The 45,485-nt window shown below is 63.3% G+C and carries 61 protein-coding genes and 1 pseudogene; 35 read left to right on the top strand and 27 right to left on the bottom strand.

Annotated features, from left to right (window positions below; genetic code table 11):
* Positions 1-243: pseudogene (locus FV227_RS14215) on the top strand (PQQ-dependent dehydrogenase, methanol/ethanol family); the annotation flags it as partial.
* 168 nt (positions 244-411) lie between these two features.
* A complete protein-coding gene (locus tag FV227_RS14210) occupies positions 412-864 on the top strand; it encodes an SRPBCC family protein (protein ID WP_147859253.1) in 453 nt (150 codons plus the stop codon).
* Positions 865-1,104: 240 nt separating this feature from the next.
* On the opposite strand, the gene FV227_RS29855 is transcribed toward FV227_RS14210, so the two are convergent.
* From FV227_RS29855 to FV227_RS14190, 4 genes are all read right to left on the bottom strand, one after another.
* On the bottom strand, positions 1,105-1,317 hold the full coding sequence (locus FV227_RS29855) for a hypothetical protein (protein WP_246686687.1): 213 nt from the start codon (positions 1,315-1,317) through the stop codon (positions 1,105-1,107).
* A gap of 557 nt (positions 1,318-1,874) precedes the next feature.
* Entirely contained in the window at positions 1,875-2,333 is a 459-nt protein-coding gene (locus FV227_RS14200) for a hypothetical protein (protein ID WP_187274806.1), read from the bottom strand.
* Positions 2,334-2,435: 102 nt separating this feature from the next.
* Positions 2,436-3,860: a carbohydrate porin gene (locus FV227_RS14195; RefSeq protein WP_147859250.1), complete on the bottom strand. Its 1,425-nt coding sequence runs from the start codon at positions 3,858-3,860 to the stop codon at positions 2,436-2,438.
* 119 nt (positions 3,861-3,979) lie between these two features.
* Positions 3,980-4,153, bottom strand: coding sequence for a hypothetical protein (locus FV227_RS14190; protein WP_187274807.1), 174 nt, complete (start codon positions 4,151-4,153; stop codon positions 3,980-3,982).
* Positions 4,154-4,260: 107 nt separating this feature from the next.
* On the opposite strand from FV227_RS14190, the gene FV227_RS14185 reads away from it, so the two are divergent.
* The 12 genes from FV227_RS14185 (at position 4,261) to FV227_RS14130 (ending at position 16,155) form a co-directional block, all read left to right on the top strand.
* The gene (locus FV227_RS14185) at positions 4,261-4,614 is read left to right on the top strand and encodes a hypothetical protein (protein ID WP_147859248.1); all 354 of its coding nucleotides are present in this window, start codon (positions 4,261-4,263) and stop codon (positions 4,612-4,614) included.
* A gap of 479 nt (positions 4,615-5,093) precedes the next feature.
* Entirely contained in the window at positions 5,094-5,255 is a 162-nt protein-coding gene (locus FV227_RS29025) for a hypothetical protein (RefSeq protein ID WP_187274805.1), read from the top strand.
* A 109-nt stretch (positions 5,256-5,364) separates the two neighbouring features.
* Positions 5,365-5,508 (top strand): hypothetical protein, encoded by a 144-nt coding sequence (locus FV227_RS29020; protein ID WP_187274804.1) that lies wholly within the window; start codon positions 5,365-5,367, stop codon positions 5,506-5,508.
* A 1,024-nt stretch (positions 5,509-6,532) separates the two neighbouring features.
* Entirely contained in the window at positions 6,533-6,796 is a 264-nt protein-coding gene (locus FV227_RS14170; protein ID WP_147859246.1) for a hypothetical protein, read from the top strand.
* 855 nt (positions 6,797-7,651) lie between these two features.
* Positions 7,652-11,590, top strand: coding sequence for a hypothetical protein (locus tag FV227_RS14165; protein ID WP_187274803.1), 3,939 nt, complete (start codon positions 7,652-7,654; stop codon positions 11,588-11,590).
* Between the two features lie 35 nt (positions 11,591-11,625).
* Positions 11,626-12,216, top strand: a complete 591-nt coding sequence (locus FV227_RS14160) for a hypothetical protein (protein ID WP_246686643.1) — start codon at positions 11,626-11,628, stop codon at positions 12,214-12,216.
* 372 nt (positions 12,217-12,588) lie between these two features.
* Positions 12,589-13,251: a ParA family partition ATPase gene (parA, locus tag FV227_RS14155; RefSeq protein ID WP_147859244.1), complete on the top strand. Its 663-nt coding sequence runs from the start codon at positions 12,589-12,591 to the stop codon at positions 13,249-13,251.
* On the top strand, positions 13,248-13,544 hold the full coding sequence (locus tag FV227_RS14150; RefSeq protein ID WP_147859243.1) for a ribbon-helix-helix domain-containing protein: 297 nt from the start codon (positions 13,248-13,250) through the stop codon (positions 13,542-13,544). Before parA ends, FV227_RS14150 begins: the two co-directional genes overlap by 4 nt.
* Position 13,545: 1 nt before the next feature.
* Positions 13,546-14,046, top strand: coding sequence for a hypothetical protein (locus FV227_RS14145; RefSeq protein WP_147859242.1), 501 nt, complete (start codon positions 13,546-13,548; stop codon positions 14,044-14,046).
* A gap of 140 nt (positions 14,047-14,186) precedes the next feature.
* Positions 14,187-14,501, top strand: a complete 315-nt coding sequence (locus FV227_RS14140; protein ID WP_147859241.1) for a hypothetical protein — start codon at positions 14,187-14,189, stop codon at positions 14,499-14,501.
* Between the two features lie 7 nt (positions 14,502-14,508).
* Positions 14,509-15,465, top strand: a complete 957-nt coding sequence (locus FV227_RS14135) for a site-specific integrase (protein ID WP_147859240.1) — start codon at positions 14,509-14,511, stop codon at positions 15,463-15,465.
* Between the two features lie 321 nt (positions 15,466-15,786).
* Positions 15,787-16,155 (top strand): DUF2513 domain-containing protein, encoded by a 369-nt coding sequence (locus FV227_RS14130; protein ID WP_187274801.1) that lies wholly within the window; start codon positions 15,787-15,789, stop codon positions 16,153-16,155.
* A 476-nt stretch (positions 16,156-16,631) separates the two neighbouring features.
* Here the strand turns inward: FV227_RS14130 and FV227_RS14120 are convergent, their stop codons facing one another.
* The gene (locus tag FV227_RS14120) at positions 16,632-16,883 is read right to left on the bottom strand and encodes a hypothetical protein (RefSeq protein ID WP_147859238.1); all 252 of its coding nucleotides are present in this window, start codon (positions 16,881-16,883) and stop codon (positions 16,632-16,634) included.
* Positions 16,884-17,248: 365 nt separating this feature from the next.
* Here FV227_RS14120 and FV227_RS14115 point away from each other — a divergent pair, with 365 nt between their 5' ends.
* Positions 17,249-17,524, top strand: a complete 276-nt coding sequence (locus FV227_RS14115; protein WP_147859237.1) for a hypothetical protein — start codon at positions 17,249-17,251, stop codon at positions 17,522-17,524.
* Positions 17,525-17,686: 162 nt separating this feature from the next.
* Here the strand turns inward: FV227_RS14115 and FV227_RS14110 are convergent, their stop codons facing one another.
* The 9 genes from FV227_RS14110 to FV227_RS14070 all read right to left on the bottom strand — a co-directional run bounded on the left by FV227_RS14110 (position 17,687) and on the right by FV227_RS14070 (position 21,451).
* On the bottom strand, positions 17,687-17,950 hold the full coding sequence (locus FV227_RS14110; protein ID WP_147859236.1) for a hypothetical protein: 264 nt from the start codon (positions 17,948-17,950) through the stop codon (positions 17,687-17,689).
* 2 nt (positions 17,951-17,952) lie between these two features.
* Positions 17,953-18,717, bottom strand: coding sequence for a Crp/Fnr family transcriptional regulator (locus tag FV227_RS14105; protein WP_147859235.1), 765 nt, complete (start codon positions 18,715-18,717; stop codon positions 17,953-17,955).
* A 281-nt stretch (positions 18,718-18,998) separates the two neighbouring features.
* Positions 18,999-19,232, bottom strand: a complete 234-nt coding sequence (locus tag FV227_RS14100) for a hypothetical protein (protein ID WP_147859234.1) — start codon at positions 19,230-19,232, stop codon at positions 18,999-19,001.
* The gene (locus tag FV227_RS14095) at positions 19,232-19,663 is read right to left on the bottom strand and encodes a hypothetical protein (protein ID WP_147859233.1); all 432 of its coding nucleotides are present in this window, start codon (positions 19,661-19,663) and stop codon (positions 19,232-19,234) included. The genes FV227_RS14100 and FV227_RS14095 overlap by 1 nt, the downstream gene beginning before the upstream one ends.
* The gene (locus FV227_RS14090; protein ID WP_147859232.1) at positions 19,660-20,145 is read right to left on the bottom strand and encodes a hypothetical protein; all 486 of its coding nucleotides are present in this window, start codon (positions 20,143-20,145) and stop codon (positions 19,660-19,662) included. Before FV227_RS14090 ends, FV227_RS14095 begins: the two co-directional genes overlap by 4 nt.
* Entirely contained in the window at positions 20,142-20,468 is a 327-nt protein-coding gene (locus tag FV227_RS14085; protein WP_147859231.1) for a hypothetical protein, read from the bottom strand. The genes FV227_RS14090 and FV227_RS14085 overlap by 4 nt, the downstream gene beginning before the upstream one ends.
* Before the next feature lie 11 nt (positions 20,469-20,479).
* A complete protein-coding gene (locus FV227_RS14080) occupies positions 20,480-20,908 on the bottom strand; it encodes a DUF5681 domain-containing protein (RefSeq protein WP_147859230.1) in 429 nt (142 codons plus the stop codon).
* Positions 20,909-20,987: 79 nt separating this feature from the next.
* A complete protein-coding gene (locus FV227_RS14075) occupies positions 20,988-21,245 on the bottom strand; it encodes a hypothetical protein (protein WP_147859229.1) in 258 nt (85 codons plus the stop codon).
* Positions 21,245-21,451, bottom strand: coding sequence for a hypothetical protein (locus FV227_RS14070; protein ID WP_147859228.1), 207 nt, complete (start codon positions 21,449-21,451; stop codon positions 21,245-21,247). The genes FV227_RS14075 and FV227_RS14070 overlap by 1 nt, the downstream gene beginning before the upstream one ends.
* A 143-nt stretch (positions 21,452-21,594) precedes the next feature.
* On the opposite strand from FV227_RS14070, the gene FV227_RS14065 reads away from it, so the two are divergent.
* The gene (locus FV227_RS14065; RefSeq protein WP_147859227.1) at positions 21,595-21,861 is read left to right on the top strand and encodes a hypothetical protein; all 267 of its coding nucleotides are present in this window, start codon (positions 21,595-21,597) and stop codon (positions 21,859-21,861) included.
* 191 nt (positions 21,862-22,052) lie between these two features.
* On the opposite strand, the gene FV227_RS14060 is transcribed toward FV227_RS14065, so the two are convergent.
* From FV227_RS14060 to FV227_RS14040, 5 genes are all read right to left on the bottom strand, one after another.
* The gene (locus FV227_RS14060) at positions 22,053-22,496 is read right to left on the bottom strand and encodes a helix-turn-helix domain-containing protein (protein ID WP_147859226.1); all 444 of its coding nucleotides are present in this window, start codon (positions 22,494-22,496) and stop codon (positions 22,053-22,055) included.
* Positions 22,497-22,760: 264 nt separating this feature from the next.
* Entirely contained in the window at positions 22,761-26,174 is a 3,414-nt protein-coding gene (locus tag FV227_RS14055) for a bifunctional DNA primase/polymerase (protein ID WP_147859225.1), read from the bottom strand.
* Positions 26,171-26,593: a hypothetical protein gene (locus FV227_RS14050; RefSeq protein WP_147859224.1), complete on the bottom strand. Its 423-nt coding sequence runs from the start codon at positions 26,591-26,593 to the stop codon at positions 26,171-26,173. The genes FV227_RS14055 and FV227_RS14050 overlap by 4 nt, the downstream gene beginning before the upstream one ends.
* Positions 26,590-26,838 carry a hypothetical protein gene (locus tag FV227_RS14045; protein ID WP_147859223.1) on the bottom strand — a complete coding sequence of 83 codons (249 nt, stop codon included), beginning with the start codon at positions 26,836-26,838 and terminating at the stop codon, positions 26,590-26,592. The genes FV227_RS14050 and FV227_RS14045 overlap by 4 nt, the downstream gene beginning before the upstream one ends.
* A gap of 295 nt (positions 26,839-27,133) precedes the next feature.
* Entirely contained in the window at positions 27,134-27,337 is a 204-nt protein-coding gene (locus FV227_RS14040) for an excisionase family DNA-binding protein (RefSeq protein WP_147859222.1), read from the bottom strand.
* A 124-nt stretch (positions 27,338-27,461) separates the two neighbouring features.
* On the opposite strand from FV227_RS14040, the gene FV227_RS14035 reads away from it, so the two are divergent.
* From FV227_RS14035 to FV227_RS14010, 6 genes are all read left to right on the top strand, one after another.
* Positions 27,462-27,926, top strand: coding sequence for an Arc family DNA-binding protein (locus FV227_RS14035; RefSeq protein ID WP_187274800.1), 465 nt, complete (start codon positions 27,462-27,464; stop codon positions 27,924-27,926).
* A gap of 373 nt (positions 27,927-28,299) precedes the next feature.
* Complete coding sequence (locus FV227_RS14030) at positions 28,300-29,085, top strand: Gp138 family membrane-puncturing spike protein (protein WP_147895757.1); 786 nt, start codon at positions 28,300-28,302, stop codon at positions 29,083-29,085.
* A 7-nt stretch (positions 29,086-29,092) separates the two neighbouring features.
* On the top strand, positions 29,093-30,070 hold the full coding sequence (locus FV227_RS14025; protein ID WP_147859219.1) for a hypothetical protein: 978 nt from the start codon (positions 29,093-29,095) through the stop codon (positions 30,068-30,070).
* 1 nt (position 30,071) lies between these two features.
* The gene (locus FV227_RS14020) at positions 30,072-30,422 is read left to right on the top strand and encodes a hypothetical protein (protein WP_147859218.1); all 351 of its coding nucleotides are present in this window, start codon (positions 30,072-30,074) and stop codon (positions 30,420-30,422) included.
* On the top strand, positions 30,422-30,946 hold the full coding sequence (locus FV227_RS14015; protein ID WP_147859217.1) for a hypothetical protein: 525 nt from the start codon (positions 30,422-30,424) through the stop codon (positions 30,944-30,946). Before FV227_RS14020 ends, FV227_RS14015 begins: the two co-directional genes overlap by 1 nt.
* Positions 30,947-30,948: 2 nt before the next feature.
* Positions 30,949-32,922: a phage tail tip lysozyme gene (locus FV227_RS14010; RefSeq protein ID WP_147859216.1), complete on the top strand. Its 1,974-nt coding sequence runs from the start codon at positions 30,949-30,951 to the stop codon at positions 32,920-32,922.
* Between the two features lie 327 nt (positions 32,923-33,249).
* Here the strand turns inward: FV227_RS14010 and FV227_RS14000 are convergent, their stop codons facing one another.
* Positions 33,250-33,591: a DUF6883 domain-containing protein gene (locus FV227_RS14000; RefSeq protein WP_147843384.1), complete on the bottom strand. Its 342-nt coding sequence runs from the start codon at positions 33,589-33,591 to the stop codon at positions 33,250-33,252.
* Positions 33,588-33,839: a DUF4926 domain-containing protein gene (locus FV227_RS13995; RefSeq protein ID WP_147859214.1), complete on the bottom strand. Its 252-nt coding sequence runs from the start codon at positions 33,837-33,839 to the stop codon at positions 33,588-33,590. The genes FV227_RS14000 and FV227_RS13995 overlap by 4 nt, the downstream gene beginning before the upstream one ends.
* A 663-nt stretch (positions 33,840-34,502) precedes the next feature.
* On the opposite strand from FV227_RS13995, the gene FV227_RS13990 reads away from it, so the two are divergent.
* The gene (locus FV227_RS13990) at positions 34,503-34,892 is read left to right on the top strand and encodes a hypothetical protein (RefSeq protein WP_147859213.1); all 390 of its coding nucleotides are present in this window, start codon (positions 34,503-34,505) and stop codon (positions 34,890-34,892) included.
* A 306-nt stretch (positions 34,893-35,198) separates the two neighbouring features.
* Here FV227_RS13990 and FV227_RS13985 read toward each other — a convergent pair whose 3' ends face one another.
* Both FV227_RS13985 and FV227_RS13980 read right to left on the bottom strand, forming a co-directional pair.
* The gene (locus FV227_RS13985; protein WP_147859212.1) at positions 35,199-35,657 is read right to left on the bottom strand and encodes a helix-turn-helix domain-containing protein; all 459 of its coding nucleotides are present in this window, start codon (positions 35,655-35,657) and stop codon (positions 35,199-35,201) included.
* Between the two features lie 372 nt (positions 35,658-36,029).
* Entirely contained in the window at positions 36,030-36,506 is a 477-nt protein-coding gene (locus tag FV227_RS13980) for a MarR family winged helix-turn-helix transcriptional regulator (RefSeq protein ID WP_147859211.1), read from the bottom strand.
* A gap of 115 nt (positions 36,507-36,621) precedes the next feature.
* Here FV227_RS13980 and FV227_RS13975 point away from each other — a divergent pair, with 115 nt between their 5' ends.
* A complete protein-coding gene (locus FV227_RS13975) occupies positions 36,622-36,993 on the top strand; it encodes an antibiotic biosynthesis monooxygenase family protein (RefSeq protein ID WP_147859210.1) in 372 nt (123 codons plus the stop codon).
* A gap of 268 nt (positions 36,994-37,261) precedes the next feature.
* Here the strand turns inward: FV227_RS13975 and FV227_RS13970 are convergent, their stop codons facing one another.
* Positions 37,262-37,474 (bottom strand): hypothetical protein, encoded by a 213-nt coding sequence (locus FV227_RS13970; protein WP_147859209.1) that lies wholly within the window; start codon positions 37,472-37,474, stop codon positions 37,262-37,264.
* Positions 37,475-37,842: 368 nt separating this feature from the next.
* Positions 37,843-38,604 carry a helix-turn-helix domain-containing protein gene (locus tag FV227_RS13965; RefSeq protein WP_147859208.1) on the bottom strand — a complete coding sequence of 254 codons (762 nt, stop codon included), beginning with the start codon at positions 38,602-38,604 and terminating at the stop codon, positions 37,843-37,845.
* Between the two features lie 392 nt (positions 38,605-38,996).
* Here FV227_RS13965 and FV227_RS13960 point away from each other — a divergent pair, with 392 nt between their 5' ends.
* The 5 genes from FV227_RS13960 to FV227_RS13940 all read left to right on the top strand — a co-directional run bounded on the left by FV227_RS13960 (position 38,997) and on the right by FV227_RS13940 (position 40,805).
* Positions 38,997-39,371: a type II toxin-antitoxin system RelE/ParE family toxin gene (locus tag FV227_RS13960; protein ID WP_147859207.1), complete on the top strand. Its 375-nt coding sequence runs from the start codon at positions 38,997-38,999 to the stop codon at positions 39,369-39,371.
* Entirely contained in the window at positions 39,368-39,967 is a 600-nt protein-coding gene (locus FV227_RS13955) for a helix-turn-helix domain-containing protein (protein ID WP_147859206.1), read from the top strand. The genes FV227_RS13960 and FV227_RS13955 overlap by 4 nt, the downstream gene beginning before the upstream one ends.
* 153 nt (positions 39,968-40,120) lie before the next feature.
* Positions 40,121-40,330: a hypothetical protein gene (locus FV227_RS13950; RefSeq protein ID WP_147859205.1), complete on the top strand. Its 210-nt coding sequence runs from the start codon at positions 40,121-40,123 to the stop codon at positions 40,328-40,330.
* Positions 40,327-40,506, top strand: coding sequence for a hypothetical protein (locus FV227_RS13945; RefSeq protein WP_147859204.1), 180 nt, complete (start codon positions 40,327-40,329; stop codon positions 40,504-40,506). Before FV227_RS13950 ends, FV227_RS13945 begins: the two co-directional genes overlap by 4 nt.
* Positions 40,503-40,805, top strand: coding sequence for a hypothetical protein (locus tag FV227_RS13940; RefSeq protein ID WP_147859203.1), 303 nt, complete (start codon positions 40,503-40,505; stop codon positions 40,803-40,805). The genes FV227_RS13945 and FV227_RS13940 overlap by 4 nt, the downstream gene beginning before the upstream one ends.
* Positions 40,806-41,294: 489 nt before the next feature.
* Here the strand turns inward: FV227_RS13940 and FV227_RS13930 are convergent, their stop codons facing one another.
* Both FV227_RS13930 and FV227_RS13925 read right to left on the bottom strand, forming a co-directional pair.
* Positions 41,295-42,074 carry a TIGR02391 family protein gene (locus FV227_RS13930; RefSeq protein ID WP_147859202.1) on the bottom strand — a complete coding sequence of 260 codons (780 nt, stop codon included), beginning with the start codon at positions 42,072-42,074 and terminating at the stop codon, positions 41,295-41,297.
* Positions 42,075-42,082: 8 nt separating this feature from the next.
* The gene (locus FV227_RS13925) at positions 42,083-42,403 is read right to left on the bottom strand and encodes a helix-turn-helix transcriptional regulator (protein ID WP_147859201.1); all 321 of its coding nucleotides are present in this window, start codon (positions 42,401-42,403) and stop codon (positions 42,083-42,085) included.
* Positions 42,404-42,475: 72 nt separating this feature from the next.
* On the opposite strand from FV227_RS13925, the gene FV227_RS13920 reads away from it, so the two are divergent.
* From FV227_RS13920 to FV227_RS13895, 6 genes are all read left to right on the top strand, one after another.
* Positions 42,476-42,799, top strand: a complete 324-nt coding sequence (locus FV227_RS13920; RefSeq protein WP_147859200.1) for a hypothetical protein — start codon at positions 42,476-42,478, stop codon at positions 42,797-42,799.
* An 11-nt stretch (positions 42,800-42,810) separates the two neighbouring features.
* Entirely contained in the window at positions 42,811-43,011 is a 201-nt protein-coding gene (locus FV227_RS13915) for a hypothetical protein (protein ID WP_147859199.1), read from the top strand.
* Complete coding sequence (locus FV227_RS13910; RefSeq protein ID WP_147859198.1) at positions 43,011-43,421, top strand: penicillin-binding protein; 411 nt, start codon at positions 43,011-43,013, stop codon at positions 43,419-43,421. The genes FV227_RS13915 and FV227_RS13910 overlap by 1 nt, the downstream gene beginning before the upstream one ends.
* A gap of 65 nt (positions 43,422-43,486) precedes the next feature.
* On the top strand, positions 43,487-43,945 hold the full coding sequence (locus FV227_RS13905) for a hypothetical protein (RefSeq protein ID WP_147859197.1): 459 nt from the start codon (positions 43,487-43,489) through the stop codon (positions 43,943-43,945).
* Positions 43,942-44,664, top strand: coding sequence for a hypothetical protein (locus FV227_RS13900; RefSeq protein ID WP_147859196.1), 723 nt, complete (start codon positions 43,942-43,944; stop codon positions 44,662-44,664). The genes FV227_RS13905 and FV227_RS13900 overlap by 4 nt, the downstream gene beginning before the upstream one ends.
* A gap of 468 nt (positions 44,665-45,132) precedes the next feature.
* On the top strand, positions 45,133-45,485 hold a 353-nt coding region (locus tag FV227_RS13895; RefSeq protein ID WP_147859195.1), incomplete at its 3' end, for a PAS domain-containing protein.

Below are 45,485 nucleotides of genomic sequence, written 5' to 3'. Positions count from 1 at the left end.
GGTAAGGAGCTGTACAAGTTCAAGACCCCGTCGGGCATCATCGGCAACGTGATGACCTACCAGCACAAGGGCAAGCAGTACGTCGGCATCCTGTCGGGTGTCGGTGGCTGGGCCGGCATCGGCCTCGCGGCCGGCCTGACCGACCCGAACGCCGGTCTCGGCGCGGTGGGTGGTTACGCCGCCCTCTCGAGCTACACCAACCTCGGTGGTCAGCTCACCGTCTTCGCGCTGCCGAACAACTGAGAAGCGCGAGCGGTCCCCGCGCTCGCGTGCGGGGGGACCGCTCGCCCGCAGGCCACCTCGGGATTGAGGGCTGCCTGAAGCTTTCGATCTGCGGCTGGATCACGTTCGCCACCATCCTGATCGCGAGCAGTTCGCGCGACGCTGCTCCCCATATGAAGGGCTCATCACATGTCCGAGTACACAGCTCACATCGACGTCGCCGCGCCCTCTGACGCTGTGTTTCGCTTCGTCTCAGACATCAAGAACCTGCCAAGATACCTTCCCACCGTGAGCGGAGCTCACTCGCATACCCATGAGCGGGTCGATGTCGACGGGACTGCCAACGGTCACGCCTACAACTCGGAGGGCTGGTTCAAGGTCGATCCGGATACACGCACGATGACGTGGGGCTCGGATGGTAGCAACGAATACTCGGGGAAGATGGCGGTCCGAGTCGATGGCGACGCATCGAAGGTCGAATGCACGCTACAGTTCACACCGACAGCAGATATCAAGAAATCCATGGACGAGTATCAGGGTGGCCCAAGCGCGGCGATGACGGATGGGCTTCGCGCCTCGCTCGCCAGCATCAAGGAGATCTGCGAGGGCACCGGCGGCAAGCACTCCAGCACGGCTGAATGATCCATCTTTGCATTCGTACGGCAGATGGTCCTGCACGATGACGCTCGACACATATGGAAACGTCTTCGAGAGGGAAAGATTGGGTGTGAGGTGGAACGTCTGCTTTGGAACCAGAGGTCAAGTTTCGGTTGCCATCCCGAGCCGAAATTACCGGACGGCCGACGAATGAGCGCTTGTTGGAAGCGCCTATGGCGAACCAAGCGACCAGGTTGGGTCGAAACCAGCGGGTGCATGTGGAGATCAGCGGTATAGCCCCTCGGCCCGGAGGCGGCCGAGCAGCGTGCGAGCCTGCTCCTGGGCCGATGCGCTATCCTCCCGCTTCTCAAAACCATACTCACACATCGGCGTCAGCTTTCGCATTGCCCGATCCATTGCCGAGTCCGCCCACAGGATCAGAACCTCACGGTCGGTGAGATCCTTGAGGAAGCACCAGAGCATCAGCATGAGGCTCAAGGCTGGGCGCTCGTGCCAATTGGTAGCCGCAATCCGTTTGAGGCGCTCAAGGCGACGTATGAGCGCTTGCCTCTTGTGAGGTGGCAAATCAGCAAACGGCTCTAGCGAGGCGATCCGTAGGTTCCCGCGTAGCTCCGTGATATCCGCTTCAGCTCTGGCGGCCAGATCGGAGTCAACGGGGACGAACACGTTCGACGCCCCCGTTAGTGCGTAGAGAAGGTAGGCTGGGACTGCGAGTTCGATCCTTTGGCGGTCGGTTAGGAGAGGCATGGGGGCATTTATAACCCTTACCAAAGTCGAAAAGGCCAAGCTAATTCGGCGACGCTGCCCCATCCCTCCCATATGTCCGTAAATCGGTCGTTTTTTTGACAGCTATCATATCTAGCGTCAAGCTTTTGCGACCTCATCCAAGAGCGACTTCATCGGGTATCGGAGGATAAATCATTCGTCGATTTGAAGGCACGCTTTGATGGGTGTCACGTTCCATTTAACGTCTGATGCGTAGTGTACATTGATATTTTGGATATTTACCAACAATACCAAACCGTTCAAAGCAGCTAATCTGATTTTGCATGCTTAAGCTGTCGGCTAAAATTCTCTGTATTTTCGTCTTGCGCTCTGACAAACGCCTGAATAAACGGCTTGACTGCCGTCGCACACCATTCGTGCATTCTCGCCTCCTCCTCTGCGTCGTTTGAAGCGGTTGCCGCGCGGAGCGCGCGCATAGCTGCCGCTCGTGCAACGTCGGCTGCTTGGTGCAGGACGATCTGTACTTGCTCTGGCGTTAAGCTGTCACTCACTGCGTCCTTCACGCGCTGCGCGTATTCCGGGACGGTGCCGTGTGGACCGCCGAACTCGTGCGAGAAAGAGGGATCGGTGGCCGTGCAGGCGTTACTCACCATCAAAGCCAGATCTGCTGGGACAAGTAGGCGCGTCAGCGCATCAAGATCGCGCGCGACGGCGGCACTTGCCGGGGCTGATCCTGCAATCCCTAGAAGCAGCGAAGCAAAACGCACTTTGGTCCACAGAGGCAGTCGCACCTCTCGGGATACGTGCAATCGTTTAGAATCGATAAACATAAAGGGAGGCCGCGATTAGAATTTCTCGACTACGACGTTTCAATACTGAACCGCAGCTCGAATGCCTAAGACAGCTGCATTCTTGATCCGCCGGCCGGTTCCGTCCTGAGGATTGGCAATTCCTGCACCCGGGTGAACGATATATTGGAAGTCGGGCTGAACCGTGAAGCCCGGGACGACTACGGCTTGGTAGGTGACCTCGTAGACCGTCTCAGCGCTGCGAACCGGCACAGCCATGCCGCTATAGAAAATTTGATCCCTGTCGGCTTGTCGCGCGTCCCTTGCGATCCGGGCGTGGCCAACGCTGAAGCCGAGGGTGTCGTCCTCACGGCTGTCGAATAAGCCCTTATAGGCAAACCCTGCATCGACATAGAGGTCGACGAGACTGCTGCGTGTTGGCGAGTATCCCCCACGCACGAATATACTCAGCCCTTCGTCGTCCTTTCCAGGTTCGCGATAGAGGGTCTGGTCGAGGACGCCGAAGATGCCGGCATTGCCCCGCACCTGCCGCGGGATCCCTGTCGAAAGGGGATCAGCAAGCGATTGCCCTGCGCTGTCGATCCGGAGATCATCGAAGCGGCCGAAATGCTGCCAGCCGCCGAGCGTCACTGTTCCAGGAAGGCCACTCGCGTCTTTGTCGGTGTTGTAGGCATACACGACCTCCGCCACCACAAGGGCTGGGTCGTTCGTCCGGAAGTTCGTCCCGGTTCGATTGAAACGCTGAGGCTCGACATCAGGGCCGAGACGGGATGCACCTCCGGGATCGCCGTCGTAAAGGCCGGCTTGGAAAGTCAGGTTGTCGTTCGGCTTGTAGCGCGCTCGAATGGCAGGCGCCGCGAGCGGGTAAATCGGCCCGCCACCCGGCAGATTGAGGAAACCGAGAGCTGGGAAGCCGAAGGTCGTGTTCATGAACAAGGTTGCGGTCTGACTCACGAAAAACTCGGTGTCGACGGCAAGCTGTCCTGCTCGAATGGCAAGCTTGCCATCAAAAAGCGTCTGGTCGAACCACAATACGTAGAGGCGTGATGCGGGCAAAGCTTCGATCGAACTTGTAGTCAGCAGATTATCAACGTAGTAGCGCGACAGCCCAGTACCATGGATGAAGTACGCATTGGCATGGATCGTTGCACCCTCCCACCCTGCAATCTTTTCGAGATCGAGATTGAGACGTAGGTTCAAGCGATCCTCAATGATGGCTCCTCGCCGCACACCACCTGTTGGATTGCCAAGCACGTCGACGATGTAGGTGAGACTGTACTCGATGCCTTGTGGCTTCAAGAAGGCCCGTAGGCCTAAGGGATCGGCGAGCGGACCGAGCGAGGGCTCGACGGAGCGGACATAGCCTCCCGAAGCCTGACTGGTACTCTCCGGTTGAGCAACCGATGTGCGCAGATGGTTGCCGGCGCCCTCCAGCCCGTTCGGCAGGAGTTGTTGTGCTTGGGCTACGGCACCGGGCAGGCTCATCGTGAGTGCGAGTGCGAGGCTTCGCCACACTGTCCGTCGATCGCTCACGGAGATCCTTGCTTCGCGCGCTGTCGGGTCGACACCTACCGTAGCCCCGCAGGAAGCTCAGTGTCCAACCATCAGGCCAGGATATTGACGGCCCGAGCCGCGACCAGGGCGACGGTGAGGAGCGAAATTAAAGCTTCCGCCATCATCAGGAGCTTTCCCAGGTGTGAGAGTGGCAGGGTGTCCGTGAGTGAAAAGGCCGTCGCGTTCGTAAAGGACAGGAACAGGTAGTCGACGAACCCGGGCACGAACGGTGGGGACTTACCGTCCCCCTGCAGTGTCATCTAGGGGGAAGAGGAAGTCTCTGCTGCACCGCCTCGGCCTTAAGCGAGAGGAGAGCCGCCGTCTCTTCGACGTGGCCGACGCGACGGCCGGCGTTCGGCGGGACTGGCTCAACGACGAGGCCGGCGCCATCGCTTGGGCGGCGCGGGCCGAGGCTGCGCGCGATGCCAACGGGTTTCGTGCCGCGTGGATCGTGGCGAGGGATGTCGATGCCGCCCTGTCGCCCCTGGTCGGCCCCTATCTCAACGACCCGATGCAGACCCTGCCGGGGATCGTCCTCAAGGCCGCGCTCGGCGAATGGTGGACCGAACGAACTCTGATCGGTCTGTCCCGCCTTGCGGCCGGTCATTTCGGCCTCCCTTTCGACGAGCCTGCGCCGTTCGAGATCGGGGAGTTGGAGAACGACGCGGACGACGCTTCCGTTTGACGCCAAGCGCGTCGTCCCGGGCCCGCGAGCGCAGGAGCGAGCCGACGCCATCGTAGCGGCCTGGGACCGGTGGCAGGCCGAGATTGGCGCCGCGAAGGAAGCCGTCGACCTGCCGGCGCTGAACGCTGCTCATGGGGATGTGGACCGCGAGGACGGTGGCGACGCCGAACCCGCCCTCGGCACGCTCGAAGGCCACGACAGCCAAGTCACATGGCTGCGCGGCACGACCCGCGACCTCGAACTGACGTCAGCGGAAGAGTGGTAGGCCGGTGCCGAGCAAGCAGAGGCCACCGACAACTAGGCAGCCGCCCATGCTCTCGAACGCGGCCCGCCGCACAGGTCGATGTGGGGCGATGCCCGCGAGCGTCGCTCCCGAGACGAGACACATCAGGCTCAGAACGAACATCTCGACCGCCCTCGCGGCCATCATGGTCGCCCCTCAGCAAGGAATGGATCAGGCTATGAAGACCCGCCCCTCAATGCGCGCTGCCCTCATGCTCGGCCTGCCCGAGGTCGCCCGGAACATCAGCCACGCCCGGCGCTGGTGGCGCGCGCTGCCGGCGCTGGCCGGGCACGAGGCGGGCAAGGGCAACGTGGTCTCGGCACTCGGACTGATGTTGCTCTACGTGGCGGGGCTGTGATGCCGACGGCGCTGCCTCGTTCGCCGCTCCCGAGAACCATCACGGCAGCTAGGTCGTCTGGCTGCGCGGGAACGACGAGGACCGGGAGACCGAGGCGCTGGAGACCGGGTTGCCGGTCGTGATCGTCAGCCCCGTTCCGCGGTTTCGCCACGTAGACCTCGCGCCCGAGCTGATGGCCTGGGGCGGGCATGGCAACGTCGTGGCAGCGGCCGGCGCAATGCTTCTCGACATGGTGGCGGAAGGTGGGCGCTGATGCCTACTGCCCTCACTCTTAATGCAGCAGATACAAGGCGAAGAGGCGCCTCGGCCTACATGCCCAAGCTCACAGTGGGTGCATAGGCAGCCATGCGGCATTCTTCACCGAGCCCATCAATTGAGCGTATGCGTCTTGGGCCACTTGATAAGCTTCTCTCCGGTTCATCCCGTGGACCAATCCCAAGGACTCTGGCGCGCCCTAACCCGGCGCGCCTTTTTCGTTGTAAAGAGTTGAAAACAATCAAATTTAGGCGAAAGCCATTAAGATTTCTTTAACCTCTTATCCGAGCAGCCGACGCGGTCCCTAGCGCTCTCAAGGGTGGAGAGACGTGATGTTGAATAAATCGGACCGCTTTGGATTTGCCGATCTCGACAACCTACCGGCCCCATCTTGTTACCGGGTGCTAGTGCTGGGATCTGAAGGCCAAGTTACTCGCATGGTGCCGATCAAGGCGCGAAACGACCTTGATGCAGAGCGTTTGGCAAGAGGCTTCCTAGATGGCCATGGGGTCGAGCTATGGGACGGAATGCGGTTTATGGAACGCTTCATGTCGATGGATCGATAGCTGGCGAGAAGTTGCCGCTTCGAAAGGCGGGCACTGAGAAGCCTTAGATCCTCGCCTCGGCATTAAGGCGCCTCATCTCAGCAATTGCTTGCATAGCCACTTCATAGTTACGTTCCGGATCGGAGGGCCCTTTGGCTATCCGGCCCTCAATGAAGCGTACGCGTTGCTCGCTCACTGAGATTGGGACAGGCGCTCGCCGAGAGGCATCCTCACGCTGGGGCGCCGGACTGACGAACGGGCGGGGGGCTCGATCTGACATGGGGCAAGATTGTCGCACTCCCGTCCGCGCTGCACCATAAAATGTTACGGCGCACCATTTTTTGCGTCAGCGCTTTTGGGTGAGCTTGCTATCTAATACCGCCATCAAGCCGTTGACGACCTAATAACCGATCGTGGGCACCTTGCTCGCAAGCCGGGCTCGACACCGCTGATAGCCTTCTCGCGATCCTCGACCGCATGGACGGGGACATCGATGCCGAGGACAGTGCGGACGCGGAACCCGGCCTCGCCGCTCCTGAGAACCATCACGGAAGCCAGGTCGTATGGCTGCGCGGGAACGACGGGGACCGCGAGGCCGAGGCGCCGGAGACCGTGTTGCCGGTTGTGGTGGCCGAGCCGGCAATGATCCCATTCGCGGCACTGCCCTGGGGTGGTCGGGGCAACATCCTCACCGTTGCTGGCGTAGCTTTGCTCGACATGGTAGTGGGAGGCATTCGCTAATTCAAATCAATACTTCTCACGTAGCAGGTCGAGGCCTAATCGTTGTCTATTTTATATGATGGGCGGGAAGTAACAGGCCGAATTTAAGTTAAACAACCTCATTTTAATCATCCATAGGCATAAGCAATCCATGTGACTAAAAAGTCTCAGTGAGATGAACTTAGCGCTTAATAACGGAGTCGCTATTTCGGTATGAGCGACTTTATAGGAAGGACGTACCCCTGTCCGCAGCTGCTGCCTTGAACAGCGCGCGGTGCGATAGAGGGCGCCATGAGTGAGCAGACGAAGGCGAAGCTGTGCCGGAGCCGCACTAGCTCCAACACTACCTACGCTGGCCTTGTTGTCGCGAGCCTCGGCAATGGGCAACGTCGCCGCTTGATCTCGGTGTTGCGGTTGGCCTGTCGCTGCCTCGGCATGGGCCGGCGCGAGCGCGTCGGCGCCCTCGGACTTGGCGGGGGGAGCGCCGGTCTAGCCGCTCCGTGGGCGGTGGCCGTGATGGCTGGGCTGGGTGGGGTCGCAGTTGTGAGTCCGGCGCTCGCGCAGAGCGTCTGCAGCACAACCCCAGCTACTGGAGACTCAACGGGCATTGGCTCCTTCGCATGCGGACCTGGTGCAACAACTGATACCGGAACTACTCCTGCGATTTATTCGACCGCCGTGGGCTTCGCTGCAAGGGCGAATGGGGACTTTGGCACATCGTTCGGCTCTTTTGCTGGATCTGGTAGCGGCGGCAGTGGAAACACTGCAATTGGAACTTTAGCCAACAATTATTTCCGGACTAATCCTACCAACTACACGACGGCGATCGGTTCGGGATCAATCGATGCACAGGGGAACTCTCGGAGTGGAGCGGCTGTGTTCGGTGATAATGCGATCGCCATTGGCAGCGGTGATGGCACGAACAGCTTCGCCGCAGCGACTGGTAGTGGGCGGGGTAATGTCGCCATCGGTTCCAACTCGGGGGCGGGCGCTACTGTCGCATCAGGCGCTATCGTTACTGCTCTTGACGGCACCGGACTAACCGCTCTCGGTTTTGGCGCTCAGGCCGGCTCCACGGCGGACGGGCAAAACAACGCCACCGCGATTGGCGCCGGATCAATCGCCACCGCAATCAACGCCACCGCGATTGGCGCCGGATCAATCGCCACCGCACCCAACACCACCGCTGTTGGCGAAGGATCGATCGCCAACGCATTCAACGCCACCGCGATTGGGCAAAACGCACAATCATTCTCCATAAACGGGGTAGCGGTCGGAGCTAGCTCAACAGCCTATGCTACGAGTGGCGCGGGCATTGCCATCGGCAACGGCGCCACTGCGGGTACCGCCGGCATCACGATCACCGGCGACCCGCTAGCGATCGGCACAGACGCAAAGGCAAGTGGGGGGGACGCCATTGCGCTCGGTGGTCAGAGTAACGCTGCGGGGGCTAACTCTATCGCCATCGGCGGCTTCAATGGTGGAGGGGCTGGGACGACCGCTGCTGGCGACAACTCGATCGTGCTCGGCCTTGGGGCAGTCGATAATGCGGTTGCGAACTCCACCGTCCTTGGCACGGGAGCGGGTATTGCAGCAGGTGTGCAGGGGTCTAACGTAGCGCTGGGTCAGGGTACGCAAGCGGCTCGTGGGTCACAAGCCGGTTATACTGCAGCCTACTTAGCAACTACGCAGACTTCAATCGGTGAAATGGCAGTTGGCAACCGCCAAATCACAGGTGTTGCAGCTGGATCTCAAGGCACCGACGCGGTCAACCTCGACCAGCTTCAGGCCGGCATCGCGAGCGTGCCGTTTGTAGCTAACAACGCGAACAATCGAGCTGCGCCCAGTGCTACGGGTGGAGATGCTGTAGCAGGCGGTTTCGGGACAATGGCCAACGGCGCCCAAGCTACTGCACTTGGCAACACAGCAAATGCGACTGGGTTTGCAGCGACCGCCTACGGGCAAGGCACGCGAGCAACGGGCGAGTTCGCCACCGCCAACGGCTTCCAGGCCAATGCTGCCGGCGATCAGGCAACTGCTGTGGGCGCTACCAGCATTGCCAATGGCTCGTTCGCCTCAGCCTATGGCTACGGCGCAAATGCGGCCGGTGGCCAAGCAACTGCTGTTGGTCTGAGCAGCGCTGCCACCGGTGAAAATGCGTCCGCCTTCGGACGAAATGCCCGAGCCACCGGTGATAACGCAACCGCGACCGGCTACGCCAGTTTCGCCAATGGCGTTCAAGCTACCGCAAATGGCTTCAACGCAAACGCGACGGGAGCTGTCGCCTCTGCCTACGGCAACGCTTCGGCCGCCAACGGCTTCGGAGCATCGGCTTTTGGTAGCGGAGCGACCGCCACGGGTGAGAGCGCCTCCGCTTTCGGCCGTCGATCCGTCGCCAACGGGGCTAATGCTTCTGCCTTCGGCCTCAGTGCTAACGCGGTCGGCGCTCAGGCGACTGCCTTGGGAGGGACAGCCAACGCAACAGGGGCAAACGCGACAGCAGTAGGGTTTGGTAGTGCCGCGACCAACGACACCGCCACCGCGCTGGGCCAGGGGGCCCAAGCAACTGCAGCGGGCGCAGTCGCGCTCGGTCAGGGCTCGATCGCCAACCAAGCAAATACTGTCTCTGTAGGAGCGGCGGGTGCTGAGCGGCGGATCGTCAACGTTGCGCCCGGCACCCTCGCTGCGGGCTCCACCGACGCGGTGAACGGCAGCCAGCTGAACACGACCAATCAGAACGTGACCAACAATGGCAACGCCATAGCCGCGACCGCCACGGCACTCGGCGGGGGCGCGGCCTACAACCCGGCGACAGGTGCTTTCACTGGACCGACCTACACGTTGAACAGCGGAACCGTCGCCGTGAACAATGTTGGCGATGCGCTCTCCAACCTCGATGTACGCACGACCACAAACACCACTAATATTACTGCCCTCCAGAACGGCACCGCCGGCCTCGTACAACAGGCAAATGGCAACGCTCCAATCACCGTGGGCGCTGCTACTGGCGGTACGGTCGTGAACGTTGCCGGGACAGCCGGTAACCGTCAAATCACAGGCGTTGCGGCCGGTGCGGTCACGGCAGCTTCGACTGATGCGGTTAACGGTAGCCAGCTTTTCACTTTAAGTCAGCAGGGAGCCACCAGCGTAAACAACCTCGGTACGACCACCGCTGCAGCCATCGGCGGCGGTGCAACCTACAATGCGGCGACCACCAGCATCGTTGGACCGAGCTACCAACTCAATGGCTCCAACCAGACCTTCACCAACGTCGTTGCCGGGCAGCAGGCGCTCGCCAATGGCGCGGCCGGTCCCATCCAGTACGCGACCCCTGGAACGCCCTCGAACAGCCTGAACCTCGTCGGCACCGGCGCACCCGTCACCTTGGGTAACGTCGCAGCCGGCGCACTGACTGCAGGTTCGACACAGGCCGTGAACGGTAGTCAGCTGCTCACGACAAACCAGAACGTCGCGACGACCAACCAGCGCACGGCGGCTGCGTTCGGTGGCGGCGCAGGGACCGATGCCAACGGCCTGCTGACGGCACCCAGCTACGCGGTTCAGGGTGGGACGTATGACAACGTCGGGGGCGCGCTCGGTGCTTTGGATACGCAGACCACGACCAACACTCGCAACATCGCCACCACAAACCAGCGTACGGCTTCGGCGCTCGGCGGCGGCGCTGGTGTTGATGCGAATGGGTTGCTGACTGGACCGACCTACGTGGTGCAGGGTGGCAGCTACAACGCGGTTGGTGGCGCTCTTGGGGCGCTCGACGGACAGACGACGACGAACACCCGGAACATCACCACCAACACGCAGGCGATCGGCGTGCTCCAGGGCCAGACCATGGCCAACACCGCGGCGATCGGGGTCAATAGCCGCGACATCACCGACTTACAGAGTGGCAACACCGGACCGTTCCGGGCCAACAACGCCGGTGGGTTTGCGGCACCGCAGGCAAGCGGCGCGAACGCTGTGGCAGGCGGCTTCGGTTCGGTTGCCTCTGGCTCCGCCGCCACGGCGATCGGTACGGGGGCGCAGGCGACCATGCCTGGCGCAACGGCAATCGGTGCAGGAGCCATTGCCACAGCCGATCCGACTACGGCGGTCGGCTTCAATGCAGCAGCGACGGGCAACGAGGCATCGGCCTTCGGCGCCTTTGCTACGGCCTCCGGGACCAACAGTACGGCGCTTGGTCGTTCGGCCACGGCGGTCGGCAACAACGCGACGGCGGTCGGCTTCGGCTCCAGTGCCAACGGGGCCGGGTCGGTCGCGGTCGGTGTCGGCGCCTCGGCGCAGCAGGCCAACAGCGTAGCGGTCGGCACCGGCGTAGCGACGACACGGGCTAACCAAGTGGCGATCGGCACGGGCGGTCAGACCTACACGTTGGCTGGCGTAACTTCGGCGCAGAGCCTTGCAGCCCAGTCTGGCGGAACCGGGTTCGTGACCACGGATGCAGCTGGCAACCTTGCTGCCTCCGGTATCGGACCCAGCAGCATCGCCGCACTTGATGGCCGGGTGAGCAACCTCGAAGCCGGGTTTGGAGCACTCAGCCGCTATGCGTTCGAAAGCCGCCGCGAGGCTCGCCAGGGTGTTGCGGTCGCGCTCGCTCTATCGTCGGCGCCGCTGCCGTCTGCTCCTGGAAGGCTCACCTACACGCTCAATGGCGCAACTTTCAAAGGCGAGTATGGCGTCGGTGGAGCGATCGCCTACCGCCTCGATACCCTTACGCCCATGGCAATTACCGCTGGCGTCGGTGGCGGCGGCAGGGGTGATGTCGGTGTCCGCTTCGGCATCATGGGGGAGCTGTGAGGCCTATCCGATCGACGGCGCTGATCTGCGTCGGCTTGCTTTGTGGATGGGCAGAAACTGTTTCGGCACAGCCGAAGCCACAGCCGTTTCAACAGCAGGCTACACCCCAGCCTGCGCAGATCGACCGGAACGGGGTGCTCATCCTGATCCGGTCGACCTTGCTCGCGCTTCATGAGGCGAACGAGACCGGCAACTACACGGTGCTACGCGACCTCTCGGCGCCTGGGTTCAGAGACGCCAACACCGCAGCTCGCATCGGAGAGATCTTCGCCAGCCAGCGGGCTCAAAAACTCGACCTCTCAGGCGTAGCGGTACTCGACCCGCAACTGACGCTCCTGCCCCAGATTGAGCCCAACGGGCTGCTACACATGGCGGGCTTCTTTCCCTCCGTGCCAAGCCAGGTGAACTTCGAGTTGCTCTATGCCCCAGTCGATGGTCGGTGGCGGCTGTTCGGGATCTCGGTCAACGTTGGTTCGTCCACGCCAACGGCCCCCTCCCCGCTGCAACCGCCGCCCGCTGCGCAGGTGAGCGAGCAGCGACGGGTAGAGCCTCCGAAGGGGAAGCCGGCTCCATCAGTGCGTGCCGCGAAGCCGACTAATGGCGAGGCTGCTCCGGCAGGGCCTTGAGTGGATCGGGTCGGTATCGCGTCCGGCGGCAGGCGCCTGCTACACTTCACCCGGCGCTGGCTCGCCTGCCATGCCGAGATTGCCGCACTGTGCGCCGAACCGGAGCGCGAGGATGCGGATGCGGTGCGGGCGACACTGGCAGGGCATTTGCCGGGCGGCTCTATCATTAGAGCGCATCCGGCTTGCACAGACCCGCCACGCCGCGACCGGCCTGCCTGACATGCAGGCAAGCCATTTAGAGGGCAAGCGGGCCTGTGGGCAAGCTGTCAATCTTTATCCGCGACAGGTAGGTTCCCGCTGTGCTGAAACGACTAGGCGTGCGACTCGCGGGCTTGTGGGCAGGCGGGCACGGAGACAGGTAGGGAAGCGGGCGTGCGGACAATCGCGATCATCAGCCAGAAGGGCGGCGTCGGGAAATCGACCGTCGCCGTCCACCTTGCCGTCGCCGGCACGCTCGCCGGCTACCGCACGGCGCTGGTCGATCTGGACCCGCAGGCTACGGCCCGGAAGTGGGGCGATAAGCGCGAGGCGTCCGAACCTGAAGTTATCGGCGACCATGCCGAGCGGTTGCCGCAGCTCGTGGAGGCTGCCCGCGCGAACGGCGCTGACCTTCTGGTGATCGATACGGCCCCGAATGCAGATCGAGCTTCCCTCGCGGCGGCTCGGGCGGCCGACCTGATCTTGATCCCGTGCCGACCAGCGGCCTTCGACCTTGAAGCGATCGAGGCGACGCGGGATCTCGCGACCATCGCCAAGAAGCCGGCTTGGGTCGTGCTGTCCTCAGCGCCGATCCGCAGCGCGATCGTTGAAGAAGCACGGCGCGGCCTGGAAGCCGATGGCTCGCACGTAGCCCCGCAGGTGATCCATCAGCGCGTGGCCTACTCTTATGCAGTGATCGACGGGCGTTCGGCCTCCGAGTATGAGCCGGACGGGAAAGCAGCTGAGGAAGTAGCGGCCTTGTTTACGTGGGCATGCGAGCAGGTGGGCCTGCCTGCAAGCGTACAGGGCAACAAGAGGGCGAGGGGGCAAAAATGACGAAGCGGCCAAGTCTGTTCGGAGCAAAGTCGAGCGCAGCTGCGCCAGAGGCTGTCGCCGAAGCTGCGGCGTCGGCGCTTCCGCTGGCAGCGCTGCGGGATGCGGCGTCCGCTAACCGCTATCCGAAGGCATCGACCCGTGAGGGCAAGCGCGTCGTGACCGCCTACGTCTCCCCCGAAGCGTTCCGACAGTTAAAACGCCTGGCGGCAGACACCGATGCCCAGCAACAGGATCTGCTGGTGGAGGGCATCAACCTCCTGTTTGAGAAGCACGGGCTGTCGCGGATCGCATGACATGACAGAACCAACAGAAGACCCTCAGGAGACTTACAAGCGCAACCTTCGAATGGCTGAGCGAGCGCACGATGAGGCGTCCGTTGAAACGCGGACGATGCTCGGAACAGTTATCACATTCGGGTCGGAAGCCCTTAAAGCCGCAGCCCTAATAAACGGTGGGTCAGCTGCTGCGATGTTAGCGTTCATCGGCACCGGCCGCCAACCTGTGACGCTGGATACGATCCAAGCGCTTCGGCTCTTCGGGTTCGGACTATTTGCTGCAACGGCCGCAACGGGTGGGGCATACATCGCGCAATACCTCTACCAAAATGCGACTGACTTTAGATCTTATCATTGGGAATATCCCTTCGTTCGCGTAAGCAAAAAAAGTCGAATATTTCTGCGTCTTGGTATAGCCTTTCACTTGGCAACTATGTTGCTAGTATTTATTGCTTATAGTTGTGCTGTGACGGGATTGCCCGATGTTGCAAGTACGCTTGTCCCCATGCCTGCGAAATGACATTTCCACATGAAGGCATGCCCCGGTGAAGTCTTGCCCACAGGCCAACAATCCGGCCCGTGGGCCTTGCTGCAAGCCCGCATCCACTGTAACTTTTGATAACAGATATTCTCGGAAGTTTGAGGTGGTAGGGGGTCTCAATGGCGGCGATCGTTCTGATAGATGGGACCAACGGCGAGCGCCTTCCGGTGAAGCCAGCCTATGGCACGCCCTGCAACGGTTGCGGCTACTGCTGCGCGACGCAAGCTTGTGGCGTGGCGCTCGATCACATTCCCAGCCATCCGGCCGAGGGCGCGTGCCAGGCGCTGGAATTCGAGGACGGTCAGTTCCTCTGCGGCATTATCCGTCGGCCGGGCCACTACATGGGCCTTCCGAACGATTGGGCGGACGACGTGCTGGGCGACATGATCGCGACGGCCCTCGGGGCCGGAAGGGGATGCGATGCCGAGTTCTGAACCCTCAATGCAAGCCGTCGCGGTTCTACCCCTCGCCGGGGGCAACCTGCCGGCCGAAGCGCTCGCTCTAGTGCGTGACTATCAGCGCGCCTCGAAGGCCAAGGCCACGATCCGCGCCTACAAATCAGATGCGGCGGCCTTCACGGCCTGGTGCGACGGCCATGGGGTCTCGTCTCTGCCGGCCTCGCCCGAGACGGTGGCGGCGTTCCTTTCGCACGAAGCTGAAGCCGGGCGGGCCTCGTCCACGATCGGGCGGCGGCTCGCAGCCATCGCCTACGCGCACAAGCTCGCCGGCCTGCCGGACCCTGGCGCGCACGAGACAGTGCACGCGGTTATCAAGGGCATCCGGCGTCGACCCGACATGGAGATCCGGCAGAAGACCGCCGCAACCGCCGAGGTGCTGGCAGCCATGCTCTCGCACGCCCCGCCTGGGCTCGCCGGCAAGCGGGATCGAGCGCTGCTCGGGCTCGGGTTCGCAGGCGCCTTCCGGCGGTCGGAGTTGGCTGCGTTACTCATCTCGGACCTGACCGACCACGCCGATGGCCTGCGCGTGCTGATCCGGCGCTCGAAGACAGACCAGGAGGGCAGGGGAGCCGAGAAGGCGATCCCGCACGGCCGGCACGTTCGGCCGGTGGCACTGCTGCGGGACTGGCTCGCGGCGGCTGAGATCACGGATGGGCCGGTGTTCCGCCCGGTCTCGCGGTCGGGCCGGATTAGAGCCGAGGCCCTGACGGATCGCAGCATAGGGGATATCGTGAAGCGCTACGCCGGGGCCGCAGGGTTCGATCCAGCAGCTTTCGGCGGGCACAGCTTGCGCGCTGGGTTCGTAACGACGGCAGCCGAGCGCGGCGCCGACCTCGCCCGCATCATGGAGGTGTCAGGCCACCGCGATCCACGTACCGTCCTAGGGTACGTTCGGCGGGCCAACGCCTTCAAGGATCATGCAGGAAGTGGGTTCCTGTGAAGTCCAGCCGGGAGCGATGGGCAGGGGAGATCCGGCGTGCCCGCATCTCATCCATCCTAAAATGGCTGTCCGTGGCCCTCGCCTGTGTTTGCCTCATGTTTGGGGTGATTTTGTTCGATGCCAAGGGGATCTATGCCGGCGCGGCCATGTTCGCAGGCGTTATCTGGTTCGTAGCCGATCCTTACAGTCGCGCGGATCGCTTGGCGGCGCGGATTGAGGCTTGGCTTTCTGAGCCGCCTTCCCGGTGAAATAGGGATAGGCTTGAGTGCGAGCAAACGCCTTCAAGGATCATGCGGGGAGCGGGTTTCTATGAAGTGCGATATGGATCTCGTACGGAACATCCTTCTGGCGCTAGAGGCAGAACCGCAGAAGCCGAGTTCAGCGTCTCTGCGGGACGATCTCGGCGAGGCTGAGCCTCATCAGGTCGCGGATCATATTCGCCTGATGGAAGATGCGGGCCTTGTGACCTGCATCAGAAGCGCACCGCTAGCCAGCCATTGGCGTTGCCAGAACATCGATCTCACATGGGAAGGTCACGACTTCCTCGACACGGTTCGCGACCCTGAGGTGTGGAAGCGGACGAAGGACGGCGCGAGCAAGATGGGTGGCTGGACGTTCGGCCTGCTGAAGGATCTCGGAACTGCCTACCTCAAGCACGTCGCGAAGGAACGGCTGGGATTGGATCTGTGACCAGTTCCAATCTCGCCCGGATCATGGACCAGTCCGGGCACCGCGACCCGGGCACGGTCGTCGGCTACATTCGCCGGGCGAGCGCGTTCAAAGGGCACTCGGGAAACGGATTATTTCTAGGCGTGCAGAGCCCGCATACTGCCACCCGACGCGACTTAGTCTCCGCTGTCCACGGCAATCCATCGTAGATAGTCCAGGGCCGATCTACGATCCTGACCAGTTCGAAGCTTCTGCCATAGGTGGAGAAGCTCCATTACATCCCCGTGGCTCTGCGATGTTTCCCCATCGAAGAAGCGGGCAATAGGGAGGTCGAGCAATCCTGCAATCGTTTGTAGGCGTAAAGCTGTTGCCTCTTGGACCTCAAGGGGTAAGACGTTTTCAGGTTCAAGCACTAAAAGCCATCAATACGGCTAGAGCACACTGCAGTGATAAAAGCGTTCCAAGAACAATCCAGCTTCCAGGGATAAGGGGTGGCATCAAGTTTTCCTAGATGGCACAGCAGCCGCGTCCAAGACGGTGAAATCGAGGCGAAAAAGTATCAGACCCTTTTCGTCAGTTACCTCCATCCGCCAGTCTTCGCCAAGAGATATTTGGCCTGCCGTGTGTTGGAATATCTCTCCTGCTAATCGAATTGCTTCATGCCGGGCTTGCTCCCACGAAAGCAATTCAAATCCATCTTTATCTAGGTATTCCTTGCCGTCATAAATATTGAAGTGGTAGCGAGGCACGCCGATCTCCGCCGTCAATTGGGCGGGGGGCTACTGAACCCTCACTCGTGCGCGTGCCAAGGGTCGATGCGCTCGATTGCGCAGTCGGGTACCAGATCCGAACCAGCTGCGACTGCTCAATTGACGGATTTTAGTCGGATCGGCCATATGACGCACTGTACATGCGAACGATATGATCGCCACTCGGAATGAGGGGTTCTTTAGCGTGGAGTTGTCGTACCATCCTTCAGCCGAGGTCATACGCTTTTTTAAAGGTCGCCCTTGCCTGGTAAGCAAACAGGATATATCCGCACGTTTTTATGGGTACACATAAACAACCAAGCATCGGAGGAAGTTAAATCTTCTCAAAGAACAAGGATCACTATATGAAGCGCTACTACTTCGACATCCACGATGGGGTCGCGTTCCGACGCGATGCGGAAGGCACACAGTGCGAGACGCCCGAAGCAGCCCGGCATGAGGCAATATGTGTACTGCCAGAAATTGCCAATACCAAGATCCCCAAAGCGGGGGATCAACAAGCGTTCATGGTCATGGTGCGCGACGAGCAAAACACGGTCGTCTATACGGCAACCTTGGCATTCGCAGGACTATGGATGGGTGACACTCCAATCCCCGAGCCGGAACAGTCAGAGGAGTAAGGCTTGGAACGGCTTTGAGGCGACGTCCGATTGGTTAGCGTTACGACTGGGTCGGGTGGGTCGTAGATCTACTCGTGATCGCGTGAAAAGGCCCTCGCCGTGCCACCGGGAACGGTATCGCGTCATCCGGTTGAACGGGAATTTGCGACGTCCCTGCCTCAGTCATACTTTTCGGTGCTGACGCAGCCATCGCGTGGCCTCCTCCAGCGTGGCGAAGATCGGCGCTGACACTCCGAAGAGACGTCCGAAGGCCGCCTCCACGAACCAGCCCGGGCCCACCTCGTGCTCGGGGGTATCGAGACGCACCAGCACGGCAATCAGCAGGCCGTTGGCGAGAACCAAGCGCCCTTCCCGGTCTGGGCTGCCGGTATCGACAGCGATCGGCTGCAGCACGAGCAACGCCTCGACGTTGTCGCGCGCATCCATGCCTAACTTTCCCGTAGCTGGTTCAGCCACGGCTTGCTCCGGCGTGCGCCCCAACGAGTGTTCTTGAGGTGGAGGTAGTTCGGCGTAAAGCCGCAGAACGACTTGAGCTGCTCGACATCATGGATCGTCAGAACCCGTCGTTTGAGCGTGATCAGGCCGAGTTCACGAAGCTCGCCAAGCGTACGGTGCACGTGAACGGCGGACAAGCCCATCGCATCCGCAAGCTCCACCTGCGTGAACGGAAAGGGGTAGCTGTCGTTCGTGACTTTTCCCACCGCATCGAGCCTAACCAACAGTTCGCAGAGAAGATGAGCGATACGCTGCACCGGCGTACGGCCACCAAGGTTGACCAGCCATTCTCGAAGTACCGCCTCATCGACGAGACCGCACCACCAGAAGGCCCGCGTGATCTGCGGATGGGCCTGGGTAATCTCCTCGATTGCCCGACGCGGGATGTCGACGACATGACACGCGGAGATCGTGCCGATGTTGTGGTCCATCTGGTCGAGAATGAACACGTTTAGATCGCAGAAATCTCCTGGAACCAGCAGTGCCATGATCTGGCGCTTGCCGTTCGGGAGCACCTTGTAGCGGCAAGCGAGGCCATCAAGGATCAGATGGACGTTCTCGGGTTCATCGCCTTCTCGGACCAAATCGACCCGTGCACCGACCTGCCGAATGCGTGGCGCCAAGCCATCCAAGGCTCGGCGATCGCCATCCGATAGGTCCTCGAAGCCTTCCAGCTTCTGGGTTAGCACCTGCTGCATCTCGCCTCGGTAGAATTTAACCGGAACGACTATGTAGGAAATCCGCCATCTCAAACTGTCTTTTGATGAAAAATGCTAACTTACGTCCGTATTCTCCCTACAATCATGCAGCGTCTGCAACATTATGGGCACGTGCAGCCGAGGGATCGTACCCCCGGCCTTCTCGGGACGATCCGTGACACAGATCCGACAGTCCACATGCCGCGCCGCCCACTCGTCCGCCGTCAGTTCCAGGCCGGTGACGCTGAGGTACGCGAACGACGTAGCTGCGTAGGTGGAGGTCAGAGCCACGGCGCGGGTGCGCCCTTAAGCACGGCATCATAGTCCGCAGCGCTCTCCTTCAGCGTCCGGGTCGCGTAGTAGGCCGCCTGCTGTGGGGTACACTCGCACGGCTCCTCCAGAAGGGCTTCATACCGGAGCCGGGCGGCCTCGATCTCATCAAGCATGTAGCGCCTGGGCATGGCCTCTCGGGTAGCCTCCAAAGCGGCCAGGCGCTTTTTGAGGATGGTTGGCATCATAGGCTCACCCATTCCGTCGCGAGGCTGATCGCCGGCTCTGCGTCTACGAGGTAGGGGTACGCCTGGAACGCCTCGGGCATGTCCGCGATCAAGGATTGGATCGCCACCTCGTTGTGGTCCATTCCGGCTGATGGTCCGCCGTTCCGCTGCCTCAGAAGCAGCGTGACCGCCTCGCGATGTCGGCAGTTCCATTCAATCAAGGCGGTCCCGTCGGCCTGCATCGCAGCCCACATCTCCCTGACGTGCTGGTAACCGAGCGCCCGCGCTACGCCCTCGGCTATGGACTGCTTGGGCCGGAGGCTGCCTGTGTGGACGGCCAAGAGCAGCAGCAACAGTCGGATGCCGGGGGTGAAGGTGTTGGCGGCGGCAGGAGGTGGAACGGCCTGCCCTTCGAGCCGGGTCAGCCGCGTCATCAGGTTCGGGGTCATGTGCGCGCCTCCGTGAGCTCGGCCGGAACGCCGTAGGCGGCGAGCGCGCGGGCGAGGGTGCCGCTGTCGTCTGCCTCGGGCCAGTCAGGGTTCTGCGCCTTCGCCCCGGCCCACTCATTCAGCGCCGCGGTCATCACCTGGGAACTGCAGCTCTGCGGATCAGGGCAGGCGTCCGCCCCGTACCATGTGCACAGGGCAGCGTCCGCCCGCTCGATCCGCTGGCCCCACTCCTCGGGGTTCGCTTCGGCCTGGGCCTCCATGTCGTCGTGATCGGCATACCCGAGCGCCCGAGCGAAGCCGTCGCTGTAGGAGTCCTCCGAGTGCGGCGGTGCCGAGGACTGCGGCCGAGGATAGCCGCCCAGCGCAATGGCGACGGCCCGGAGCCAGACCTGGGTCAACTCATGGGAGGCCAGTCCCTGACCGGTGCGCCCCGCCTGTCCGGCTTCCAGGCGGTTCAGACGCTCGATCAGCTTCGGGGTCATTGCACGTTCCTCGGCCGGTCCAACTGGAAGGTGAAGGCGGCGCAGGTTTTCGGCCACTGGCCGGCTGCCCCGGCCTTCGCACGCGCCTCCTCCGTCAGGATGGCAGGCGACAAATCCCGCGGCGGGTCGCCCTCGGCCATGCGGTAGGCCCCAACGTTCATGACGAAGGCGTCGTCGCCGTCGTGGATGGCGTGACCGCGGGCTTTCAGGAGGGCGACGATATCGCTGAGCGGCGTCCCAGGCGGGGCTTCGACCTGAAAGACGAGGTGCTTGCCGGCTGAAGGGGGTGCAGTCTCCGCTTCCAGGCGGGTCAGCCTGTCCATCACACGTGGTGTCATCGCTTTCCTCCAGATGCCTGTTCCAGGGCGGCGAGGCGTTCCGCGAACTCGTGCGCCTCAATGGCCTTCACGTGCGCGTCGATCGCCTTGCCGACATCGGCCGCCTCGGATGGCGTGAGGTCGCCCGAGGACACCGCGTGGAGCAGCGCACTCGTGGCCTTGGGGATGTCGGCGGTGCTCTCGATCGCCGGCAACTCGAACGTGACAGGGCGATCCTTCCGCGCGGGCATCAGCCGATCCATGCAGAGCCGCAGCGCCGGGCCGTCACCGTCCAAGGCCATCTCGATCGCCTTCCGGGTCAGGGCCTCGCCCTCGCCCTCCAGGATGGCCTCCATCGCCAGGGACGTGCGGTTGCGCGAGCCCTTCGGCCGCCCGCTCGGGTTGCCGCTCTGTCCCTTCTCGAACTGCGTTATGTTCTCCGCCATGTCCTTCGATCCACGCTAAAGCTGATGCCTGCGGCCACTGTCATGCGCCTGATAGTACAGGAGAAATACAGGCGCGGGACTATCCCTGACGGACCTCCGCCGTGCGGTCGCGCAACGGCAGATTGATCGGCTGACCGTTCTCGGCGTCGGTGACGACCCGGATGATGTTGAAGTCCTCGTCCCGCACCTCGTGTCCGCTCGAACGCAGGAACGCGACGGCATCCTCAGGCGGCAATCCGGCAGGCCCCTCCATCAGGAACCGGCAGGTCTGACGAGGGATGGCCGGCGGCGCGGTTGCCACCTCCAGCTTGGCGAGACGCTTGTGCAGGTCGTTCATCACGGTTCCTCATGGGTTGGATCGGGCTTCGAAGCGAGGGCCAGCGCCTCGGCGCTCTCGGCGAAGGCGTAGAGGGCGGCGACCGCAGCCTGCTTGCGCACGTCCGTCGAGCCCGGCGCGGTCTCCATCGTGATCGCACCGGTACGGGCGGCATGGATGGCAGCACGTAGGCCAGCGTTATAGGCGGCGCGTTCGCGCTGGTTCATGCTTGTGCTCCAAGGTATTTTAATCCACGTCGGCGCGTGCGCGGCGTCACGTCGAGAATGAAATCGGCACCCCATCTTAGTTTCAAGCAGAAGGAAACAGGCCCGATCCAGGGATTGTCCTGCACAGGAGTTTGAATACGACCATGAAGACCCGTATCGCCGCCATCGCCACCGCCCTTGTTGTTGGCGTTGCCTCGATCTCGTCTGCAATGGCCTATGATCGGCCCGCCCGCTACACCGGGTTCTCGCCCTACGAGGTTGAGACGACGGGGTCGTTCAACGGTTACGATGCTGGCTTCCACCGTGACCCGGCGACCTGCCCGATGAGTTCGGCTGCCGAAGGCAACGCTAACCAGCAGCACTTCCCAGTGAAGCAGTACGGCCAGACCGCTGGCGGAAACCGCTGCTGATCGGCTGACAGGTTCACAGGCATGCAATTGAAGCTGTTCAACTACGCGATGATCGGAGCCTTCGCCCTCGGCCTCGTCGGCACCGTCATCGGAACGGTAGGCGTCTTCGTCTGGCTCTGACGGTAGAGTCAGAAGCGACATCGGGATCGTGCGGCGGGGTGAGAGCCCCGCCGTTTGCGTGTGCGCTATCATTATTGCGCACCCCCCATGATCGGTTGCCCATCCGCGTAGGCTTCGAGGTCCACCGCGCGGATGTACGTCACGCCGTCCCGCTTCCGGGCTGGTAGCGCACCAGAGGCGATCAGTTCGTAGAGCTTGGTCCGGCCGACCCCGAGTTCCTTCATCGCACCGTTGATCCGATAGGCGGTGGGGCGAGACACCGGCTGCTGAACCGCCTTCGATGGCTCGGGCTGAGGCGACGGTGCGGACGTGCCGATCCGGGCGCGCTCGGCCTCGGCGAGAAAAGCGGCCTGAACCGCGATCTTGGCCTCCCGCTCGATCACGCCCCGGACGAACGACTCCGAGAACATGCTTTGCAAGGCCACGATCGTGCTGTCGGCGACGCGCGCCGCGGTCTCGGCGACGATCTGATCGAGGTCTGATGGCTTGGCAGAGGGGCGGGCAGGCGGCGGCATCGGGGGTTCCTCAGTTCGGACGATGAAGAGCGGCGTAGCTCGCCAGGACGTGCCGGCGATCGATGGCGGCGAGGCCGTCCAATGCAGCCAGTGCCGGCTCCAGGGCGTCGGGATCGCACTCGGCACGTCGGAGGAGATCGGCCAGCGACTCGCCCCGTGGGCCGGTCGATAGGCGAACGATGGCGCGGAGGCACCGAAGCCGAGCGCGGAATTCAGCAGCTTCGAGGTCGGGCATCCATGGACCGAACTGGCTGGCGACGGGGATCACTCGGCGGCCTCCAATCTGATGATGCGCCCGCCGGCAAATTTGGCAGCCCGCATCAGGTCCAGACGGCCAGCGATCAGGGTTGGGAAGGCAATGGGAGCCGCTGGGTCGAAGCGGATCACCTCGGCGCGGACCGCGGCCGGGCGAGCAGCGTCGGGCTCGCGGCTGACGACGAGGCGGTAGCGAGCGACGAGGGCGGGGTCGTAGTCGGCGGCGCGGGGCACGGCGCGCTGCGGCGAGGCTGGCGCTTGGGCTTCCTGAGAAGGCGCCGGCTCCTCGACCTCGAACCTGACCCACTCGATCGCGCCGAGGCGGTCGGAGAGCCACGATTTCAGATCGGCAGGTGCGTTCGGAAGTAGGACAGCGCGGGCGGGCGCGAAGCGGCCCAGGCGCTTGTAGGAGACCTGTCTGACGCTTGGGGTAACGTCTATATATATCTTCCTTATAGATGTTACCCCAAGCGTCGGAAGGGTCATTTCTCGCGCCCGATCGTGCGTTGCCGCGAGATCGGGGAAGCACGCTTGGATGTCCTTGGCGCTGGTGAGAAGGACGCCCTCTGGCGCCATCTCGGCCCATGCACCCACCTTCGCGATCTCCCACGGCACGGCCGCATCGACGCTGACCGGCAGCGGCATGTCGTTGATGATGTCGAGGAAGCCCGGCACCTTGCTTGTGCGTCGTAGGGCGCGCAGTCGGCCGATAGCCTGGATCAATCCGCCTTCCGTGATCTGCCAGCGTAAGGCTTCCACGGTCGGATCCGGGTGCCGTCCATGCTCGACCGCCGCGCCGTCGCCAGATGCGAGGCGCACGCCTCCCCGAACCCGCGGATACCAGCGACCGCCCTTCGTGCTCGGCGGAATGGTCTCGGGAACCGTGCCGGTGACGATGCCGGCCAGCGGCTCGGTGATGCCGGGGCCGGGCTGCAACCGGCCGATGCAGATGAGGCCAGCGGCGCTGGCCCAGCGATCGATCCCGGCGACCGCTCCGAAGTGGGCGGTCTCTACGTTCTCGGGCAACCCTGCATCGGTCAGCTTCTCAATCAAGCGCATCGGGGCGATCACCACGACGATGCGGGGCCAGACCACCGCGGCGCGGAGCCGGATCAGGCGGAGGAGGTCGGTCACGACCCGGCGGCTGGTGTCCGGCTCGTCGGTTTCAAGGATGCCGAGCTTGCGCGCCGTGACGGGCGCGTTGAGGATCTGACGCACCTGCACGTGAGGGCTCCATCTGGCGGTGATGTCGGCCTGGATCTCCACGCGATGCCCGACGACCGGTTCGAGCAGAGAGGCATCGGGAAGCGTCGCGTCGATCAGCAGCGCGGGCGCGGCCCAGGTGGAGCGCACGCTGTTCAGCGAACGGCGTTCCAAGATGCGGACCTCGTCGGCCTCGTCGTAGCGGAGGCTTAGGCGTCCGGATGTCTCGGCGTCGCCAGTAAGGAAGGTGCGCAACTCGCCCCAGATGCCGGCGAGCATCTTCACCTCGGCGTTGTGCCGCCCGGTCGTGACTGCGCATGCCTTCCGCGCCTGAGGGGGCATGCCGGGCGTGATGCCGGGGTCCCTCATCCGACGCCATTCCAGGCTGTAGGCGGCGCCTGCGGTTGCGGCAGTGACGCCGTGGCGCAGCAGGATTTCCCGGTGCAGCGGGCCATCCTCGTGGTGCGCACGCAGCGCCCTGAGGAGATCGCCGCGGGAGGTTTCGAGGTCGTTGGCCGTGTTGCTGAACACGACCACCTCGTCCGTGAGTTCGAGGTCGGCGTGCTCGATCGCATCCAGCGACATGCGGACCGGTGCGTCTGGCAGCGCGCCCATCGTGATCCCCTCATCGATCACGAGCGCGTCCGGTGTCGGGATGAACGCAGGCTTGGCCTGGAACAGCAGGGCCTGCGGCACGAGCCAGACGGCGGCCTTGGCCTGGCGCTGCTGCTGCATCCCGCACCGATCGAAGAAGGCGCAGAGGTGCTTCTGTCCGTCGATCTTGCGTTCGCACACCGCGCTCGGGATGGCGGTCCCCGCCTCGCGCGCGTCCTGCATCGCCGGAATGTCGAGACACATCGCCAGGCCGGGTGCGTCCGGGTCCGGGGTCGTGTACCCGCGGTAGACCCGCGCCGTGACACCCTCGGCCGCGAACCGTTCGGCGAGTTCGGCGAGAAGTGAGTGCATCGGGGCGGCGTAGACCGTGTGGATGCCAGCCTTGGCGGCTTCGGCGGCGCCTGCGATGGCGAGCGCCGTCTTCCCGATCGCAGTCTCGACACGGGCACCCCACGACACGGGGGTCGGCTTCTCCAGTGCGTCCTGACCGCGTTCCTTCGCCTCCTCAGCCTCGGCTTCCCAGGCGCCTCGCTCGATACGCCACGCCGGCACGTGCTCGGTGAAGAAGGCTGTGACGACGGCCCGCGTCTCGACCTCGGCCTCAGCGACTGACACACGGCGGTCGGGGTACGTGGGTGCGACGGTCTCGCCGGCCTCGCTCGGCGTCGGATCAAGGGTGACGAACCCACGGCGCACTCGGTCCAAGAGGGCGACGGCCTTCACCCGCGCTGCCTCGGGCGACCACCGGCTGTCATCGACCACCGTCGAGGCACAGAACGTGGTCCAAGCCCGTGCAGTCAGGCTCGCGACCGTGATGTCCTCGCCCTCGTTCTTCATCGAGAGGGCCGTGGCGTAGACGATCCGGGTCAGGTGAAATTCGCGCCCATCGACCACCAACCCATCGGCATTGCGGACGATCTGCGCGCTACCGCCGCCACCCGTGCGTCCAGCCCGTCCGCCCGTGCCGTTCAACTCCACGATGCTGCGGAGGCGGGCGAGGAAGTCGTTGATCTGCGCCTGCGTGACCTCGGGGGCCGCGTCTGGCCCAGCGGTCAGGGGGCTCTCAGCGCCGATCCAGGCGTAAGGCTGGTGCGTCTTAGCGTGGATGCCGTGAGCAACGAACTGTCGCCCCTCGGCGAGGATATCAAGGCCGTCGCCGCACCCGTCCGCGGTCTTCAGGCTGACGCTCGGGATCGCCTCGGCGGCCCGGTAGACAAGCGCGACCTTCGGCGCCTGCCCCTGTCGCAGGAACGGCGTCTCGCCGAATACCTCGATCGCCAGCGCCGTGACACGCTCGGCAAGCATGGGGTCGGTGGCAAAGTCGGCGTCGATCGTCACCACGTCGCCGCAAGCGATCCCGGTGCCGGGCCACTGGAATTCCTTCCGACGCCAGTCCTCTAAGTCGGCCGCTGTCGTCGCCGGCCCCTCGAACCGAGCCCGCTCCTGCCACGCCTTGATCCCCGGTGCTTTGCCCGGCGACGTGTGCGCGCCGTTATAAGCATGGATAGGCAGCGCACCCGTCCACCCCATCCGCGCGAGTTGCGCGCGGACTTGGGTCGGGGTGAGGCCCGCGACGCCAGAGGGTGGGGGGGCGCCGCCGCTCAACCGGTGCCCTCCGTCTGCCGGAAGGCCAACCCGTCTTGGTCGGCCGCAACCGTGGCGATGGCATCCTCGCGCTGCTGGGCGTCGGGGCTTCGGTCGCGATGATGCTCCCAAAGAGCAGCGGCGGTTTCCTCGCTGGTCTCGTCGCCCGTCTTGCCCTTCGGCCCAAAAATAAAGAGGCGGAGGCGCAGGTTGGGCGTGATCTTCCTGACTAACGTGAACCGAGCGCCGCCCGCGGGCACGGGATTGAGGCCCATCATCGCCTTGGTCGAAACGATCTCGGCCAAGGTCATGCGCCGGATGCGGTGCCGGCGATCAGGCCGGGCCTCGAACCACCGCCGGTCTTCGGCGGTGATGTGATCGACGCCGGCCGCGGCTCTGTCGAGTGCACGGCGCTGTTGGCGAGAGAGATGCGCCTTCATGCTGCGCGCTCTCCGGCCTGTCGGCTGGGCCGAAGCTCGTCGGCGAGTCCGCTGGCCGTCATCAGGCAGGCGGCAGCGCTCCGAAGGCTGTAGCCAAGCCCGCGGGCGTCGCCGATCGCCGCGAAGTCCGCTGCGGCACGGGCGTAGACTTCCGCCTGTGCGGCGGCCTCTGCGACGGCCTCGAACACCGGCAACAGGTTGGGCGGCGCGGGTTTGTAGGAATAGGAGACAGGCCGGCGGCTCATAGACGCCCCCGCCAGCTATCGACCTGTGGGTAGGCCAGCGCCGCGACCGCCGAGGCGAGGGAAGGGCTAAAATCGTAGCGCGCCCGGAGCCGCGCGGTCTGGATTTCGTGGGCGTCGGATGCTATTTCCGGGGCGTCAGCCTGCGAAGCGACAAAACCCGGAAGCCGTGCGCGCCTGCCAGCGCCGCGGCTTTCCTCGTTTCTGGGCATGGTGTTCTGACTTCTCGCTGTTGATGCGCCGGCCGGATGGTTCGGCGCGGTGGTCCAGCGGGACGCGCCCGCCGGCATGGCGGGGCTCAGGCGGCGATCGGCGCCGGCAGACCAAGCATTTCGCGAAGCTTTGCGGTCGGCACGCGGTACTGCGTGCCGACGCGAAAGGCTGGGAGGGAGCCGTCTTTCGCTGCCTGATACGCAGCCCGTCGCCCTACTCCGAGGACTCGACCAGCCAGAACCACGCTCACCGCAGGCTTCGTAAGGACCTCAAGGATGTCATCGCTCATGGCGTCCTCTTTAATGCGCCCAGATATGGGGTTAATAACGACGTAGCGCGCAACGCGGCCCCGCGCAACCCTTATTGCGCCCGAAATCGTTCCCATGTATGCGAATGCAACAGGAGCGACAGCGATGAGCACCGAGAGCACCCCAGAGCCCAAGCGACGCGGGCGTCCGCCCAAACCTGCTGCGGAGCGGAAGTCAGACAATTTCAAGTTCCGAGCGCGTGGATCAATCCGAGACCAGCTTGAAGCATCGGCCTCGAAGAACAGTAGATCGCTTAGCGAAGAGATAGAATTCAGGATCGGACAATCGTTCAATTACAACGATATACACGATGCTGTTGACGATGGATTTACACGCAACATGCGGCTACTTTTCGGGGGTGCCGACCATACAATTACTATGATCGAATTGGCAGGTTATCTACGACGGTCTATCCAAGCGGCAGATACTCAGGTCGATAGCGACGAACCGTGGTTCAGCAACGATTTAAAAAAACAGATCGTTGAGGACACATTCGTCCATTTGGCGAAACGCGCGCTCAAAGGTGCGGCGGCCAGAGCCCAGGAAGAGGCCAAATCATTGAAGCCTTGAGACGGGCCTGAACAAGCAAACATGCGCCTGAGACATGCCCGGCCCACTCCAATCAGACATCAATGGCACCTACCTAACATAAAGCGCCATAGAAATGCATTTCCCTTCATAGATTGGCATTCCGTATTAGCGCAAGACAATATCAGCACTTCCCCTATGATCCATCTGGGGAGTGCTGATTATGCCGTCGCGTTATTCATCGCATCTGTACATCCGTTTAGACCGATCGCTTCGGGTAGAGATCACGTCCGCGGCCGCCGCCGAAGGCGAAACCGTTTCGCATTTTGCACGTGATCTGCTTCGCTCAGCCCTAAGCGCTCGACGCCAGTCGCATGCCGGCGCCCGCCGGCACGTGGAAGGTTGAGGTCGGCCCATGGACCCGCGCACGCGATACGACGACCCGCTCGAAGTCTTCGAGAGCTTCGCGGATCAGGTCAGGTCCAGCGTCATGACGGCGATGCCGGTTCGGGTGATTAAGGATGCGGACGGGCACACCGTCTCGATCCAGCCAACGGTGAAGGCAGTTTTCCGAAAGGAAGACGGGTCGTTGCAGCAGGTGGATTACCCGCCGATCACCGATGCGCCGATCCAGTTCTCGGGCGGCGGTGGCGTGACCTCGACGCACCCGGTCAAGCAGGACGACGAGGGCATCGCCCTGTTCATGGCCCGCTCGATGGATGCCTGGCACCAGCAGGGCGGCACGCAGGCCCAGATCGATGCTCGCGTGGCCGACCTCTCGGATGCCGTCTACATCCCCGGCATCCGCTCCACGCCGCGCAAGCTCCCGAAGTTCAATCCCGACGCACACGAGATGCGATCGGATGACGGGAAGCACGTCGTGTCCCTGCACCCTCAGAAGGGGGTCACGGTCTCGGTGGACGACGGGAAGCACACCCTCGCCTTCGACAAGGACACCGGCATCAGCATGAAGTCGGGCATGGCGATCGCCATGGAGTCGTCCAAGGGGTTCGCGCTCAAGGGCGACCTGAACGTCAAAGGCAAGGTGAGCCCGAGCGGCGGCCTTTTCGGCAGCGTGTTCCAAGGCATGGCTGGCGGCGCCATGGTGCTGCTCGTCGCGCTGCTCGCATCTCAGGTCCGAGCCATTCCTGAGCCGGTGCAGCGCGCGGCCTACACCCTCACTGCCCTCGTATCGAGGTGATGGAGCGATGGGGCAGCAATACCTTCGGCAGGTCTCCGTTTCGATCGACGGCGGCTTCAGCTTTACCAGCGACGGCGACAACGGCCCCCGCGTCCGGTTCGACACGCATCAGTTCGTATCGTCCACACCGGCCCACGCAAACATCTACGTTTCGAACCTGTCGAAGGACAGCTATGCGAAGCTTGCGAAGGAAAATCTGAAGTTCACGCTTTCGGCCGGCTACCGCGATGGTGGTACATCAATCATCTTCAGCGGTGAGATCCGGCAGGCTCGAAACTTTCGTGAGGACATCACCGACGTGGTGACGCATATCGTTGCGACCAGTTCGGGGAATGCACGCAACTTCGCGACGCTGAACAAGACCCTTGCCGCCGGGCACACGCACGATGACCGCGTGCAGATGGCTCTCAGTGCCTTCAAACCATTCGGTGTCACGGCAGGGCATATCGACAAGCTCGACGGCCCGAAGTTTCCGCGCGGCTTCCTCGCGTGCGGCATGGCCCATCAGATGCTCCGCGATGTCTGCCAGGCGCGCGAGGCGCAGTGGTTCAACGTGAACGGCCGCTTCCACGTCCTAAAGGCTGCCAACACGCTTCCCGGCAGCACGATCGTCCTGAATAGCTCCTCCGGCCTCATAGGAATGCCTGAGCAGACAATCGGCGGGGTCAACTTCCAATGCCTGCTCAATCCGCTCATCGTCCCCGGCTGCAAGGTCAAAATTGACGAGAGCAGCGTTGTTCGCGCGGCATTCGATCCATCGGTGGCCGGCCAGGGCAACAACGCCCTACTTCAGTCCGGCAACCTTATGGGCGTCCAAGCTGACGGCCTCTATAAGGTTCTGAAAGCCGAGCATAGTGGGGATACGCGTGGTAATCAGTATTTCACGATCGGCGTAGGCGTCGGTCTGAACTCGGACTCTCGCGAACTCCGCTCCATCGGCATCAGTGACGACTTCAATACCGACGCTCCCGCGGCAGGAGGCTGAGATGGGTGAAGTGGTCCCGCTCCGCCTCCGTCCGATAGCCCTGGAGACGGCGCCCGACGTGCCGCGCGCCTATGTCGAGATCGCGCACATGTGGACCGTGGCGGCCGTCCGCATCGTCGTCGCGACTTGCCCCGGTGAAGAACGCTCAGGCCCCTTCAGAGTGGTCCTGAGGGCCGCAGGCGTGCCGGATCGATGCGTGCTGTCGATGACGGCCGAGCCTGAGCACGAGGCCGAGTTGATGGACTGCCTCGACGCCTACTGCCACGCGATGGCGCAGACCCTGAACTACGCGTCGTCCTATCCCGCGACCCTGGTGCCGCCTCCCTCTGATCCGCCGAGAGGGGCCGCCTGATGCCGGTCGAGCGCGGGAAAGACCTGACGAAGGAGCTTGATCGCGCTTTGCGCGACCTCGCCTCGATGGAAGTCGTGGTCGGCATTCCGGCCGAGGCCGGCGCACATGGCGATAGCGGGCTCACGAACGCAGCGCTCGGATACATCCACGAGTACGGCGCCCCGGAGGCCAACATCCCGGCTCGCCCGTTCCTGTTTCCCGGCATCGAGCGCATTCAAGACAAGATCACCGACGAGCTAGCGAAGGGGGCCGCCCGCGCGGTCGAGGCTACGGTTTCAAGCGGCAACCGGACGGCAGGCAAGGCCGAGGGGGCGAAAGCCCTACAGCGTGTCGGTATCCTCGCACAGAGCAGCGTCCGCGGCGTCATTACGGACGGGATCGCCCCGCCGCTCGCCCAGCGCACCGTCTACGCTCGACTGCATCGAAAGAAAAACAGGCGCTCGCCTGGACCGATGACCCCGCTCGTGGACACGGGAAAACTTCGGGAAGCCATCACGTACATTGTCGGACCGAAGGAATATTAGGCATGTCAAACGACGTTCTCAGGGCATTTATTGTTTCGCTTGGCTTCAAGGTCGATGAAGCCGGAGCCAAGCGGCAACAAGAGGCAATTGGAAAAACTGAGCGTGCCGTTGCGGGCCTTGAGAAGGCCGAGCGCGATGCGCACGAAGCTGGCGCACGGCGCGCCGCCGAACTGGCGCGGCGGGCGGAAGGCATGGCAGCGACGGCGAGGCTCGCGTCTACTGGCCTCCTGGCGTTCGCCGCAGTCGCGACCGGTGCAGTGACCGCTCTCGCCGTACACCTGCAAAAGTCACTCGGCGAGTTCGATCGGCTCTACTACGTCGCCGGCCGAACCGGTGCATCCGTCAACAACATCAAGGCGCTCGGCCACGCCTTTGAGCAGACAGGCAGTTCGGCCGCTCGCGCGATGGGAATGCTGGAGAGCTTCGCCAAGGCTCGCCGCACGAACCCCGGCGTCGATGCCATGCTGAAGAACTACGGCGTCGATACCAAGGGGGACGCCAGCGACGTTCTCAGCAACGGCATCGACGCCATCACCAAGCGGCACCCGCACTTCTCCGGCTCCCAAGTGGCTGGCATCCTTGGCATCTCAGAAGAAGACTACGAGCACTGGAATAGGACGCGACCCGAGCGGGAGAAGTTCGCGAAGGAGTACAAGGCGCTTCAGCGGTCCCTCGGGGTCAACGGCAATGAAGTCGCATCGAATGCAGCCAAGATCTCACAGGCTTACGGTTCGTTCAGCGCCGTCATCGAAGTTGTTGGCCAGAAGATCACGCAGACCTTCGCTCCTGCTATTGAGCGAGTGGTGAAAGGCTTCCGAGACTGGATTGACGCTCACTCGGAAACGCTCACCGGGATCATGCAGAGCTTGGCGAAAGCCCTAGAATGGGTCGGCGATAAGCTCGTCGTGATCGCGGATTGGACGACCGACAAAGGCAAGCTATTTGGAGACTTCTGGCTCAAGACCTACGGCTACATCGAAAAGATCGTGGACGTGGTGAAGGTTCTGCTCGACCTGCTGTTTAAGCTCAACGCCGCGATGATGGCGGGGCCGGTGGGCAAGTATATGGACTTCATGTTCGGTGGCGGCTTGGCCGGCAAGCTGTTCGGCGGTTCGGCGCAGGCCGCAGAAGTCGAAGGCGGAGGGGGAGCTAACGACAACGGCGGATCGAAACCGGGCCTGATGCGACGCGGCTGGAATGCCGTGAAGCGCACCCTCGGGATCGGAGGCGTCTCAGATGACGGCCCAAGGATCAGATCACAGGGTGCCGTCCCGTCATCGCAGAGTGCGAGAGAGCAGCGTGCGATGGCCCGCCTTATCGCGCGAGGGTGGACGCCGGAAGGAGCCGCCACTGCAATCGGGCAAGCTGTTGAGGAAAGCAGCGTGCGGTCTGACGGGCCGCTCGGCGACACAAAGAGGTTCGGAACTGGCGATGCCGCTGCGCATGGAATGTTCCAGTGGCGCGACGGACGTTACCGCGAGCTAAAGAAGTTCGCCGATGCAAGAGGCAAGCTTTGGACGGACTTCGACACACAGGTTGATTTCTTCGACCAAGAGCGCAAGACCCGCGGTAGGCGGGAGCGCAACTGGCACACAGTCACAGACCTGGGCGAAGGCAACAGAACTGGCAAGGACTTCGAGGGGTATGCCGGCGGCTTGCAGGCTCAGCGGGAGGCGCACGCGCGCCGATTGCTCAATTCGTATCGCAACGGTGGCGGGGCGAGGCTCCCATCCGCCGAAACGCCCAAACTGCCGAGCATGGCCGGCGTCGGCCTCGACGTGAACAGCTACCTGCGCTCAGCGCCTCTCGGCGCAACTTCGACCACGAACAATCAGTCGAGCATGAACGTGAACTCACCGACCAGCGTAACGATCAACGGTGTGACGGACCCGCAAAAAGCGGCCGAGCACTTCGAGCGTGCCGCGAACCGGAGCAATGATCTCATGTTGCGCAACGTCCAGGCGGCGGCGCGCTAGTCGGGTTGCAGATCGTTAGAGCGAACCGAATTCGGGCCGCAGGGGTGCCACTCTTTTTGCCCCTGCGTCTGTCCCTTCATGCCGAAGCACCATCCAAGCTGAGACAAGCGCCCGAACAGCCTATCTCGGCGCGAGCATTCCTCGGCTGCTCTGCTCGGGTCTGCGCTGCCCTGACAGGTCCGCGTAGCCTGCGCTTCGGCCGCCAGCAGTTGCTTCACCGTCGGCTCGGTCGCCCTAGCAACCGTGACGGAACCGACAAGGGCGAAGGCGACAAGGGCAGCGCGCATCCCGGCAATGTATGCACAGGGGTGCAGTTGTCGAGATGGCTCAGCGTGTGAGCGGTACGGCCGTGACGAAGTGCATTTGACGCGGCTCACGCGGCTCCCAAACCGTCCGCAATGGCATTTCGCGGCCGTCTGGTGCCGTCACCTCCCCCTCAAACACCACCAACAGCACGCCTCGCGCCGAGATCGATTGAACACCGGGAAGGTTGCGAGCTACATGCTCGGCCAACGCGTTCGCAAGCGTTAGCGGATCATCGGGGGTGAACCCGAAGCGCATCAGGTATTTGGCCTTCGAGGCACCACGCTTGCTTGTTAGATCGAGAAGGTAGCGCGAGATTTTCGGCCGATCGATCAGCCACGAAACCTCGACTTCATCGGAACTCAAGGCGCGGCGGGCTCGGCCATGCGGATTTCGTCAGGGCCGACCGAAGCGAGGGTGCCCTCCGGCTGGGCGAACTCCACCACGTAGGCTTCGCCGCCGCGGAAGACGCTGACGATCGTGCCTTCGGTTCCGGCGGGGATCGAGATACCATCGTCGCTCATCACCGCAGCCGTCAGCACCACATCATCGAGGTCCTGAAGGCTCGACGGCGGCAGGTCCTGCTGGAAGCGGTAGGCGAACTGAACCGACATACCGGTAAGATGACTGCTCTGCCCAACTTGGGCAAGGCAGCGGTTCCCGATTTCCCGATAGACCGGGTTTCCCGATCCCCCGTGAACCTGCGCGGCAACGACGAACCCCCGTCGCGGTGCTGACGTCCTGGCGACCTCTATCGCGGCGGCACCTTGCCTGTGTCGGTGTTCTTATAAGCGGTCACGACTTTCGCTGCCTCTCTTCGCGATCTCGCGCATCCAACATTCCGCGGACATCGTGGCTCCCAACGCTGTTGCGAAGGCGTAGGGCGACTCGGTTACCGATGTGGTGGACAGAGCCGTGATGCTCCACCGATAGGAGCCCGGTTGTTGCTCGCTCGGAAACACCGAGATCACATGGTCGCGTTTCGTAACGGTTGTCATGCCTGCGTCATGCCACGCGGGTGCGCGCCAACTAAGGCGGGTTACCTCCGGGCGCACGCGCTTGTGACAGCCAACGGCCAAGCTGTGTGCTACCTCAAGCTTGGCTCCAGACCTGGGGCGTTAGATCCAAGCCCAACCTCGGCGCGCCCTTACCGGTGCGCCTTTTCTTTGGGGGAACGAGCAGGAACTTACTCAAAGCAATGATGTTTTGCTCCATATCCAAATCGGCTGGGCAGTGCGGTCGATAAAATTGCTATTTTAGCAACAGGAACTTCGCTCATGCCGAACAGGTCCTATAAGGATACTGCCGTTCAGCTAGCTCTCGAACGATCCTATGCCCGTATTGACCAGGCTCGATCCTCGGTTGACGCTTCCCGTAGTACGATGTCTACCTCTAGAGAGAGGATCAATTCTTCTCGCGCGATACTTGATAAAATTTCCGCACGATATTTTGATGATATCGTCAGCGTGTCAGAATTTTATACTTTATCGGCAATGGATGACGAATGTATCAGCGAAATAGTTGATGACTTTATTGCAGCATACCTAGAGTCTCGCGATACAGGAGACGAGACCGGGGCTGATGTTATTCAAAACGCATTGAAAATTATTGGGCGTTACCTGGCTAAAGAGCTTGGCCCGAAGGATGCCGGGGTGGTTATGAATTGATTTGGCATGTGGCATACTTAGATCTATAAGGACTGAATGACGCACCCTAGAGGCGATCCCACCTTATTGCGTGAGAGCTTGGAGCGTATCGCACGTGCGCTGGAGCAGCCCGTGTCCGCTCTTTACGATGCAGGCGGTCAGACGACCCGTGAGGCTGAAACGCTCGCGCTTGTGAAAGCCTTTGAACGCATCCCCGATAGTCAAGCTCGCGCTCGGTGCCTCGCGTTCGTGAACGCAGAGGCTGAGGAACGGTAGCGCCCCCGGTCCCGGCCTTCAGTCAGGTGAGTTTGCTATCTGATACCGCCTCTATCGATCTTGTGCCTTACCCGTGTCGGAGTTCTCGTAGGCGGCCACGACCGCGGCCGAGATGCGGAGCAGCTTTCCGCCATACTGAAACCCGGCCAAGTCGCCCCGTTTGATCATGTTGCGGATGTGGTTGCCAGAGCACTGCCACCGATCAGCCAGGGTCTCAGGTGTGTAGACGTTGTGGTAGCCCGGCCATTCCTTGGACATCATGGGCGGAGCCCTCCGCTTCTGCGCAGGCTTCCCGTTGGGCTGCACCTCATCACCCGAGGCCGCCTCGAACGCTGTATCAAGGGCCATTCTGTCCCAGACGGCGGTCACGCCGAGTTGCCGGGCAGACGGAAGCTGGCCGACCCGCACGAGGGCGCTGAAGGCGGTGGGGGTGAGCCCGAGGTATCGAGCCGCCGCGGCGAGATCGAGGCCCCGCGGCGGGTAGGCGTAGGGGTCGATGATGTCTGGCACCTGCCTGGTTCCCGTCATGGTGGATAGACCCCCCGAAACAGATCCCCCAGTGCTCTGCGCCGAAACAGCGTTCGCCACCGCCGCCGCTGATGCTCCGGCCGATCGTGGTTCACGTGGCAGCGCTGGCAGAACGCGGACAGGTTCGCATCCGCGTTGTTGGCCGTGTCATGGTCCCGGTGTCCGGGTGGGTAGGCTCAGAGACCAACCATAGCGGTAAAAACCTGACGGATGGCAGTCCTTTAAAGCGTCCGAGATGGGTGGGGAGCAGACCCTGACCCTTCGCTCTCAAGCGGACGTTCCGCCAGCGATCCCCGAAAGCAGCCGTCCTTGTGGACGATACCCCAGGCCTCGGGGGCATCAGCCGACCTTGAGCTACGCGCTCCGGTCCTCGGCATCGGCGCCGCTCTCCGCGAGCCTGTTACGCAGCGTTCCAAGAACACGCAGCGCCGTGGCGAGATCGTCGGAAGGGATGTCTTTGGCCAAGTTGCCAGCCGCCGGAAACCAAGCCCGAACGGCGGCTTCGTAGGCCTGCCGACCTGCCGTCGTCAAAACTACGAGTTGTGCGCGCTTGTGGTGCGGGTTGGTCTCGAAGGCCACCAAGTCGTCCTTGGCGAGTTCGTTGACGATGCGCTGCACGTTCTGCCGGTTCGCGCCGAGGTCCCGAGCCAGCCAAGCCACTGGCTGCGGCCGATCTGCGTAGGCGATGGCCCCCATGATCTGCCAGCGCGCGCTGGTGAGCCCGAAGGGCTCGACCAGGCGGTCGCCCCAGATCAGCGTCGCGTTGTTGACCCGGAAGAGCGTGAGAACGAGATTGGTCAGCGCTTCAGCAGAGGAAGAAACTTCGGACATCGCAGAGATCACCGCCCTATTGACATCATGATGCCATTTCGCTGAGTATGACACCATGGTGCCATGTTGGCATCGCGCGGGCAACTTATTGGCCTGCCTGCCCAGGGAGCACCCGATGTCGACCTTCATCGAAATGGATAACACCGTGACGCTCGCCGACCAGTTGGCCGACGAGGAGGCCGGTCCGGTCGTCTTGATCAACACCTTCGTCGTCCCGCCAGAGGACGCGGACGCGCTTCTGGAGGTCTGGAGCCGCGATGCGGCGATCATGAAACGGCAGCCGGGCTTCATCTCGACACAGCTCCATCGCGGCATCGCGGGAAGCGGTGTCTTTCTGAACTATGCGGTTTGGCAGTCCGTCGCCCATTTCCGGGCCGCCTTCGCCAACCCCGAGTTTCGGGCGAAACTCTCGGAGTATCCAGAGAGCGCGAGGGCGAGCCCCCATCTGTTCCGTAAGGTCGAGGTTCCCGGCATTTGCATCGCCTGACGCCTCGTGGGCCCGGATCAGAACACCGCTCTTCGAGAACGCGGATGAAGGCTGATCACTGCGGTTGCTCGATCGAGTGAGGGCCACTTTCTCAGCCCTCACTTCCCGAAGCGGACCATCGGAAATCCACCACTCTGGACGTGGGTCATCCTCGACTTAGCTGCCGAGAAGCGGACCTTCCAAGGGTCTGAGAAGGGTCGGAAGCAGTAGCGAATTGGCGGCGAGCGTAGGGCCAGCGTGGCGGCGAAGGCGCTCGACGTTGGGGCGATCATGATGCTTGCCGCCTCGCACGGATCATCCAGGCGTCGCGATCGGCACGCGTAACGGCCAACTCGCGCTGCACCTCCTCAAGCCGGGCATGCATCTCGCCGGCATCGACGGCGGTCTCGATCAGGAGTTCCTGCGCCTCGGCGAGGGCTGCGCGCAACTCGGCGATCTCGGTGGCGAGCGTCAGGATCAGGGCTGCCGTGTCGTCGCTCATCCTTCAGCAACCTGTCTGATCCACCGTGGACGCCGCCGCAGCCGCGGCCAGCAGGTCGCCCGATCTGTTGCGGCGGTCCTGTTTGCCCCTTCAAGCAGGACCGCCACCCTTCAAGGCTTCGAACGGGCCATAAGCCGGCGTCGGCGGTTCCTGTTCCCCGCAGCACCGACCTTCACGCGACCACCCGGCCCGAGGCGTCACGGGCACGGTGCAGGGAACTGGCCCGCACCGACCTGTCATCAGGTACTCTGTCTGCTCGGCAAGCTACCGGCGTTCGCGACCACCGACAGCGCGTGCGTCGAGAGGCCGGCGGCATAGCACCCTGCGAAGTCTAAGACGTGTCCGGCATGTCGAACGCTCGTGTGCAGCTACCGCATAGCTCGGCCCGCTCTACCCGCCTCGCGATTTCCAGATGTTGCTCTGTCGGCAGGGTCGCCCGCCGCTTGCCGGCAGCCCTTTTGACGGCTCCGAGCTCCTGAGTTCACAGGATATGGAACATCAGTATGCGTGCGCTTCGCTGATTTGCACCCTACCCCTTCGAAGGAAGGGGGTAGCGTTTCGCGGCTCCCTTTCCGTGCCAGTCGCAGCCAGGCCGTCCACTCGGCCGAGACGATACGGACCACGTTCGTGTCGTTGCGGAAGCCGGTTACTCGCCGCTCCTCAACCGTCACCAGCCCGAGCTTGCGCGCCTCCCTGATCGCGTTGCGCACCGTCGTCTCGGCCACCCCGACGATCGCCGCGAGATGTCCGACGGCGAGGCGGCAGTCCCCGCGCCGGCCGGTCTCGGCCGCGACGAGGGACAGGACCGCTTGCTCTGCTAGGGTGAACCGTGACGCGAGCCCCGGAGGAAGCCGCCCGGAGGCCGCCCAGCGGCGGCGGCGGGCCATCGACGCATCCGTGCGCGGTCGGGAGCCGGCGCCCGTCCTGGGGCTTCCTGCTCGGTCCGGGGGCAAGTTCTTTCCAGAACCGGAAGAAACCTGCCGCGCCTCGATGACGGCGGCCAACGCCTCCGCCTCGACCTCGGACAGGTGCCCCTCTCCGAACGCTTTCCACAACGCGGACGCGACGGCCGGTAGCGCGGCGCGCGGAGCCGCCTCCGCCTGCCTGCGGATCTCATAGGCGTAGTTCATCGCTCACAGCCCTGCTTGGGCCGCGTCAAAGCAGGGGGCTCAGCGTGAACCGTCCCCGGCAAAAGGCAAAGCGCCATCGTTTCGGGAAGCGATCCCGATTGACTCCCGGCGGGAGCTATGATGTCTGGGGAGTTGGAAAAGGTCTCCACAGACCCATCGATTTCGACGGCCTCACCCTTGCCGGGGTGGGGCCGTTGGCGTTTTGGGCTTAGGTCTTTCTCGCGGCCTTGATCTCCTAATGCCCGCCGACTCGCACGGGTGCGCAGCCCTCGGGACCGCTCATGTCGGCTGGGGCGTACAGCCGAGTCAACGTAGTTGCTACCCGCGACGCGACGCCATCTCCAAAAAATATGGCCTTGAAACCATATTGCTCGTAAGGCATTCTTTAGTCGATGCCGTTCACGGTCGCCCTGCATGACGACTTCGAGCCCGAATTTCAGCGGCTCCCGGTGCCGATCCAGAATGAGCTTCTGGCGCGGCTCCGGCTGCTTGCCGAATTCGGTCCCGATCTCGGCCGACCGAACGTGGATAGGCTGCAAACGTCGCAGTTCCAGAACATGAAGGAGCTACGTTTTCGGCTCGATGGTTTGTGGCGGTTTGCCTTCGCGTTCGACCCTCAGCGTCAGGCGATCGTCCTGTGCGGCGGGGACAAACAGGGGGCAAACCAATCGAAGTGGTACGAGCAACTTATTCGGACCGCCGACGAACGGTTCGCAGCGCATCTTAAGAGTCTCAACCCCGTGAGGAGGTCGAGTAGGAAGCCATGAAGACGCTTGACCAGATCCTAGAAACCCTCCCCGAGGAGCGCCGCGACCAGATCGCCGGCCGTTCCGACGAGCTTATCCTTGAGGAGTACGCACTGCGGCGGATGCGCAAGGCCAGGAAGCTGACCCAAGAGCGCATGGCCGAACTTCTCGGCGTTCGGCAGGACAGCATTTCGCGCCTTGAGCGCCGTAGCGACCTGCTGCTTTCGACGCTCCGAAGCTATGTCGAGGCCATGGGCGGCTCCCTGCAACTCACGGTCAAATTCGATGACGAACAGCCCGTCACACTGCCCTCACTCCAAGACGTTGAGGAGCGGTCGCCGATCAGCCATTGCGATTACGTCCATTCGTGCTGGGCGCTGCCGACGCTGATTGACTGGTCTCATGCCGACATCACGGCAACGGCAAACTCGAATGCCGAGCGCCATGCTTTCTTGAAGGCGCTTCAGGTTACTGCATGCCGGCCTCAGACGGTGATCGATCCGCATGCGGTTTTTGGCACCGTGCTTCTCTATCGGTACGACCCTCCGCGTCAGTGCCATAAGCACGCCTGGAGCGCCGCCGAGGTGCCGTGCGAGCCCGCGGATCACTGCCGGTAGCTGGCACTAATTGCCGGCCGGCAGGCACGGCTAAGTCAACGGTAGGTCTCTCGACCAGCTAGGCGACCTTCAGTGATGGGGAGGCCTTGAGGCCTCGCTGTCGCGGCGATCAGGCTGTTGGCGTGGTGAGCCGGGCAGTTTTAAGATCCCCGGATGACCGCTCCCGCGAACAGCAACACGCCTGTCCAGGCCTTCGACATGCGGAAGGATGACGAGGGCTGGACGGTCTACGACATCGCCACCTACGAGCCGGCGCGGGTCAACGGCGTGCCGCAGACCGGCCTCAGCATAGAGGTGGCCGACGACCTTGTGGACCTCCTGAACACGCTTGCTCGGGAGAAGAACGAGAGCACCGGGCATTGAGTGACGACCCGTTCCACGAAGCCGTCGAAGCCCTTCGCGCGCTCGGCCTGTACGTCGAGCCAACTGGCGACGACCTGAGCCTGTGGCTCGTGAATGGCGAGGAGATGACCGACGCGGGCTTGATGAAGCTTGCCGCGCTGATGGGCCTCGTACCCAGCTCGGCGACGATCCAATGACCGGCATTCCGAGGCACCTCCGCAACCCACGTCGCTGGTACAACGCCGACGGCATCGAGCAGCCGCCGGCTACGATTGCGAACAGCAAGGCGAATGGCGCGCGCGGGTTGCTGGTGTTCTGCGAGTGCGGGCACAGCGGCGCGATGCCGTTCGATGGGCTGCCCGACGACTTCCCCGTGCCGGATGTCGCGCTTCGGCTGGTGTGCTCGGCCTGCGGGCGGAAGGATCGGATCAGCACCCGGCCGGACTTCACGGGAGTGCATACCGGGGCGGGCCCGAAGCTGCGGTCGGTGGAGTAGCGCGGCCAGAGCCGTAGGTGAGGCAGGCCCGTCCCCCGATCTAATCACGGGGCGACGGGTGCTTCGTCCATCTCACCAGCGAACCGGTCCTGAGCCCGGCTTGCCGGTAAGGTGCCCCCGATCGGTTAGCAGACTGTCACCCGGCAACGGCAAAGGGATCTCAGTACGGGAAGCCCCTGCATAACCCGCCACCAGTCGGGCTGAGGTTCAAGCTCGCGCGTCATCGCGCCGGCCGACCGGGCGGAACGCGAGTATCTAGGGCGTCCAGCCACTCGTCGATCGAGCGAGTGCCGGGCTCTCCCTTGCAGCGGTCTATCCATTGGTCGAGGTCTCGGCGGTCGTACCGCTGCACGGTGTCTACGCGTAAGCGGATCGGGCGCACGTCGCACTCGCGCTGGAACACGCCCACCGAGAGGCCGCAGTACGATGCCGCCTGCGCCCTGGTGAGCAGGCGGGCGGCGGGAAGGGGCACCGCCTGCCTCGTCATACTCAACTGAACACGCTGTTGCAGTCCGAGACGATCCGCAGGAGGTGGTTCGCCAACATGATGATTTCGAACGCCTCGTCGGGATCGTCGAGGGCGACCCGCCGATGCGACTGCGGGTTCTTGTAGGCAGCGATAGCGCCAGCAAACAGCGCGGACCGCCCTTCCTGCTCTGCAAGGGGCGCCTTCGTGTCCCTGAGATTACCCTTTTTCGGGTCGAACGCGGTGCGCATCAGGTGCACCCCGATCTCGGTGGCCGGCAGGTTGGCTGCCTCTCGGACCGCGATCTCAACCGCCTTCATGGCCTCGAACACCGCCGTATCGTACTTCCCGCGGTGGAACAGGCTCCACACGTCCTCGCGGATAGTAGGGTGCAACGCTTCCTTCGGCAGCATGCGAGTGCTCAAGCCGAGTTGTGGTTGCAGCGCGATCCGCCGCCCCTTCCGGCTGACCTGTCGGTTCGTCGGGTGGAACTCCTCGCCGCCACCCGTCAGGTTGACCAGAACCGGCATGAGGAGTCCTTCCCTCTCTAGCCAGGCCCATGCTTCCGCGATGGCTTCCTTGACCTCGGGATGGCGCTCGGCTGGGTACGGGCTTCTAAAGCCAAGCCGGCCATCCGCGTACTGAACGGTCGCGAAGGCGAACCCAAGGAAGGTTTGAAGGGCGAGAGGTATGCCCGGCATCGTCGAGGGTCGCGCCAGGGTCGGCAGCAGCCTCAAACCGATCTCGTCCGGCTCCAAGGCCAGGAGCACGTCGGCTTCGTCGGGCAGTCCCTCGAAGTGCATGCCGGCCTCTATCCCTCCGCGCCGCCGTCGTTTTCGCTCGTGAGTTGATCCGGGCGCAGGCCCTCGTCCGGCTTGGCGTCTGATCGCTCTCGAAACCTGACGCCGGCCCCGCCTCCGTTCTCGGGCGTGAACTCGATCCCACCGGCCTCAAGGGCCTGCCGTAGGTCGTCGGTCGTTCGCTCCCGAGCCGGACGCTTCCCCGTCTCGTAATCCGCGATCGTCGCACGAGACACCTTGCTCTCGCGGGCTAGGTCTTCGCGCGTCCAATCCAGCAGCGCGCGAGCCGCCCGGCACTGAGCCCCAGAAATAGCTTTTTCGTCGTATATCATAAAAAACAGCTTGCTAGATCGAAGGGTTTCAGATTATATGACTGAAATCAGCCGAAACGCAAGGCCGCCCCGATGCGCTACGCCAACCTCATCCCCGCCTCGCACATCGCCCGCAGCGCCGACCCGCGCCTGACCGCCGATGCCCGCCGCGCCTTCATCGCCACGAAGGCCGCGGTCATCGCCTCAACCGAGAGCGCCAAGCGCTTCGCCGCCACCGTCGCTCCGCTGGTCAACCGGGATGGCACGTTCGACCGCTCGGCGATCATGCGCGCTGCCATCCGTTCGGCTCAGGCCCGCCTGGAAGTGACCGGCGACGCCTGGGGCGTGTGCATGTCCTACGCGCTGAAAGGCGCCTGGGCCGCCGCCAAGTCTTCCCGCGCCTACCGTGCGCACTGAGGGTCGGACCGATGGCCTCCGACCTGATCCGCTCCCCCGCCGTCCGCCTGCTGCACGCCCGACAGGATCACGCGATCTGCCTGCGCCTTGCGGCCTCCTACCGCCTTCGCATTGCGGCCGGCGAGACCGACCAGCGCGCGGCCCATGCCTGGGCGCTTGGCAACGCCCGCCGCTGGCGCCTCGTCGCCGCCGAACTGAGCGGGGCGCACTGATGGCCGACCTCTCCCGCCGTGGCGTCCTCGGCGCCTTCCTCGTCCTCGTGTCCTCGCGGGTGCCGGCTATGGCTTCCGACCGTGTGCTGCCGGCGATCCGCTGGGCTGAAAAAGCCGATGCCACCTATACCGCTTCGGGCCGTGTCGCGGCCGACCTGACCGCCTCTGGCCTGCCGATGCCCGCCGGTTGGCGTGCCTATCGCGCTTCCTTGGCTCACGTCCGCAGGCTGGCCCGCCTCGACCTCTACGCCCTGACGCCAACCACGCCTGAGGCCGCCGCTGCCCTGGCCGCCTACCACACCGCCCGCGTCGAGCGTGCCGGTAGCGCAGGTGCCCGACGTGCCGCCCGTCGCCAGCTGCGCAAGGTGTTCGCCCGGCCCGGCGCCGTGCTGCCGCCTCGGCCGACCTGATCGGCGCCCAAACGGGCCCCCCCTCCAACTTCCGCGTCCACCCCAAGCCCTCTGGAGCCCCAGCTATGGCAACGACCCTGCACGCCTCGAACCCGCAGACCGGCCCCGTTACCCGCGCCATCGCGGCGATGCGCAACGACGAGCCCGTCCCGCCCCGCCGCGGCTTCCTGCGCGGCCTGCTCTCGCTGACCCTGATCGGCGGCGGTGTGACCCTGATCGGTAGCCCATCCGCGGTCGCCGAGCCGCTGACCCTGCCCCTGATGAAGCGCTACGTCGCCTTCCTCGCTCGCGAGCACGGCCACGCCCACGACGAACTGCTCGGCATGCTGAGCCCGGAAGAACGGTACTACAGCGGGTACTACAGCCCCCTCTCGGCGCCGATCGCCCCGCTGGCCGACAAGATGCTCAGCCACTGGCCGATGGATGCCAGGGCCGATGCCATGGTTACGGCTGCCCCACCCTCGACGCGGGCGGCCCTGGTCCTCAGCACGATCGGCGCCGACTGGCGGGAGGGCGGCCGATGAACGGTCCCTCATCCCGTCGCGGCTTCCTGCGCGGCCTCACCGCGCTCTCAACCGGTTCGATCGTGCTCGTGGCTCCCACGGTTCTTGCGGCGGCACCGAGCCCCGACACCGACCTTATCCGGCTCGGCGCCGACCTGGACAAGGCCCTGACCCGCTTCCTGATGCTGTGCGAGCGCAAGGCCGAGCGTGTCGCCCAGTTCGAGACGATCAAGCCGGAAATCCCGCCTGAAATCGTTCGTCCTCGCATCACCGGCCCGGCAGGGTGGCACTTCCATGGAGAGGCACCACCCAACGCGGACGGCGAGCCGTGCCACAGGCAGTTCGACCATCGCGTGATGATCCTGTGGCCATGGGAGGCAGTGCAGAGCACGAAGCGGTATCACGACGGGCGCACCCGCATCTGCAAGCACCATCGGCGCCTTCGAACCTCGTGCGAGGCCTACCATGCCGCCCATCTCGCAGCGCGCGAAGCGGCTGGTATCCCGGCTGTCGAGGACGCCCGGTTCCATGCCGGCCGCGATGTCTTGCGGATCGCCTTCGACATCGCCGCGATGGATGCTGCCACGATCCCCGGCCTGGCAGTCAAGGGTCGGGCCGGGCTCGCCATGCAGCAGGTCTGGAGCAGCGATCGTGGAGGCAGCTCGATCGATCCCTCTTACAGGAAGCTGCTGCAGAACCTCGTGGCACTCGGGGGCAGGGAGGCAAAAGAGAAGGGTTGATCCCGTGCGGATCCCGTCGTCTCACAAACGTTGGAGCAACAGTCAGCCGGTCCTTTGCTCCATCGGCCGTGCTGGTAGCGCGGCCCTTCTACATGTACCGCAACAACCTGCTCAGTTTGCGTTGCTAATGAGACGGGCACGCCACCATCTTTGGCGGATGCGTCGGGCTATGGTGCGGCAAGCTCGGATCAGCGTGGGTCGCGGAGGCGGCCGCTCCCTCCTCCACTCCACCCAGCGGTGGCTGGCCTACCAATCATCCTAGATAGTCTCGCAAGGGCCTCCAATTTGGGCGATGCGCAACTGAAACCATCAAATGCAGTTTCCGACCTCATTATTATCAATTGATCGGTTTCTAACGGATTTTATGCTGATAGTAATTCCGTGATGGGGCTATAGATTAGGGAATTATTGATTATAATCTGGCATGACAGGCGGAACAGATCCAATCTATCCGCATGGAGCCCGCCGGTGCGCTTGTTCGACACCCCCTTACGCGCGTTGTTCGACAGCATCGACCGTTCGCGTGCCCGCATCGCGTTCGCCCCCGATGGCACGATCCTCGATGCCAACGCCAACTTCCTCGGTCTCGTCGGCTACACGCTGGCCGAACTGAAGGGTCAGAGCCACCGAAACCTCGTCACGTCGTCGGAGCGCGACGCACCGGCCTATCGCGCGTTCTGGGACGCACTACGCCGCGGTGAGCCGCAGACCCGTGAGTTCAAGCGTGTCGCCAAGGACGGTCACGAGGTGTGGATCCAGGCAACCTACAGTCCAGTCCTCGACCGCGCCGGTCGGGTCAGCAAGATCGTCAAATTCGCCTC

This window comes from Methylobacterium sp. WL119 (genome assembly GCF_008039875.1).
GTDB lineage: Bacteria > Pseudomonadota > Alphaproteobacteria > Rhizobiales > Beijerinckiaceae > Methylobacterium.
Note: the sequence above shows the minus strand (reverse complement) of the source record. Positions and strands in the feature narration are given on the sequence as shown.

Bases quoted from the DNA above. Each gene is read 5' to 3' on its own strand.
- FV227_RS14210 (WP_147859253.1), top strand. From the start codon at position 412: ATGTCCGAGTACACAGCTCACATCGACGTCGCCGCGCCCTCTGACGCT.
- FV227_RS14195 (WP_147859250.1), bottom strand. From the start codon at position 3,860: ATGAGCCTGCCCGGTGCCGTAGCCCAAGCACAACAACTCCTGCCGAAC.
- FV227_RS29025 (WP_187274805.1), top strand. From the start codon at position 5,094: ATGCGCGCTGCCCTCATGCTCGGCCTGCCCGAGGTCGCCCGGAACATC.
- FV227_RS14170 (WP_147859246.1), top strand. From the start codon at position 6,533: ATGGACGGGGACATCGATGCCGAGGACAGTGCGGACGCGGAACCCGGC.
- FV227_RS14150 (WP_147859243.1), top strand. From the start codon at position 13,248: ATGACGAAGCGGCCAAGTCTGTTCGGAGCAAAGTCGAGCGCAGCTGCG.
- FV227_RS14145 (WP_147859242.1), top strand. From the start codon at position 13,546: ATGACAGAACCAACAGAAGACCCTCAGGAGACTTACAAGCGCAACCTT.
- FV227_RS14140 (WP_147859241.1), top strand. From the start codon at position 14,187: ATGGCGGCGATCGTTCTGATAGATGGGACCAACGGCGAGCGCCTTCCG.
- FV227_RS14135 (WP_147859240.1), top strand. From the start codon at position 14,509: ATGCAAGCCGTCGCGGTTCTACCCCTCGCCGGGGGCAACCTGCCGGCC.
- FV227_RS14130 (WP_187274801.1), top strand. From the start codon at position 15,787: ATGGATCTCGTACGGAACATCCTTCTGGCGCTAGAGGCAGAACCGCAG.
- FV227_RS14115 (WP_147859237.1), top strand. From the start codon at position 17,249: ATGAAGCGCTACTACTTCGACATCCACGATGGGGTCGCGTTCCGACGC.
- FV227_RS14110 (WP_147859236.1), bottom strand. From the start codon at position 17,950: ATGGATGCGCGCGACAACGTCGAGGCGTTGCTCGTGCTGCAGCCGATC.
- FV227_RS14105 (WP_147859235.1), bottom strand. From the start codon at position 18,717: ATGCAGCAGGTGCTAACCCAGAAGCTGGAAGGCTTCGAGGACCTATCG.
- FV227_RS14100 (WP_147859234.1), bottom strand. From the start codon at position 19,232: ATGCCAACCATCCTCAAAAAGCGCCTGGCCGCTTTGGAGGCTACCCGA.
- FV227_RS14095 (WP_147859233.1), bottom strand. From the start codon at position 19,663: ATGACCCCGAACCTGATGACGCGGCTGACCCGGCTCGAAGGGCAGGCC.
- FV227_RS14090 (WP_147859232.1), bottom strand. From the start codon at position 20,145: ATGACCCCGAAGCTGATCGAGCGTCTGAACCGCCTGGAAGCCGGACAG.
- FV227_RS14085 (WP_147859231.1), bottom strand. From the start codon at position 20,468: ATGGACAGGCTGACCCGCCTGGAAGCGGAGACTGCACCCCCTTCAGCC.
- FV227_RS14080 (WP_147859230.1), bottom strand. From the start codon at position 20,908: ATGGCGGAGAACATAACGCAGTTCGAGAAGGGACAGAGCGGCAACCCG.
- FV227_RS14075 (WP_147859229.1), bottom strand. From the start codon at position 21,245: ATGAACGACCTGCACAAGCGTCTCGCCAAGCTGGAGGTGGCAACCGCG.
- FV227_RS14070 (WP_147859228.1), bottom strand. From the start codon at position 21,451: ATGAACCAGCGCGAACGCGCCGCCTATAACGCTGGCCTACGTGCTGCC.
- FV227_RS14065 (WP_147859227.1), top strand. From the start codon at position 21,595: ATGAAGACCCGTATCGCCGCCATCGCCACCGCCCTTGTTGTTGGCGTT.
- FV227_RS14060 (WP_147859226.1), bottom strand. From the start codon at position 22,496: ATGCCGCCGCCTGCCCGCCCCTCTGCCAAGCCATCAGACCTCGATCAG.
- FV227_RS14050 (WP_147859224.1), bottom strand. From the start codon at position 26,593: ATGAAGGCGCATCTCTCTCGCCAACAGCGCCGTGCACTCGACAGAGCC.
- FV227_RS14045 (WP_147859223.1), bottom strand. From the start codon at position 26,838: ATGAGCCGCCGGCCTGTCTCCTATTCCTACAAACCCGCGCCGCCCAAC.
- FV227_RS14040 (WP_147859222.1), bottom strand. From the start codon at position 27,337: ATGAGCGATGACATCCTTGAGGTCCTTACGAAGCCTGCGGTGAGCGTG.
- FV227_RS14035 (WP_187274800.1), top strand. From the start codon at position 27,462: ATGAGCACCGAGAGCACCCCAGAGCCCAAGCGACGCGGGCGTCCGCCC.
- FV227_RS14030 (WP_147895757.1), top strand. From the start codon at position 28,300: ATGGACCCGCGCACGCGATACGACGACCCGCTCGAAGTCTTCGAGAGC.
- FV227_RS14025 (WP_147859219.1), top strand. From the start codon at position 29,093: ATGGGGCAGCAATACCTTCGGCAGGTCTCCGTTTCGATCGACGGCGGC.
- FV227_RS14020 (WP_147859218.1), top strand. From the start codon at position 30,072: ATGGGTGAAGTGGTCCCGCTCCGCCTCCGTCCGATAGCCCTGGAGACG.
- FV227_RS14015 (WP_147859217.1), top strand. From the start codon at position 30,422: ATGCCGGTCGAGCGCGGGAAAGACCTGACGAAGGAGCTTGATCGCGCT.
- FV227_RS14010 (WP_147859216.1), top strand. From the start codon at position 30,949: ATGTCAAACGACGTTCTCAGGGCATTTATTGTTTCGCTTGGCTTCAAG.
- FV227_RS13995 (WP_147859214.1), bottom strand. From the start codon at position 33,839: ATGTCGGTTCAGTTCGCCTACCGCTTCCAGCAGGACCTGCCGCCGTCG.
- FV227_RS13990 (WP_147859213.1), top strand. From the start codon at position 34,503: ATGCCGAACAGGTCCTATAAGGATACTGCCGTTCAGCTAGCTCTCGAA.
- FV227_RS13980 (WP_147859211.1), bottom strand. From the start codon at position 36,506: ATGTCCGAAGTTTCTTCCTCTGCTGAAGCGCTGACCAATCTCGTTCTC.
- FV227_RS13975 (WP_147859210.1), top strand. From the start codon at position 36,622: ATGTCGACCTTCATCGAAATGGATAACACCGTGACGCTCGCCGACCAG.
- FV227_RS13970 (WP_147859209.1), bottom strand. From the start codon at position 37,474: ATGAGCGACGACACGGCAGCCCTGATCCTGACGCTCGCCACCGAGATC.
- FV227_RS13965 (WP_147859208.1), bottom strand. From the start codon at position 38,604: ATGAACTACGCCTATGAGATCCGCAGGCAGGCGGAGGCGGCTCCGCGC.
- FV227_RS13960 (WP_147859207.1), top strand. From the start codon at position 38,997: ATGCCGTTCACGGTCGCCCTGCATGACGACTTCGAGCCCGAATTTCAG.
- FV227_RS13955 (WP_147859206.1), top strand. From the start codon at position 39,368: ATGAAGACGCTTGACCAGATCCTAGAAACCCTCCCCGAGGAGCGCCGC.
- FV227_RS13950 (WP_147859205.1), top strand. From the start codon at position 40,121: ATGACCGCTCCCGCGAACAGCAACACGCCTGTCCAGGCCTTCGACATG.
- FV227_RS13940 (WP_147859203.1), top strand. From the start codon at position 40,503: ATGACCGGCATTCCGAGGCACCTCCGCAACCCACGTCGCTGGTACAAC.
- FV227_RS13930 (WP_147859202.1), bottom strand. From the start codon at position 42,074: ATGCACTTCGAGGGACTGCCCGACGAAGCCGACGTGCTCCTGGCCTTG.
- FV227_RS13925 (WP_147859201.1), bottom strand. From the start codon at position 42,403: ATGATATACGACGAAAAAGCTATTTCTGGGGCTCAGTGCCGGGCGGCT.
- FV227_RS13920 (WP_147859200.1), top strand. From the start codon at position 42,476: ATGCGCTACGCCAACCTCATCCCCGCCTCGCACATCGCCCGCAGCGCC.
- FV227_RS13915 (WP_147859199.1), top strand. From the start codon at position 42,811: ATGGCCTCCGACCTGATCCGCTCCCCCGCCGTCCGCCTGCTGCACGCC.
- FV227_RS13910 (WP_147859198.1), top strand. From the start codon at position 43,011: ATGGCCGACCTCTCCCGCCGTGGCGTCCTCGGCGCCTTCCTCGTCCTC.
- FV227_RS13905 (WP_147859197.1), top strand. From the start codon at position 43,487: ATGGCAACGACCCTGCACGCCTCGAACCCGCAGACCGGCCCCGTTACC.
- FV227_RS13900 (WP_147859196.1), top strand. From the start codon at position 43,942: ATGAACGGTCCCTCATCCCGTCGCGGCTTCCTGCGCGGCCTCACCGCG.